The organism is Nocardioides sp. ChNu-153 (assembly GCF_030466625.1).
Taxonomy (GTDB): domain Bacteria; phylum Actinomycetota; class Actinomycetes; order Propionibacteriales; family Nocardioidaceae; genus Nocardioides.
Window position 1 is genome coordinate 1 of the sequence record NZ_JADEVT010000013.1, and the last position, 57,671, is coordinate 57,671.

The 57,671-nt window shown below is 74.2% G+C and carries 55 protein-coding genes (1 of these 55 running past the window's edge); 5 read left to right on the forward strand and 50 right to left on the reverse strand.

Features of this window, described 5'->3' with window-relative positions:
• From INN71_RS14515 to rimP, 4 genes are all read right to left on the reverse strand, one after another.
• Positions 1–284 (reverse strand): translation initiation factor IF-2 N-terminal domain-containing protein (locus tag INN71_RS14515; protein WP_301800931.1); only part of this gene is annotated, 284 nt, incomplete at its 3' end.
• Positions 285–434: 150 nt separating this feature from the next.
• Complete coding sequence (locus tag INN71_RS14520) at positions 435–779, reverse strand: YlxR family protein (protein ID WP_277501270.1); 345 nt, start codon at positions 777–779, stop codon at positions 435–437.
• 38 nt (positions 780–817) lie between these two features.
• The gene (gene nusA / locus INN71_RS14525) at positions 818–1,813 is read right to left on the reverse strand and encodes a transcription termination factor NusA (protein WP_277501271.1); all 996 of its coding nucleotides are present in this window, start codon (positions 1,811–1,813) and stop codon (positions 818–820) included.
• Positions 1,813–2,310, reverse strand: a complete 498-nt coding sequence (gene rimP, locus INN71_RS14530) for a ribosome maturation factor RimP (protein WP_277501272.1) — start codon at positions 2,308–2,310, stop codon at positions 1,813–1,815. Before rimP ends, nusA begins: the two co-directional genes overlap by 1 nt.
• 172 nt (positions 2,311–2,482) lie before the next feature.
• Between rimP and INN71_RS14535 the strand changes: the two genes are divergently transcribed.
• Positions 2,483–3,040 carry a hypothetical protein gene (locus INN71_RS14535; protein ID WP_277501273.1) on the forward strand — a complete coding sequence of 186 codons (558 nt, stop codon included), beginning with the start codon at positions 2,483–2,485 and terminating at the stop codon, positions 3,038–3,040.
• Positions 3,037–3,480 (forward strand): DUF4439 domain-containing protein, encoded by a 444-nt coding sequence (locus INN71_RS14540; protein WP_277501274.1) that lies wholly within the window; start codon positions 3,037–3,039, stop codon positions 3,478–3,480. The genes INN71_RS14535 and INN71_RS14540 overlap by 4 nt, the downstream gene beginning before the upstream one ends.
• 319 nt (positions 3,481–3,799) lie before the next feature.
• On the opposite strand, the gene INN71_RS14545 is transcribed toward INN71_RS14540, so the two are convergent.
• The 7 genes from INN71_RS14545 to dxr form a co-directional block, all read right to left on the reverse strand.
• On the reverse strand, positions 3,800–5,314 hold the full coding sequence (locus INN71_RS14545) for an acetyl-CoA hydrolase/transferase family protein (RefSeq protein ID WP_277501275.1): 1,515 nt from the start codon (positions 5,312–5,314) through the stop codon (positions 3,800–3,802).
• Positions 5,315–5,319: 5 nt separating this feature from the next.
• Positions 5,320–7,098 carry a proline--tRNA ligase gene (locus INN71_RS14550; protein ID WP_277501276.1) on the reverse strand — a complete coding sequence of 593 codons (1,779 nt, stop codon included), beginning with the start codon at positions 7,096–7,098 and terminating at the stop codon, positions 5,320–5,322.
• Between the two features lie 83 nt (positions 7,099–7,181).
• Positions 7,182–7,565: a DoxX family protein gene (locus INN71_RS14555; protein WP_277501277.1), complete on the reverse strand. Its 384-nt coding sequence runs from the start codon at positions 7,563–7,565 to the stop codon at positions 7,182–7,184.
• 55 nt (positions 7,566–7,620) lie between these two features.
• A complete protein-coding gene (locus tag INN71_RS14560) occupies positions 7,621–8,469 on the reverse strand; it encodes a GNAT family N-acetyltransferase (RefSeq protein WP_277501278.1) in 849 nt (282 codons plus the stop codon).
• A gap of 73 nt (positions 8,470–8,542) precedes the next feature.
• On the reverse strand, positions 8,543–9,694 hold the full coding sequence (gene ispG, locus INN71_RS14565) for a flavodoxin-dependent (E)-4-hydroxy-3-methylbut-2-enyl-diphosphate synthase (protein WP_277501280.1): 1,152 nt from the start codon (positions 9,692–9,694) through the stop codon (positions 8,543–8,545).
• A gap of 30 nt (positions 9,695–9,724) precedes the next feature.
• Positions 9,725–11,077 (reverse strand): RIP metalloprotease, encoded by a 1,353-nt coding sequence (locus INN71_RS14570; RefSeq protein WP_277501281.1) that lies wholly within the window; start codon positions 11,075–11,077, stop codon positions 9,725–9,727.
• 10 nt (positions 11,078–11,087) lie between these two features.
• A complete protein-coding gene (dxr, locus tag INN71_RS14575; protein WP_277501282.1) occupies positions 11,088–12,203 on the reverse strand; it encodes a 1-deoxy-D-xylulose-5-phosphate reductoisomerase in 1,116 nt (371 codons plus the stop codon).
• A gap of 111 nt (positions 12,204–12,314) precedes the next feature.
• Between dxr and INN71_RS14580 the strand changes: the two genes are divergently transcribed.
• Positions 12,315–12,644, forward strand: a complete 330-nt coding sequence (locus INN71_RS14580; RefSeq protein WP_277501283.1) for a putative quinol monooxygenase — start codon at positions 12,315–12,317, stop codon at positions 12,642–12,644.
• 17 nt (positions 12,645–12,661) lie between these two features.
• Here INN71_RS14580 and INN71_RS14585 read toward each other — a convergent pair whose 3' ends face one another.
• The 9 genes from INN71_RS14585 to rpsB form a co-directional block, all read right to left on the reverse strand.
• Entirely contained in the window at positions 12,662–13,321 is a 660-nt protein-coding gene (locus INN71_RS14585; RefSeq protein WP_277501284.1) for an AMP-binding protein, read from the reverse strand.
• A gap of 58 nt (positions 13,322–13,379) precedes the next feature.
• A complete protein-coding gene (locus tag INN71_RS14590) occupies positions 13,380–14,660 on the reverse strand; it encodes a glycosyltransferase family 1 protein (RefSeq protein ID WP_277501285.1) in 1,281 nt (426 codons plus the stop codon).
• Positions 14,661–14,901: 241 nt separating this feature from the next.
• Complete coding sequence (rlmN, locus tag INN71_RS14595; protein ID WP_277501286.1) at positions 14,902–16,059, reverse strand: 23S rRNA (adenine(2503)-C(2))-methyltransferase RlmN; 1,158 nt, start codon at positions 16,057–16,059, stop codon at positions 14,902–14,904.
• 68 nt (positions 16,060–16,127) lie between these two features.
• Positions 16,128–16,916: a hypothetical protein gene (locus tag INN71_RS14600; RefSeq protein WP_301800943.1), complete on the reverse strand. Its 789-nt coding sequence runs from the start codon at positions 16,914–16,916 to the stop codon at positions 16,128–16,130.
• A 31-nt stretch (positions 16,917–16,947) separates the two neighbouring features.
• On the reverse strand, positions 16,948–17,820 hold the full coding sequence (locus tag INN71_RS14605) for a phosphatidate cytidylyltransferase (protein ID WP_277500335.1): 873 nt from the start codon (positions 17,818–17,820) through the stop codon (positions 16,948–16,950).
• A gap of 19 nt (positions 17,821–17,839) precedes the next feature.
• Positions 17,840–18,394, reverse strand: a complete 555-nt coding sequence (gene frr, locus INN71_RS14610) for a ribosome recycling factor (RefSeq protein WP_277500337.1) — start codon at positions 18,392–18,394, stop codon at positions 17,840–17,842.
• Between the two features lie 75 nt (positions 18,395–18,469).
• Positions 18,470–19,189 (reverse strand): UMP kinase, encoded by a 720-nt coding sequence (pyrH, locus tag INN71_RS14615; protein WP_277500334.1) that lies wholly within the window; start codon positions 19,187–19,189, stop codon positions 18,470–18,472.
• Positions 19,190–19,406: 217 nt separating this feature from the next.
• On the reverse strand, positions 19,407–20,219 hold the full coding sequence (tsf, locus tag INN71_RS14620) for a translation elongation factor Ts (protein WP_277500333.1): 813 nt from the start codon (positions 20,217–20,219) through the stop codon (positions 19,407–19,409).
• A 105-nt stretch (positions 20,220–20,324) separates the two neighbouring features.
• A complete protein-coding gene (gene rpsB / locus INN71_RS14625) occupies positions 20,325–21,302 on the reverse strand; it encodes a 30S ribosomal protein S2 (RefSeq protein WP_277500332.1) in 978 nt (325 codons plus the stop codon).
• 392 nt (positions 21,303–21,694) lie between these two features.
• On the opposite strand from rpsB, the gene INN71_RS14630 reads away from it, so the two are divergent.
• Positions 21,695–22,363, forward strand: coding sequence for a murein hydrolase activator EnvC (locus INN71_RS14630; protein WP_277500331.1), 669 nt, complete (start codon positions 21,695–21,697; stop codon positions 22,361–22,363).
• 85 nt (positions 22,364–22,448) lie between these two features.
• Here the strand turns inward: INN71_RS14630 and INN71_RS14635 are convergent, their stop codons facing one another.
• The 16 genes from INN71_RS14635 to INN71_RS14710 all read right to left on the reverse strand — a co-directional run bounded on the left by INN71_RS14635 (position 22,449) and on the right by INN71_RS14710 (position 38,144).
• Positions 22,449–23,438, reverse strand: coding sequence for a tyrosine recombinase XerC (locus tag INN71_RS14635; protein WP_277500336.1), 990 nt, complete (start codon positions 23,436–23,438; stop codon positions 22,449–22,451).
• Positions 23,439–23,768: 330 nt separating this feature from the next.
• A complete protein-coding gene (gene dprA / locus INN71_RS14640) occupies positions 23,769–24,905 on the reverse strand; it encodes a DNA-processing protein DprA (protein WP_277500329.1) in 1,137 nt (378 codons plus the stop codon).
• Positions 24,902–26,497, reverse strand: coding sequence for a YifB family Mg chelatase-like AAA ATPase (locus INN71_RS14645; RefSeq protein WP_277500327.1), 1,596 nt, complete (start codon positions 26,495–26,497; stop codon positions 24,902–24,904). Before INN71_RS14645 ends, dprA begins: the two co-directional genes overlap by 4 nt.
• 164 nt (positions 26,498–26,661) lie before the next feature.
• Positions 26,662–27,033, reverse strand: a complete 372-nt coding sequence (locus tag INN71_RS14650) for a YraN family protein (protein ID WP_277500326.1) — start codon at positions 27,031–27,033, stop codon at positions 26,662–26,664.
• Between the two features lie 91 nt (positions 27,034–27,124).
• Positions 27,125–29,017 carry a pilus assembly protein TadG-related protein gene (locus INN71_RS14655; protein ID WP_277500325.1) on the reverse strand — a complete coding sequence of 631 codons (1,893 nt, stop codon included), beginning with the start codon at positions 29,015–29,017 and terminating at the stop codon, positions 27,125–27,127.
• A complete protein-coding gene (locus INN71_RS14660) occupies positions 29,018–29,515 on the reverse strand; it encodes a TadE/TadG family type IV pilus assembly protein (protein ID WP_277500324.1) in 498 nt (165 codons plus the stop codon).
• A 126-nt stretch (positions 29,516–29,641) separates the two neighbouring features.
• Positions 29,642–29,950, reverse strand: a complete 309-nt coding sequence (locus INN71_RS14665; RefSeq protein WP_277500323.1) for a DUF2469 domain-containing protein — start codon at positions 29,948–29,950, stop codon at positions 29,642–29,644.
• Positions 29,947–30,705 (reverse strand): ribonuclease HII, encoded by a 759-nt coding sequence (locus INN71_RS14670; RefSeq protein WP_277500322.1) that lies wholly within the window; start codon positions 30,703–30,705, stop codon positions 29,947–29,949. The genes INN71_RS14665 and INN71_RS14670 overlap by 4 nt, the downstream gene beginning before the upstream one ends.
• Positions 30,706–30,725: 20 nt before the next feature.
• On the reverse strand, positions 30,726–31,613 hold the full coding sequence (gene lepB / locus INN71_RS14675; RefSeq protein ID WP_277500321.1) for a signal peptidase I: 888 nt from the start codon (positions 31,611–31,613) through the stop codon (positions 30,726–30,728).
• 57 nt (positions 31,614–31,670) lie between these two features.
• Entirely contained in the window at positions 31,671–32,021 is a 351-nt protein-coding gene (gene rplS, locus INN71_RS14680) for a 50S ribosomal protein L19 (RefSeq protein WP_277500320.1), read from the reverse strand.
• Between the two features lie 209 nt (positions 32,022–32,230).
• Positions 32,231–33,439: an ammonium transporter gene (locus INN71_RS14685; protein ID WP_277500319.1), complete on the reverse strand. Its 1,209-nt coding sequence runs from the start codon at positions 33,437–33,439 to the stop codon at positions 32,231–32,233.
• A 187-nt stretch (positions 33,440–33,626) separates the two neighbouring features.
• Positions 33,627–34,805, reverse strand: a complete 1,179-nt coding sequence (gene trmD, locus INN71_RS14690) for a tRNA (guanosine(37)-N1)-methyltransferase TrmD (RefSeq protein WP_277500318.1) — start codon at positions 34,803–34,805, stop codon at positions 33,627–33,629.
• A 3-nt stretch (positions 34,806–34,808) separates the two neighbouring features.
• Positions 34,809–35,366 (reverse strand): ribosome maturation factor RimM, encoded by a 558-nt coding sequence (rimM, locus tag INN71_RS14695; protein ID WP_277500317.1) that lies wholly within the window; start codon positions 35,364–35,366, stop codon positions 34,809–34,811.
• A 106-nt stretch (positions 35,367–35,472) separates the two neighbouring features.
• Positions 35,473–35,715, reverse strand: a complete 243-nt coding sequence (locus INN71_RS14700; protein WP_277500316.1) for an RNA-binding protein — start codon at positions 35,713–35,715, stop codon at positions 35,473–35,475.
• 5 nt (positions 35,716–35,720) lie between these two features.
• Positions 35,721–36,215, reverse strand: a complete 495-nt coding sequence (gene rpsP / locus INN71_RS14705) for a 30S ribosomal protein S16 (RefSeq protein ID WP_277500315.1) — start codon at positions 36,213–36,215, stop codon at positions 35,721–35,723.
• A gap of 207 nt (positions 36,216–36,422) precedes the next feature.
• Entirely contained in the window at positions 36,423–38,144 is a 1,722-nt protein-coding gene (locus tag INN71_RS14710; RefSeq protein WP_277500313.1) for an ABC transporter ATP-binding protein, read from the reverse strand.
• Positions 38,145–38,188: 44 nt separating this feature from the next.
• Here INN71_RS14710 and INN71_RS14715 point away from each other — a divergent pair, with 44 nt between their 5' ends.
• Complete coding sequence (locus INN71_RS14715; protein WP_277500312.1) at positions 38,189–38,788, forward strand: PH domain-containing protein; 600 nt, start codon at positions 38,189–38,191, stop codon at positions 38,786–38,788.
• 14 nt (positions 38,789–38,802) lie between these two features.
• Here the strand turns inward: INN71_RS14715 and INN71_RS14720 are convergent, their stop codons facing one another.
• From INN71_RS14720 to smc, 14 genes are all read right to left on the reverse strand, one after another.
• Positions 38,803–39,852, reverse strand: coding sequence for an ABC transporter permease (locus INN71_RS14720; RefSeq protein WP_277500311.1), 1,050 nt, complete (start codon positions 39,850–39,852; stop codon positions 38,803–38,805).
• Positions 39,853–39,901: 49 nt separating this feature from the next.
• Positions 39,902–41,443 (reverse strand): ABC transporter permease, encoded by a 1,542-nt coding sequence (locus INN71_RS14725; RefSeq protein ID WP_277500310.1) that lies wholly within the window; start codon positions 41,441–41,443, stop codon positions 39,902–39,904.
• A 189-nt stretch (positions 41,444–41,632) separates the two neighbouring features.
• Positions 41,633–43,450, reverse strand: a complete 1,818-nt coding sequence (locus tag INN71_RS14730; RefSeq protein WP_277500309.1) for an ABC transporter substrate-binding protein — start codon at positions 43,448–43,450, stop codon at positions 41,633–41,635.
• Between the two features lie 226 nt (positions 43,451–43,676).
• Entirely contained in the window at positions 43,677–44,756 is a 1,080-nt protein-coding gene (locus INN71_RS14735; protein WP_277500308.1) for an amidohydrolase family protein, read from the reverse strand.
• Positions 44,757–44,845: 89 nt separating this feature from the next.
• Positions 44,846–45,829, reverse strand: coding sequence for a type IV toxin-antitoxin system AbiEi family antitoxin domain-containing protein (locus INN71_RS14740; RefSeq protein ID WP_277500307.1), 984 nt, complete (start codon positions 45,827–45,829; stop codon positions 44,846–44,848).
• A gap of 237 nt (positions 45,830–46,066) precedes the next feature.
• Positions 46,067–46,441 carry a hypothetical protein gene (locus INN71_RS14745; RefSeq protein WP_277500305.1) on the reverse strand — a complete coding sequence of 125 codons (375 nt, stop codon included), beginning with the start codon at positions 46,439–46,441 and terminating at the stop codon, positions 46,067–46,069.
• 27 nt (positions 46,442–46,468) lie between these two features.
• Complete coding sequence (gene ffh, locus INN71_RS14750; protein WP_277500304.1) at positions 46,469–48,037, reverse strand: signal recognition particle protein; 1,569 nt, start codon at positions 48,035–48,037, stop codon at positions 46,469–46,471.
• A 120-nt stretch (positions 48,038–48,157) separates the two neighbouring features.
• Positions 48,158–50,398 (reverse strand): [protein-PII] uridylyltransferase, encoded by a 2,241-nt coding sequence (locus INN71_RS14755; protein ID WP_277500303.1) that lies wholly within the window; start codon positions 50,396–50,398, stop codon positions 48,158–48,160.
• Between the two features lie 34 nt (positions 50,399–50,432).
• Positions 50,433–50,771: a P-II family nitrogen regulator gene (locus tag INN71_RS14760; RefSeq protein ID WP_277500302.1), complete on the reverse strand. Its 339-nt coding sequence runs from the start codon at positions 50,769–50,771 to the stop codon at positions 50,433–50,435.
• Between the two features lie 2 nt (positions 50,772–50,773).
• Positions 50,774–52,084, reverse strand: a complete 1,311-nt coding sequence (locus INN71_RS14765; protein WP_277500301.1) for an ammonium transporter — start codon at positions 52,082–52,084, stop codon at positions 50,774–50,776.
• A 212-nt stretch (positions 52,085–52,296) separates the two neighbouring features.
• Positions 52,297–53,481 (reverse strand): signal recognition particle-docking protein FtsY, encoded by a 1,185-nt coding sequence (gene ftsY / locus INN71_RS14770; protein WP_277500300.1) that lies wholly within the window; start codon positions 53,479–53,481, stop codon positions 52,297–52,299.
• Positions 53,482–53,578: 97 nt separating this feature from the next.
• The gene (locus tag INN71_RS14775) at positions 53,579–53,761 is read right to left on the reverse strand and encodes a hypothetical protein (protein WP_277500299.1); all 183 of its coding nucleotides are present in this window, start codon (positions 53,759–53,761) and stop codon (positions 53,579–53,581) included.
• Positions 53,762–53,864: 103 nt separating this feature from the next.
• The gene (locus tag INN71_RS14780; protein ID WP_277500298.1) at positions 53,865–54,329 is read right to left on the reverse strand and encodes a thioesterase family protein; all 465 of its coding nucleotides are present in this window, start codon (positions 54,327–54,329) and stop codon (positions 53,865–53,867) included.
• Positions 54,326–57,671, reverse strand: the 3' portion of a protein-coding gene (smc, locus tag INN71_RS14785) for a chromosome segregation protein SMC (RefSeq protein WP_301800958.1). It continues 257 nt past the right edge of the window; only the last 3,346 of its 3,603 coding nucleotides appear in the window; its start codon lies off the right edge, out of view — the gene reads right to left on this strand; it ends in the stop codon at positions 54,326–54,328. The genes INN71_RS14780 and smc overlap by 4 nt, the downstream gene beginning before the upstream one ends.

The window sequence follows — 57,671 nt, forward strand, 5'->3', positions numbered from 1 at the left end:
CGTGCGGCGGGGGCCGCGGGGGCGGCCGGCGCGGCAGGACGGGCCGCGGGAGCGGCCGGACGCGGTGCGCCGGGGCGCGGGGCGGACGACTCGGCAGCCGGGGCAGCGCCGCCGGCGGCCTTCAGCTCGGCGCCGAACTGCTTCTTGAAGCGCATCTCGACGGGCGGCTCGACGGTGGAGGACGCCGACTTGACGAACTCCCCCATCTCCTTGAGCTTGTCGAGGACGAACTTGCTCTCGACGCCGTACTGCTTGGCGAGCTCGTGAACTCGGGTCTTGGCCACGTTTCTCCTTCTGGCCCGTGACCCGGTTCGGGGGTCTCAGACCGTTGGTGGGTGTTGCAAACTCATCGCGAGGTACTCATCGAGTGCTCATGAGCTGCGTGCTCCAGCTTCTGGTCGCGGTCGCCCGGGGCGGGCGACCTCGTCGGTCGGTCAGGTCGTGGTGCTGCGTGCTGCGAGCGAGTCGAGGTGCTCGGCCACGGCGTCGGCGGGCAGCGCTCCCCCGCGCCGCAGGGCACGGGAGAAGGCCTTCCGCCGGACCGCGGTGTCGAAGCACTCGCGTGTGGGGTGCAGGTGGGCACCCCGCCCGGGTGCGGACGACGTCGGGTCCGGGGCGACGACCTCGCGGCCGTCGGTCCCGAGCCGCACGGTCACCCGCAGCAACTCGTTCTTCGTGGCCCGTGCCCGGCACCCGACACAGGTCCGGACGGGCCCCTCCTCCGCGAGGGAGGTGGTGGGGGTGTCCGGCCCCGCGGCAGACTTCCGCGCGCGAGCCACTCGTCACACTCTACTCCCCGCGGGGCGGGACGCCGAACTCAGGCCTCCCCGGCCTCCCCGGACCCGGCGTCCTCCTCGTCGGAGCGGATGTCGATGCGCCACCCGGTCATGCGCGCGGCCAGGCGGGCGTTCTGCCCCTCCTTGCCGATCGCCAGGGAGAGCTGGAAGTCGGGGACGACGACCCGCGCCGCGCGGGCCTCGGCGGAGACCACGGTGACGCTGGTGACCTGCGCCGGCGACAGCGCGTTCGCCACGAGGCGCGCGGGGTCGTCGGCCCAGTCGACGATGTCGATCTTCTCGCCGCTCAGCTCCGCCATCACGTTGCGCACGCGCTGGCCCATCGGGCCGATGCAGGCGCCCTTGGCGTTGACGCCGGGCACGGCCGTGCGGACCGCGATCTTGCTGCGGTGCCCCGCCTCGCGGGCGATGGCGGCGATCTCGACGGTCCCGTCGGCGATCTCCGGGACCTCGAGCGCGAACAGCTTCTTCACGAGGTTGGGGTGGGTGCGCGACAGGGTGACCTGGGGGCCGCGCATGCCCTTGCGCACCGACACGACGAGGCACTTGATGCGCTGGCCGTGCTCGTAGCGCTCGCCCGGGACACGCTCGCCCGCGGGCAGCAGCGCCTCGAGCCGGCCGAGGTCCACCATCACGTCGTCGGGGTTGCGGCCCTGCTGGATGATGCCCGAGACGATGTCGCCCTCCTTGCCGGAGAACTCGCCGAACTTGATCTCGTCCTCGGCGTCGCGCAACCGCTGGAGCATGATCTGCTTCGCCGTCGTCGCCGCGATGCGGCCGAACCCGGCGGGGGTGTCGTCGTACTCCCCCACCTTCGTGCCGTCCTCGTCCAGCTCGGCCGCGAGCACGCGCACGTGGCCGGACGTGCGGTCCAGCTCCACGCGGGCCTGCTCGCTGGCCCCCGGGCTCTTTTGGTACGCCGTGAGCAGCGCCTGCTCGATGGCCTCCAAGAGCACGTCGAGCGGGATCTCCTTCTCGCGCTCCAGCATCCTCAGGATGCTCAGGTCGATGTCCATCAGGCGTCCTCCTCCCCGGCGGAGCGCCGGTTGAACTCGATCTGCACGACGGCCTTGGCGACGTCGGCGTAGGCGATGCGGGTGGCGACCTCGCCCCGGGTCTCGGGGTCGATCTCCACCCCGGTCTCGTCGCTGGCCCCGATGCGGCCGGTGACGGTGCCGCCCTCGACGAGGGTGACCTTGACGAGGCGGTCGGCGTTGCGGCGCCAGTGGCGCGGGTGCACGAGGGGGCGGTCGACGCCGCGCGAGGTGACCTCGAGGGTGTAGGGCTGCTCGCCCAGCACGTCGGAGTCGTCGAGCACCTCGGAGACGGCCTTCGTGGCGGCGGCGACGACGTCGAGGTCCACGCCTCCGTCGCGGTCGACCGCGACCCGCAGCACCCGGCGGCGGCCGGCGGGGGTCAGCTCGACCGACTCCACGTCGAGGCCCAGCGCGCCCAGCGGCCCGGTCAGCGCCGCCTCCACGGACTCCACGACGGCGTCCTGCCTGCTGCTCACGGTGCTCGCCTCCTGTGCTGTTGTCGACCTGCGGCGCGCACCGCGGCCCGAGGGCGGCGCGCCGGACCACCATAGCCCGCGCGGAGCCCCCGCCCCCAACGCGCGGAGTGCCCCGGCGGCGACCCCGGGCGCCACCCCCGACGCGGACGGCGACGCGCGCTAACCTCGGCGCGTGCCCGCCCCGACCTCCCTCGTCGCGACGCGGCGTGCCGTCCTCGCGGCCCCCGCCCTCGCCGTCGTGCTGGCCGGGTGCGAGGGCGGGCCCGGCGACCTGCGCGACCTGGTCGGTGACGACGCGGCCGGGGCCACGGACGCCGACCGCGAGCGGGTCGACGCGGCCGTCGCGGCCGTCCTCGCCGCTCGCGGCACCCTGCGCACCGTGACGGCAGCCCAGCCCGGGGCCGCGGCGGCGGCCGCGGGCCTGCTGGCCCTCCACGACGCCCAGCTGTCGCTGCTCGACGACGGCGGCCGCAGCGACGCGGGCGGCGGCGCGGACGAGCCCTCGGCCGTCGGGAGCCCCACCGGTCCCCCGGACGCGGCGGAGCCCGCGCCCGCCACCGACCTGCCGACCGCCCTGCGCGCGGTGCGCGTCGCGGCGACCCTGGTCGCGACCCGGCTGACGGACCTGGCGGTCGAGGCCGACAGCGGCCTGCTGGCCCGCACGCTCGGCTCGATGGCCGCCGCCGTCGAGCAGCACCTCGCCGTCCTGCCGACGGGGACGGCCGCATGAGCAGCACCGCGGACGAGCGGGACGCGCTCGCCACCACCCTCGCGGCCGAGCACGCCGCGGTCTGGCTCTACGGCCTGCTCGGCGCCCGGGTCTCCGCCTCCGCCGAACCCGTGCTGCACGCGGGGCTCGTCGCGGCGTACGCCGCCCACCGCGGCCGGCGCGACCTGCTGGTCGCGCTGGTGCGCGACGACGGTGACGTGCCGGTGGCGGCGGCTCCGTCGTACGTCGAACCGGGCCCGCTCGACGACGTCGCTCAGGTGCGGGCCGCGGCGCAGGAGGCCGAGGCCGCCAGCGCGGTGACATGGGGAGCGCTGGTGGCGAGCACGAGCGGTGAGCGGCGTCGTACGGCGCTCGCGGGGCTGCGCGACGCTGCCGTGCGCCACGTCGCGTTCGGCGGGTCGCCCAGCACGACGGCCGAGGGGCCGGCGGCACCGGCCTGACCCGGCCGCACCCCCCGGGCGCGCGCACAGCCCCGGAACGCAAGGGCCCCGGAACGCGAGGAGCCCCGGCCTGGTGGCCGGGGCTCCTCGTGACTCGCGGCCCGATCCGCGAGATTCACCCGAGAGGTGCAGCGACGGACTCGGCCCCTCCGAGGAAGTCCCGAGATCTCCCTCGAGGGAGTCGAGTCCGGCGCTGCTGTCGAAACGCTGTGTCAGTTCGTTCCGTCCTGCACGAGTGTGTAGCCCGCAGCCCACGCCCGTAAACAGGAGGCCGTCTGCAGGTTCGTGCATTGCGAGAACCTGAGGGACGGGCGGCGCCTCACATGTGGCCGGTCTCCAGGTAGGACAGGTGCCAGGCGAAGGCCTCGCCGAGCAGGTGCGGCGTGTGCCGCGCGTCCGGGCGCGCCGCCTTCGCCCGCTCCACGTAGTCGCTGAGCCGGTCGCGGTAGTCGGGGTGGGCGCAGTGGGCGATGACGCGCTCGGCGCGGTCCGTCGGCGACAGCCCGCGGAGGTCGGCGAGGCCCTGCTCGGTGACGAGCACGTGCACGTCGTGCTCGGTGTGGTCGACGTGGCTGACCATCGGCACGATCGACGAGATGGCGCCGCCCTTCGCCGTCGACGGGGAGACGAAGAAGTTGAGGTAGGCGTTGCGCGCGAAGTCGCCGCTGCCCCCGATGCCGTTCATGATCGCCGAGCCCATGACGTGGGTGGAGTTGACGTTGCCGTACAGGTCCGCCTCGATCATGCCGTTGATCGCGACGACGCCCAGGCGACGCACCAGCTCGGGGTGGTTCGAGATCTCCTGGCTGCGCAGCAGCACCCGGCCCTTGTAGGAGCCCGGGTTGTCGAGGAAGCGGCGCACCCCCACCGGGGACAGGCCGAACGACGTCGCGGAGACCGCCGCCAGCTTGCCCGAGTCGAGCAGGTCGAGCAGGCCGTCCTGGATGACCTCGGTGAACGCGGTCATGCCCTCGAACTCCGCGTCGAGGAGGCCCTCCATCACCGCGTTGGCGACGTTGCCGACGCCCGACTGCAGCGGCAGCAGGCTGGGGGGCATGCGCCCCGCCGCGACCTCGTGGCGCAGGAAGTCCACGAGCAGCTCGGCCATGCGGTGCGACGCCGCGTCCGGCGGGTCGAAGGGGCTGTTGCGGTCGGGCGCGTCCGTCTCGACGACCGCGACGACCTTGGCGGGGTCCACCCGCAGGTAGGGGTCGCCGATCCGCTGCATCGGGTGGGTCAGCTGGATGGGGATGCGGTGCGGCGGCAGGGCCGTGCCGTGGTAGACGTCGTGGAAGCCCTCGAGGTCGCGCGGCTGCCAGCTGTTGACCTCGAGGATCACCTTCTCGGCCCGGTCGAGCCACGTCTTGTTGTTGCCCACCGAGCTGCCCGGCACCAGGAGGCCGTTGGGCAGCACGGCCGCCACCTCGACGACGGCCACGTCGAGCGGGCCGTAGAACCCGAACCACGCCTGCTGCGCCGAGTGCGACAGGTGCGCGTCGACGTAGTCCACCTCGCCGGCGTTGATGAGCCGGCGCAGCGTGGGGTCGCCGTTGTAGGGCAGCCGCTTGTCGAGGCCGTGCACCTCGGCGAGGCGGCCGTCGACCTCGGGCGCCGTCGAGGCCCCCGACCACAGCCCGACGCGGAACTCCTCGCCCCGTGCGTGCGCTGCGGCCATGCGCTCGGCCAGGGCGCCGGGGACCGCCTTGGGGTAGCCGGCGCCGGTGAAGCCGCTGATGCCGACGGACATGCCGTGCTGGACGTGGCGGGCCGCCTCCTCGGCGGTCGTGACGCGGTCGACGAGGACCGGGCAGGTGATGCGCCCCGAGGTGCTCACCGCGCTCAGCCCCGGACGACCTGCGTCACGCGGGCCACGACGTCGTCGACGGCGACGTCCTCCCGCTCGCCGCTGCGCCGGTCCTTGACCTCGACCACCCCGTCCGCGAGGCCCTTGCCCACCACCACGATGGTGGGCACGCCGAGCAGCTCGGCGTCCTTGAACTTCACGCCCGGGCTGACCTTGCCTGCGCGGTCGTCGTACAGGACGTCGAGGCCCGCCGCCGACAGCTCGGTGGCCACCCGCTCGGCCGCAGCGAAGAGCTCCTCGCCCTTCCCGGCCGCCACCACGTGCACGTCGGCGGGGCTGATCTCGCGCGGCCACACGAGGCCCGCGTCGTCGTGGTTGTACTCCGCGATGACCGGCACCGCACGGGAGACGCCGATGCCGTAGGAGCCCATCGTCACCGTCACGAGCTTGCCGTTCTCGTCGAGCACCTGCAGGCCCAGCGCCTCGGCGTACTTGCGGCCCAGCTGGAACACGTGGCCCATCTCGATGCCGCGCGCGAGCTCCAGCGGCCCCGACCCGTCGGGGGCCGGGTCGCCGGCGCGCACCTCGGCGGCCTCGATCGTGCCGTCGGGGGTGAAGTCGCGCCCCGCGACGAGGTCGATCACGTGCTGGCCCTCGACGTTGGCGCCGGTCACCCAGCGGGTGCCCGTCACGACGCGGGGGTCGACGAGGTAGCGGATGCCGGTCTCGGACTCCTCGCCGAGCACGGTGCGCCCGCCGTGGGCGGGACCGATGTAGCCCTTGACCAGCGCGGGGAACGCCTTCATCTCCTCGTCGGTCATGGGCTCGACCGTCGTCGGCTCCAGCTGGCCCTCGAGGCGCTTCTGGTCGACCTCGCGGTCGCCGGGTACGCCGACGGCCAGGGGCTCGCGGCTGCCGTCGGGGTGGGTGAGCACCAGCAGCACGTTCTTCAGCGTGTCGCCGGCCTCCCACGGCCGGTCGTCGCGGGGGAAGGCGCCGTCGAGGTGGTCGACCAGCGTGGCGATCGTCGGCGTGGCCGGGGTGTCCTCCGCGTGGGCGGCGGGGACGTCGTCGTACGGCAGCGGCTCGGGCGCGAGCGTCGTGACGGCCTCGACGTTCGCGGCGTACCCCCCGGGGCTGCGGACGTAGGTGTCCTCGCCGACGTCGAGGCGCGCGAGGAACTCCTCGCTGCGCGAGCCGCCCATCGCGCCCGACGTGGCCTTGACGATCGCGTAGTCGAAGCCGAGGCGGTCGAAGATCCGCACGTACGCCGCGCGGTGGGCCTCGTAGGAGCGCTCCAGCCCCGCGTCGTCGACGTCGAAGGAGTAGGAGTCCTTCATGACGAACTCGCGACCGCGCATGAGGCCGGCGCGGGGGCGCGCCTCGTCGCGGTACTTGGTCTGGATCTGGTAGAGCCAGACCGGCAGGTCCTTGTAGGAGGAGTAGAGGTCCTTCACCGCGAGGGTGAACATCTCCTCGTGGGTGGGGCCCAGCAGGTAGTCGGCGCCCTTGCGGTCCTTGAGGCGGAAGATCCCGTCGCCGTACTCGGTCCAGCGGTTCGTCGCCTCGTAGGGCTCCTTGGGCAGCAGGGCCGGGAACTGCAGCTCCTGGGCCCCGATGCCGTCCATCTCGTCGCGCACGATCTGCTCGACCTTGCGGTAGACGCGCAGGCCCAGCGGCAACCACGTGTAGATCCCGGGCGCGGCACGGCGGATGTAGCCCGCGCGGACCAGCAGCCGGTGGCTCGGCACCTCCGCGTCGGCGGGGTCGTCGCGGAGCGTGCGGACGAACAGCTGGGACAGGCGCAGGATCATGCCCCGAAGGCTAGCGGGACGCCCGCGCCCGGCTCGCGGGGGTTTGCCGGCCCCCGGCCCCCCCGCCGGACCCCCCGCCGGGCTCAGCGACCGGCGGCGCGCAGGGCGATGCGGATCATCGGCACCTGCAGGGGCAGGCGGGCGACGGTGCCCCAGCGGTAGACCTGGTTGCGGCTGCGGCGCGCGCGCCACGCCATGGTCACGTTGCCGGGGAAGACGCCGGCCAGCAGCGCAGCGCTGGCGAGGCCGGCGGCGGGACGCGTGCGCGGGTGCAGCAGCCCGGCGGCGCACACCAGCTCGGCGACGCCGGAGCCCTTGATGAGCGCCGTGTGGGCGGGCAGCGCCCGCGGCATCAGCGGCTCGAAGGTCTCCGGTCGCACGAGGTGCACGACGCCGGAGACGGCGAAGCCGGTGGCGAGGCCCGCGGCCCCGAGGGTGAGCGGCGGGGTGCCGGCCGAGGTGGTCATGCCGCGAGGCTACCGCCGGGTACGGCGCGCCCGCCCGCCGTCCGGCCCGCGGGCGTCACATCATCACGGTCGTGAACCGGGCGGTCTCGGCGAAGCCCACCCGCGCGTAGGTGCGGCGCGCCGCGGTGTTCCACTCGTTGACGTAGAGGGACACGACGGGGGCGACGTCGGCGCGCACCGCCGCCACCACGGCGGCCATCCCCGCGGCCGCCAGACCGCTGCCCCGGTGCTCCGGCGCCACCCATACGCCCTGCACCTGCGCGGCGTACTCGGTCGCGCACGCGACCTCGGCCTTGAACACCACCCGGCCGCGGCCGTCGAAGCTGGCGAACGACCACCCCCGCGCCACGAGCTGGGAGACCCGGGCGCGGTAGAGGTCGGCCCCGCCGCCGCGCTCCGGCGAGACGCCCACCTCCTCGGTGTACATCGCCACGCACGCCGGGTAGAGGGCGTCGAGGTCGCTGCGCGTCGTACGACGCACCGCGGGGTCGGGCGCGACGTGGGGCGCCGTGCGGATCTCGAGGTGCGGCTGGCCCGCGCGCACCTCCCGGGCGCGGCCCCAGCGGCCCTGCACCTCCGACCAGAAGGTGTCGACGGCGACGCGGGGGCCGACGATCGTCGACACCGACCGGATGCGGTGCTGGGCGTGCTCGGCGAAGGCGAGGGCGGCCTCGGCATCGGCCTCGACCGGCACCAGGTTGGCCGCGACGTGGCAGGCGGCGACGAGCTCGCCCCCGGCGTACCGGCCCCAGACCTCGCCGCCGAGCCAGCGCGGCTGCAGGTGGGTGGTGCGGGCGCGGTGGGCGGCGAAGACGTTGACGACCGGGTCCCGGTCGACGAGGCGCAGGAACTCCTCCACGTCGGCCGGGCCGAGCACCCGGATGCCCTGCCTCGTCGTCACCACGGAGCGAGCCTAGTCGTCGCCCCGCTGGTCGGCCCGGTGGTCGGCCCGGTGGTCGGCCCGCTGGTCGGCCGGCTCAGGAGACGGAGACCTCGGCCCCGGCGCCCTCGACGGGCTCCATGGACTCGGCGATGCGCAGGGCCTCCTCGATGAGGGTCTCCACGATCTGGCTCTCGGGCACGGTCTTGACGACCTCGCCCTTCACGAAGATCTGCCCCTTGCCGTTGCCGGAGGCGACGCCGAGGTCGGCCTCGCGGGCCTCGCCGGGACCGTTGACGACGCAGCCCATGACGGCGACGCGCAGCGGCACCTCGAGGCCGTCGAGGCCCGCGGTGACCTGCTCGGCGAGCGTGTAGACGTCCACCTGGGCGCGGCCGCAGGAGGGGCAGGAGACGATCTCGAGGCGGCGCGGGCGCAGGTTGAGCGACTCGAGGATCTGCAGGCCGACCTTGACCTCCTCGACGGGCGGCGCCGACAGCGAGACCCGGATGGTGTCGCCGATGCCTTGGCTGAGCAGCGCGCCGAACGCGGTGGCGGACTTGATGGTGCCCTGGAAGGCCGGGCCCGCCTCGGTCACGCCGAGGTGCAGCGGCCAGTCGCCCTCGGCGGCCAGCAGTTCGTAGGCGCGGACCATCACGACGGGGTCGTTGTGCTTCACCGAGATCTTGAAGTCGCGGAAGCCGTGCTCCTCGAAGAGCGACGCCTCCCACTTCGCCGACTCCACCAGCGCCTCGGGCGTGGCCTTGCCGTACTTGTCGAGGATGCGCTTGTCGAGGCTGCCGGCGTTGACGCCGATGCGGATCGAGGTGCCGTGGTCCTGCGCGGCGCGCGCGATCTCCTTGACCTGGTCGTCGAACTTGCGGATGTTGCCCGGGTTCACGCGCACCGCCGCGCAGCCCGCCTCGATGGCGGCGAAGACGTACTTCGGCTGGAAGTGGATGTCGGCGATCACGGGGATCTGCGACTTGCGGGCGATGGCCGGCAGCGCGTCGGCGTCGTCCTGGCTGGGGCAGGCCACCCGCACGATGTCGCAGCCCGACGCGGTGAGCTCGGCGATCTGCTGGAGGGTGGCGTTGACGTCGGAGGTCAGCGTCGTCGTCATCGACTGCACCGAGATGGGGTGGTCGCTGCCGACCCCGACCGAGCCGACCTGGATCTGGCGGGTCGTGCGACGGGGCGCCAGGACCGGCGGCGGGGCAGCCGGCATGCCGAGGGCGACAGTGCTCATGCCCTCGATGCTACGCGGGCCTGCGAGCGCTCAGGAGTACGGGCTGAGCGGCACCACGAGGTCCCCGACGATGAGCACGACGCCCATCACGAGGATGGCCGAGCCCACGACGTACGCGACCGGCAGCAGCTTCGCCACGTCCACGTGGCCGGGGTCGGGACGACGTCGCAGCCGGGCAAACCCGCGGCGCAGCGCCTCGTAGAGGGCCCCGGCGATGTGGCCGCCGTCGAGCGGCAGGAGCGGGATGAAGTTGAACATCCCGATGAAGAAGTTGAACCCGGCGATCAGCAGGAGGAGGAAAACGACCTTCTCGGTGACCGGGAAGTCCTCCAGCGCCGTCGTCTCGCCCGCGATGCGTCCACCGCCGACGATCGAGACGGGGCTCTCGGGGTCGCGCTCCTGCAGGCCCACGATGGCCCTGGCCACGCCGTACACCTTGACGGGCAGCTCGCCGAGCGCCCGGACGGTGCGGACGGCCATGCCGCCCATCTCCTCGAGCGTGTAGAGCACGCCTCCCGTCGCGAGCTCGGTGCGCGGGGTGATGCCGAGGAACCCGACCGGCTCGGTGACCTCCGGGTCGTCGGCGGTCGGGCGGGGCGTGACGAGGGTGTTGGTCGTCAGCGTCATGCGCTGCCCGTCGCGCACCACGTCGATCGCCGCGGCGCCGTCGGAGTTGCCGCGGATCAGCGTCTGCAGCTGCTGCCAGTCGGTGACCTCGGCGCCGTTGAAGCCCACGATCTCGTCGCCCTGCTGCAGGCCGGCCGCCTCCGCGGGGGTGTCGGGGTCACCCGTCTCGCAGACCCGGCCCGTCTCGTCGGCGGGGACGACGCACGGCGAGACGGCCTGGACCGTGGTCGTGGTCCGCACGTCCTCGACGTTGCCGTAGGTGGCGAAGAGGCCCGCGAAGATGCCGAAGGCGATGAGGATGTTGACGCTCGGCCCGGCCGCCATGACGACGACCTTCTTCCACCACGTCAGCTTGTAGAACAGCCGGTCGGCGTCCTCGGGGCCGATGGTCTCCCACTCGGCAGCGCGGGCGTCGCTCACCAGCTGGGTGAACATCCCGGTGTTGGACTTGCGCACCCGGTAGACCGGCCGGCCGTCGGGGTCCACCCCGACCTGGTCCGCGTGCTCGTCGCCGCCCGGCGGCAGCATCCCGACGATCTTGACGTAGCCGCCGAGCGGGATGGCCTTGACGCCGTACTCCGTCTCCCCCACCTGCTTGCTCCACACGGTGGGGCCGAACCCGATGAAGTACTGCGTCACCTTCGCCCCGAACGCCTTCGCCGGGACCATGTGGCCGAGCTCGTGCAGGCCGATCGAGACGAGGATGGCGACGACGAAGACGACGACCCCGAGGGTGTAGAGCAGCACTTCGGTCATGCGGGGTCCTTCAGTGGGCGGGGCGCTCGGAGGGGGCGACCAGGGCGGCGGCGGTCTCGCGCGCCCAGGCGTCGGCGGCGAGCACGTCGTCGACGGTGAGCGACTCCGTCGAGAGTACGTCGTGCGCCCCCAGCACGCGCGCGATCGTCGGGACGACCTCGACGAACGGCAGCCGGCCGGCGAGGAACGCCTCGACGCACACCTCGTTGGCCGCGTTGTAGACGGCCGGCGCCGTGCCGCCGGCGGCACCCGCCTCGCGGGCCAGCGCGACGGCCGGGAACGCCTCGTCGTCGAGGGGCGTGAACTCCCACGTCTCGGGGCGCGACCAGTCGACGGCCGGGGCCGCGCCGGGGACGCGCTCCGGCCAGCTCAGGCCCAGCGCGATGGGGATCGTCATCGTCGGCGGGCTGGCCTGCAGCAGCGTCGAGCCGTCGACGAACTCGACCATCGAGTGCACGACGCTCGTGGGGTGCACGACCACGGCGATGCGCTCGAGGGGCAGCCCGAAGAGCAGGTGGGCCTCGATCACCTCGAGACCCTTGTTGACGAGGGTGGCGGAGTTCACGGTGATGACCGGGCCCATCGCCCACGTCGGGTGCTGCAGCGCCTGCTCGGGCGTCACGTCCGCCAGCTCGTCGCGGCTGCGGCCGCGGAACGGGCCGCCGGACGCGGTCAGCACGAGGCGGCGTACCTCGTCGGGGGTGCCGCCCCGCAGGCACTGGGCGATCGCCGAGTGCTCGGAGTCGACGGGGACGATCTGGCCGGGCGCGGCGGCGCGGGTGACGACGGCGCCCCCGACGATGAGCGACTCCTTGTTGGCCAGCGCGAGCGTGGTGCCCGCCTCCAGGGCGGCGAGGGTGGGGCGCAGCCCGACCGCCCCGGTGATGCCGTTGAGCACGACGTCGGCGGCCATGCCGGCGGCCTCGACGGAGGCCTGCTCCCCCAGTCCGGCGTACGCCGGCGCGAGCTCGTCGACCTGCGCGTCGAAGAGGTCGGGGTTCGACCCGCCGGCCGTCAGGCCCACCACGCGGTAGCGGTCGGGGTGGCGGCGCACCAGCTCGATGGCCTGGGTGCCGATCGACCCGGTGGAGCCGAGGATGACGACGTCGCGGCGGGGATGGCTCACCCGGGAAGTGTGGCAGCCCGGGGGCCGGCCCCGCCCCTCACCCCGCGCGGCTGGCGGGACGCGACAGGATGGCGGGGCACCTGTCCACCACCGACGCCCCCGGAGGCCGTCTTGATCTTCATCACCGCCGTCTTCCCCGTGAAGCCCGAGCACGCCGACGCCTGGCCGGAGCTCACGGCCGACTTCACCCGCGCCTGCAACGCCGAGCCCGGCTGCAAGTGGTTCTTCTGGTCCCGCTCGGTCGAGGACCCGACCGAGTACGTGCTGGTCGAGGCGTTCGCCGACGGCGACGCCGGGGCCGAGCACGTGCGCTCCGAGCACTTCCGCACCGCGACGCGGACGCTGCCGCAGTACCTCTCCGCGACGCCGCGCATCGTCAGCCAGAGCGTGGACCAGGACGACTGGTCCGAGCTCGGCGAGATGGCGGTGCCCGGGGCCTGAGCCCGGGCCGGCCCGCCTCAGCCGACGAGGCGGACCGTGCGCCCCCCGAGGAGGGCACCGAGGCGGCGCCCCACCTGGGTGCCGGCCTCGGGCACCTCGGGGAGCAGCACCGCTCGCTCCCCCACGACGTACGCCGTCGCCGTCGCGGCCGCCGCGTGCGCGTCCGGCGCCGCGCCCGGGGCGGGCTCGTCCTCGCGCGACGCCGGTGCGGGGTCGGTGCGCCCGGCGCGCAGCGCCAGGTCCCAGTCGACCTCGACCTCCGGGTCGACCGGCGTCGGACCGCGGTAGAGGACGGCGGCCGGTCGGTGCACGTGGCCGGGCCACTCGTGCGCCGTGACGACGACCTCCGGGCGGTGCCGCACCGCGAGGGTCGCGGCCGACGGGTGGTGACCCGGGACGCCGACGGCGTCCGCGTGCACGCGGTCCACGAGCACCGGCAGGGCGCGCAGGCGCAAGGTGGCCAGCAGGGTCAGCAGCTCGTCGTACTCGTCCGGCAGCGCCACGAGCACCGTCGAGCCGGGGACCGTGCCGAGGGCCCGCAGCGCCCCTGCGAGGGCCGCGACCTCCTCGGTGAGCGTGGCGAAGTCGACCGTGCGGGTCGGCGTCTCGACCGCCGGCTCGGTGGCGCGGCCGCGCACGACGTGCAGGTCCAGGGCGTCGAAGGCGAGGTTCGTCACGCAGGTGAGCCTACGGCGCCGCCGGACCCCACGGGGCGCCCACGTAGGGCACGGTGGGTCAGGCCGCGCGGACCGCGTCGGGCGCACGGCGGGCGGCCACGACCTCGCGGTAGTGCCGCAGCAGCAGCGCGTTCACGGCCGCCCAGGAGCGGCCCTCGACGCTGCGCCGGGCCGCGAGGGCGACACGGCGGCGCAGGGCCGGCTGCTGCGCCAGCAGCGCGACGTACGACGCGAGCGCCGCCCCGTCGCCCGGCTCGTAGAGGAAGCCGGCCGTGCCGTCGTCCACGACGTCCACGGGCCCGCCGGCGCGCGGCGCGACGACGGGCACGCCCGACGCCAGCGCCTCCTGCGCGGCCTGGCAGTAGGTCTCGTGGCGGCCCGTGTGCACGAAGACGTCGAGGCTGGCGTAGGCCGCGCCCAGCTCCTCGCCGTGCAGGACGCCGAGGAACGCGGCGCCCGGCAGCAGGGCGCGCAGCCGCTCCTCCTCCGGCCCCCCGCCGACGATCACCACGCGCACGCCGGGCAGGCGGTCGACGTGGGCGAGCAGCTCGAGCTCCTTCTCCGGCGCGAGCCGCCCGACGTAGCCGACGAGCACCTCGCCGTGCGGCGCGAGGCGCGAGCGCAGCTCCTCGTCGCGGCACGCGGGGTCGAACTGCGTGAGGTCGACCCCGCGTGGCCAGTGGCCCAGACCGGCGACCCGCATCGCCTCCAGCTGGCGCAGGCTCGCGGTCGAGGGGGCGAGCGTGCGGTCGACGCTCGTGTGGATGCGACGCGTGAGGTAGGCCATCGCGCGGGTGCCGCCGGCGATGCCGTAGCGGTCGGCGAACCCGACCAGGTCGGTCTGGTAGATCGCGACCGTCGGGATGCCGAGGTCGTTCGCGGCCCGCGCGGCCTGGTAGCCGAGCGTCGCCGGCGAGGCGATGTGCACGACGTCGGGGCGGTAGCGCTCCATGACGGCGCGCAGCCGCCGCCGGGTCTCCAGGCCGATGCGGAAGTCGCGGTAGAACGGCAGGTGCGCCCCCCGGCAGGTCGTGACGGGGAACCCGGCGTACGTCGCGGGGCCGGTCGGCGCGACGAGCTCGGCGTCGTGCCCCTCGGCCGCCAGGTGCTCGAGCACGCGGCGCACGGAGTTGGTGACCCCGTTGACCTGCGGGAGGAACGACTCGCTGACCACGAGCACGCGGAGACGACCGGCCGCGGCGGTGGGCGTGGGCAGGGTCGTGACGCTGCCGTGGCGACGGAGGGTACGGCGGGACGCGGCCCGCACGGGCCGGCGGGGCGAGGCCGTCGTCGCGCCGGCCGGCCGGCGGACGGGGGCGGTGGTGAGGCTGCGGCGCATCGCACGTCCCTTCGCACGCGAGGCCCCCCGGGCGCAGGCGTCGCCGCCGCGGGGAGTGCTGTCACGACGGGACGCTAGGCACGTCCGCGAACCGCGGGGGTGGGCCGCGGTGGACGCCAGTTGAACCGGGCGGGAACCTCGGCCACGACCGGTGACGGGTCGGCCACCGGGCGTTGCCCGGGTGGTCGCCGCGCGTTCAGGCGTCGGGCCCGGGGCCCGGGCGCACCGGACCCGGTGCGGCTCAGTCCTCGGCGGCGGCGAGCTGTCCGCAGGCGCCGTCGATCTCGCGTCCGCGCGTGTCGCGGACGGTCGTCGGGATGCCCTTGGCGACGAGGCGCCGCACGAACTCGCGCTCGTCGGCGGGGTCGGAGGCCGTCCACCGCGAGCCCGGCGTCGGGTTGAGCGGGATGAGGTTGACGTGGACCCAGCCCCAGTCGCCGTGCGCCCGCAGCACGTCGGCGAGCAGGTCGGCGCGCCAGGCCTGGTCGTTGATGCCGCGCATCATCGCGTACTCGATCGAGACCCGGCGCTTCGTGCGCGCGGCGTACTCCCACGCGGCGTCGACGGTCTCGGCCACCGAGGAGCGGGTGTTGATGGGCACCAGCTCGTTGCGCAGCTCGTCGTCGGGGGCGTGCAGGCTCAGCGCCAGCGTCACCGGGATGCCCTCCTCGGTGAGCTGGCGGATGCGGGGAACGAGGCCGACCGTCGAGACCGTCACGCCACGCGCGCTGAGGCCGAGGCCGGCGGGCGACGGCTCGGTGAGGCGGCGGACGGCACCGATGACGGCCTTGTAGTTGGCCAGCGGCTCGCCCATGCCCATGAAGACGACGTTCGACAGGCGTCCCGGCCCGCCGGGCACCTCGCCCCGCGCCATGGCGCGCGCGCCGTCGACGACCTGGTCGACGATCTCGGCGGTGGTCATGTTGCGCTGCAGCCCGCCCTGGCCGGTGGCGCAGAAGGGGCAGGCCATGCCGCAGCCGGCCTGGCTCGAGACGCAGATGGTGGCGCGGTCGGGGTAGCGCATGAGGACGGACTCGACGAGGGCACCGTCGAACAGGCGCCACAGCGTCTTGCGCGTCGTGCCCTTGTCGGCCTCGAGCGTGCGCACGGGCGTCAGCAGCTGCGGGAAGAGGGCGGCCGCCAGCTCGTCGCGCTGCCCGGCCGGGAGATCGGTCATCTCCGCCGGGTCGCTGGTGAGGCGGGAGAAGTAGTGGTTGCTCAGCTGCTTCGCGCGGAAGCCCGGCAGCCCCGACTCCTCGAGCAGCGCCTTGCGACCGGCCTCGTCGAGGTCAGCGAGGTGGCGCGGCGGCTTGGCGCGGCCGCGCGGCGCCTCCATCACGAGCGGGAGCGCACGGGCGCCCTCGGGAGGCGCTACGGGGGTGGGGGTGTCATCGGCCATCGCCCCCCGATCATCGCACCCGTGGCTGCACGCACCCAACCGACGCGGACGCCGGCGAGCCCGCTGCCTCAGGCGTCGAGCCGCATGAGGCCCCACAGCACGAGCGCGGCGACGCCGACGACCACGACCGCCGTCACCGCGAGCCCGAGCAGCGCGTAGGCGCCGAACCGGCGCGTGCGGGGCAGCACCACGAGCACCAGCGGGACGGCCAGCAGCAGGAGGCCGTAGGGAGCGACCCGCGCCGCCGTCCCGGCGTCCGACACGTCGCCGGCGTCGAGGACCCAGCTCACGAGCGTCAGGTAGAGCAGCGGCACGACGAGCATGGCGACCATCCCGGCGTAGAACCCGGCGAGCGCCGTGCCGGTCCCCCGGGGCGCGTCGTCGTCCCGCGGCTCGTCACGGGTGTCGCGGGGCTCGGCGGGCTCGGCGGGCTCGGCCCGGTGGGCCGGGGCACGCACGGGCTCGGGCTCCGGCTCCAGGTACAGCGCGACCGGCGGGGTCTGCGGTACGGCGGACGCCGCCGGCGGGACGGCCGGCTGGGGCTGGGGCTCGGGTTGGGGCTCGGGTTGGGGCTCGGGTACGACGACGGGCTCGGGCTCGGGCTCCGGCTCCGGGGCGACGGCCGGCTCCGGCTCGGGCGTCGGGGCCGGGGACGCGGGGTCGGCCGGCGGGACGACCGCGGGGGCGGGCACGGGGGCGGGCACGGGGGCCGGCGCGGCGGCGGGGGGCGTCGTACCCGGGGGCGGGGCGGGTGCACCGGCCGGCGCACCGGTCGGCACCGCTGCGCGGCGCGCCCGACCCGCGACGTACGTCGCCGCACCGGCGGCGAGCGCCGCCGTGACCCACTTGCCTCGCATCAGGCGACCTCTCCACGCACGACGGGGTGACTCAGAAGACCAGGTAGTGCAGGAGCAGCCAGATCGGGGCGACCGTGGCCAGGAGGGAGTCGAGCCGGTCCATGAGCCCGCCGTGGCCGGGGACGACCTGGCTCATGTCCTTGAGCCCCAGGTCGCGCTTGATGACCGACTCGCACAGGTCGCCCAGCGTGGCCATGACGACCGTGATGAGCCCGAGGAAGATGCCCACCCACCAGTCGCCCTCGAGGAGGTACTCGACGAGCACGAGCCCGGCGACCACGCAGAAGACGGCCGAGCCGGCGAAGCCCTCCCACGACTTCTTCGGCGAGATGACGGGGGCCATGGGGTGCTTGCCGAACAGCACGCCCGCGACGTACCCGCCGATGTCCGAGGCGATGGTGACGACCACGAACGCGATGACGCCGCGCACGCCGTCGTCGAACGACTCGAAGTCCGTCGCCCCGCCCTCGGCGAGGAGCAGCGCCACGAACGAGCCCAGGAACGGCACGTAGATGAGCGCGAACACCGCAGCGGACGCGTTGCGGACGTAGCCGTCGACCCCCCGGTGGAGCAGCCACAGCATGATGGCCAGCGCGGTGACCGCGGTCGCCGTCACCAGGGCCGGGGGGCCGAAGAAGTAGGCCACGACGACCATTACGACGCCGCCCAGCATGAGCGGCTGCTCCGGCAGGTCGATGTCCTTCGCGAGGAAGCCGCGCCGCAGCTCCCACACCGCCACGACGACGGCGGCGGCCACGATGAGCATGAACGCCGTCTTGTAGACCGCCAGCGACGCCGCGATGGCAGCGAGCAGCAGGATCGCGGACGCGACCGCGGCCGGGAGGTTGCGTCCGGCCCGGCCGTGGTCCTTGACCGGCGGCGTCGTGGGAGGGGTGGTGGTCACGGGTCGTCGTCCCTGCTGCTCAGACCTCGAGCAGCTCGGACTCCTTCGACTTCAGCATCTCGTCGATCGCTTCGACGTGCTTCTTGGTGAGGCCGTCGAGCCGCTTCTCGGCGCCGGTGACGTCGTCCTGGCCGACCTCGCCGTCCTTCTCGAGGCGCTCGAGGCCCTGCTTCGCCGTGCGGCGCAGGTTGCGGACCGCGACGCGACCCTCCTCGGCCTTGGTGCGGGCGACCTTGATGAACTCCTTGCGGCGCTCCTCGGTCAGCTCGGGGAAGACGCAGCGCAGCATGCGGCCGTCGTTCGACGGGTTCACGCCTAGGTCGGAGTCACGGATGGAGCGCTCGATGGCACCCATCGCGCCCAGGTCGTAGGGCTGGATCAGGATGACCCGCGCCTCGGGGGCGGTGAACGACGCCAGCTGCTGCAGCGGCGTCGGCGACCCGTAGTAGTCGACGAGGATCTTGCTGAACATGTTCGGGTGCGCGCGGCCGGCGCGGATCGCGGCGAAATCCTCGCGGGTCGCCTCGACCGACTTGTCCATCTTGGCATCGGCCTCGTTGAGGACGTCGTTGATCACTGCGGGCTCCTTCGTCGTTGCAGGGACGCCGGTCGAGCGGCGTCTCGTCGGGGGCGTCGGTGGGGGGAGCGATCAGCTCTCGGCACTGACGAGCGTGCCGATCCTCTCACCCTTCACGACCCGGAGGATGTTGCCCTCGGGCTCCATGCCGAACACGACCATCGGCAGCTTGTTCTCGCCGCACAGGGCGAACGCCGTCTGGTCCATGATGCGCAGCCCGCGGCTGATGGCCTCCTTGTAGGTGACCGCGTCGAGCTTGACCGCGTCGGGGTTGGTGCGCGGGTCGTCGGAGTAGACCCCGTCGACGCCGCTCTTCGCCACCAGCACGACGTCGCACTTGGACTCGAGCGCGCGCTGCACCGCCACCGTGTCGGTGGAGAAGAACGGCATGCCCATGCCGGCGCCGAAGATGACGACGCGACCCTTCTCCATGTGCCGGATCGCGCGGCGCGGGATGTAGGGCTCCGCGACCTGGCCCATCGTGATGGCGGTCTGCACGCGCGTGTCGACGCCCATCTTCTCCAGGAAGTCCTGCAGAGCGAGGCAGTTCATGACGATGCCGAGCATGCCCATGTAGTCGGCACGGACCCGGTCCATGCCGCGCTGCTGCAGCTCCGCGCCGCGGAAGAAGTTGCCCCCACCCGTCACCACGGCCACCTGGACGCCGGCGTTGGCGACGGCCGCGACCTCCTGGGCGATCTTCTGCACGACGTCGGGGTCGACGCCCACGCTCCCCCCGCCGAAGACCTCGCCGGAGAGCTTGAGCAGGACACGACGGTAGGCGGTGGTCACGGGGTTCCCTTCGATCGGACGACGTGCGGGCGGACGCCGCGCGCTCCCCGGCCCGACGGCCGGGGACGCGGAGGCGCCGGGCACGACGAAGGCCGGCCCGTGACGGCGGGATCGCTCCACGTCACACGGACCGGCCTCCTTCGTGCGGTGGCGGGGAGGTCCCCGCCGGGTCGGGTCGCTGCCGGGGCAGCGGCCCAACCCTACTGGCCGGAGGGCCTCAGGCGCCGACCTCGAAGCGCGCGAAGCGCGTGACGCTCGTGCCGGCGGCCTCGAGGACCTGCTTGACCGACTTCTTGTTCTCCGTGACCGACGGCTGCTCGAGGAGCACGACGTCCTTGAAGAAGGAGTTGAGGCGACCCTCGGCGATCTTCGCCGCGACCTGCTCGGGCTTGCCCTCCTCCTGCGCCTGGGCCTGGGCGATCTCCCGCTCCTTGGCCACGACGTCCGCGGGGACCTCGTCGCGCGTCAGGTACTGCGGGCGCATCGCGGCGGCCTGCATGGCAGCGCCACGGGCGGCCTCGGCGTCGCCGGTGTACTCGACCAGCACGCCGACGGCGGGCGGCAGGTCGGCGGAGCGGCGGTGCAGGTAGACGACGACGGGGCCGTCGAACACGGCCACCTGGCCGAGCTCGATCTTCTCGCCGATCTTCACGGCGAGGGCCTCGACGAGCTCGCCGACCGTCTGGTCGCCGACCTGGACGGCCTTGAGCGCCTCGGCGTCGGCCGGCTTGGCCTCGGCGGCGGCGTCGGCGATCTGCTGGGCGGCGGCGACGAAGTCGTCACCCTTCGCGACGAAGTCCGTCTCGCTCTTGAGCTCGACGAGGGCGGTGCCCGAGGTCGCGACGAGACCGGCGGCGGTCTCGCGCTCGGCGCCGCGCGCGGCGGCCTTGGCGGCACCCTTGACGCGGAGCAGCTCGACGGCCTTGTCGAAGTCGCCGTCGGTCTCGGTCAGTGCCTTCTTGCAGTCCATCATGCCCGCGGCGGTGAGCTCGCGGAGCTTCTTGACGTCAGCGGCAGAGAAGCTGGCCATGGTCTCTTCTTCCTCTGGCTTCCTGGGGGTCGGTAGGTGGTCCCACGGCGCGCCGGGCCCGCAGACGAGACGTCCGCGGGCCCGGCGCACCGGTGCTGGAGAGGCTCAGGCCTCGGAGGGAGCGGCCTCGGCCTCGGGGGCCTCGGTCGCAGCCTCGGTCGCGGCCTCGGCGGTCGCAGCCTCCGACGGGGCGGCGTCGGCCGGGGCGGCCTCGGCAGCGGCGTCGGATGCGGCACCCTCGGAGGAGGCGCCGGTGGACTCGCCCGCCGGGACGTCGCCCGCCTCGCCGCCGGTGGCGGCGACGGCGGCCTGCTCGGCCTCACCCGTCAGCAGCTCGCGCTCCCACTCGGCCAGCGGCTCCTGCGCGGCCGCGGCGTCGCCCGACTTGCCACCGGAGCGCTCGATGAGGCCCTCGGCGACGGCGTCGGCGACGACGCGGGTCAGCAGGCCGACGGCGCGGATCGCGTCGTCGTTGCCCGGGATCGGGAAGTCGACCTCGTCGGGGTCGCAGTTGGAGTCGAGGATGCCGATGATCGGGATGCGCAGCTTGCGCGCCTCCTCGACCGCCAGGTGCTCCTTGTTCGTGTCGACGATCCACACCGCGGAGGGGGTGCGGCTCATCTCGCGGATGCCGCCGAGCGTCTTGTCGAGCTTGTCGCGCTCGCGCTTGAGCTGCAGCAGCTCCTTCTTCGTGCGACCGGAACCGGCCACGTTGTCGAAGTCGAGCTCGTCGAGCTCCTTGAGGCGGTTGATCCGCTGGTGCACGGTCTGGAAGTTGGTGAGCATGCCGCCCAGCCACCGCTGGTTCACGTAGGGCATGCCGACGCGGCGCGCCTGCTCGGCGATCGCCTCCTGCGCCTGCTTCTTGGTGCCGACGAACATGATCGTGCCGCCCTTGGCCACCGTCTCCTTGACGAAGGCGTAGGAGCGGTCGATGTAGGCCAGCGACTGCTGCAGGTCGATGATGTAGATGCCGTTGCGGTCCGTGAGGATGAACCGCTTCATCTTGGGGTTCCAGCGACGGGTCTGGTGCCCGAAGTGGACGCCGCTCTCGAGGAGCTGGCGCATGGTCACGACTGCCATGATGTTCTCTTCTCCGGGAGACGCACCCGTGCCGCCCGCCCTTGGCACGGCGCGGGCGCCGTGAGGTGCGGACCGGGAGCGGAGCTCCTGATCGATTCCCAGTTGTCGCGGCCGGCGGGTGCCGGTCGCCCTGACGCCCGCGCGCGGCCGGACCGGCCGACGGCCGGACTGAGGACCGCACCCGCGACGGCCACGGGATGGCGCCACGGACTGCGAGCGTGCGAAGTCAACCCACGAAGGGCTGCGCGGCACAGCGTAGTGCGGCACGACGGCGGGGGCCAATCGAGCCGGTCCGAGCCGGTACCCGTCCCCAGGCCGGCCCGTCGGGGCGCCCGTCCACAGCGGACGGAGACCTCGCCACCGGCCGGCACGGTCCGTCGGAGAGTGGCGCGGTGAGCATCCTCCCCCGGCCCCGCAGCCGCCGTACCCGCCCCTGTCCCGCGGTCGTCGTGCTGGTGGTCGCGGCGCTGACGGTGCTGGCGACGCCGTCCACCGCCCCGGCCCTCGCCGCCCCCGACCCGGTGCCGGTCGGCACCTGGCCGCTGGCACCGCAGCCCGAGGTCGTCCGCACCTTCGACCCGCCCGAGAACCCGTACGGCGCCGGTCACCGCGGGGTGGACCTCCTCGGGCGCCCGGGCCAGACGGTGGTGGCCGCGTTGCCCGGTCGGGTGTCCTTCGCGGGGCCGCTGGCGGGGCGCGGCGTGGTCGTGGTCGACCACGGCGCGACCCGCACGACGTACGAGCCGGTGACCGCGAGCGTCGCGGTCGGCGACGAGGTCGCTGCGGGGGCACCGCTCGGCACGCTCGTGGCGGCCGGGTCGCACTGCCGCCCGCGCGCCTGCCTGCACTGGGGCTGGCGGGAGGGCGACACCTACCTCGACCCGTTGCTCCTCGTCGGTGCCGGGCCGGTGCGGCTGGTGCCGCTCGACGGCCTCGCCCGTCCGGCCGAGGCCGGGGTGCGCCGACCGTACGACGGCTGGTCCCCGCCCGCGGCCCGCCCGGCGGTGCTCGCGACGTGGCGGTCGGCGGCGCTCGCGGTCGGGGCGGCGCTGGGCGGGTGAGGAGGGCCCGGCCGGCGCGCGGATGGCGCCTAGGCGCGGGGTGGCGTCTAGGCGCGCGGGTGGCGTCTAGGCGCGCGGGTGGCGTCTAGGCGCGGGGGTGCGCCTGCCGGTACGCCGCGCGCAGCCGGTCGGCGCTCACGTGCGTGTAGATCTGGGTGGTCGCCAGGGACGAGTGGCCGAGCAGCTCCTGGACGGTCCGGAGGTCGGCGCCGCCCTCGAGCAGGTGGGTGGCCGCCGAGTGGCGCAGACCGTGCGGGGCGATGTCCGGGGCGTCCGGCACCGCGGCGATCCGCCGGTGGACGGTCGTGCGGACCGTGCGCGGGTCGATCCGTCCCCCGCGGGCACCGAGCAGGAGCGCCCGCCCGGAGCGTTCCGTGGCGAGGACCCCTCGCACCGCCAGCCACGCGTCGAGCGCACGGGCGGCCGGGACGCCGTAGGGGACGGAGCGCTCCTTGCGGCCCTTGCCCAGCACCCGCAGCACCCGTCGTCCCGGGTCGGGCGCGTCGAGGTCCAGCGCGGTCAGCTCGCCGACACGGATCCCGGTCGCATAGAGCAGCTCGAGGACCGCCACGTCACGGACGGCCACGGCGCGGGCGACGGCGTCACCCTCGAACGCGGCGCCGTCTGCACCGCCCGCGTGGCCCGCGTCGGCGTCGGCGTCGGCGCCGCCCGCGTCGCCGCCGGCGTCACGCGCAGGGGCCAGGGCGTGCCGGGCGGCGGCGTCCAGCAGGGCCCGCGCCTCGTCCTGCGTCAGCACGGCGGGCAGCGTGCGGTGCGGCCGCGGTGACGCCAGGGATGCGCCGACGTCGGCCGGGGCACGCCCCGTGCGGGCGAGCCAGGCCGTGAACACGCGGGCCGCGGTCGCCCGGCGGCCGATGGTCGTGCGGGCGCGGCCGGTGCTCTGCTGCCGGGCCAGCCAGCTGCGGAGCACCCGGAGGTCGAGGTCCTCGGCGCGATCGATCCCCGCGCGCCCGGCGTGCTCGAGCAGCGCGGCCACGTCACCCAGGTAGGCCCGCACGGTGTGCTCGGTGAGGTCGCGCTCGTGCCGCAGGTGGACCTCGTACTGCCCCAGCAGACGGGCGAACCCCTCCGAGAGGTGCTCCCCGGCGGGCTGTCGGCCGCCCGCAGCAGGCTCCCCGGCACCCGCCGCGGCACCCCCGTCGGCAGGCTGTGCCGAGCCTGGGGGCGCAACGTCCGTGGCGCGGGGCGAGGTCACCCGGCGAGTCTAGGAACGGCGCTCCCCCGGGTCCGGACGCCACGCGGCCGGCCCCGTCGACCACGCGGCCGGCCACGCGGCCGGCCACCCGGCTCGGCCACCCGGCTCGGCCACCCGGCCGGCCACCCGGCTCGGCCACCCGGCCGGCCACCCGGCCGGCCACCCGGCTCGGCCCGCCGCGTCGACCGGTCACGCGATCGCGCGTCGCGCCAGGCGCCAGCCCGTGCCGCCCTCCTCGACCAGCCCCTCGCGGCGCAGGACCCACAGCTCGCGCTCGGTGACGTCGACGGCGATGCCCGCCGTGCGGGCCACGGCCTGGGTGGTTGCTCCGCGCACCACGGGCACCGCGTCGAGCACCTGCTGCTGGCGACCGGTGAGCCCGTCGCGGATGCGGGGCGCCTCGCGCAGCGGTGGCAGGAGTGCGTCGCCGGCGTCGCCGGTGACCTCCCGGACGTCCGCGCCGCTCGTGACGAGCAGACCCGCGCGGGTGCGGATCAGCTCGTGGACGCCCTGGGAGAGGCCGCTCGTCACCGGCCCGGGGACGCCCATCACGACCCGGTTGAGCCGCTCGGCCCACCCCGCCGTGTTGAGGGCGCCGCTGCGCACGGCGGCCTCGACCACCACCGTGCCCCGAGAGAGGGCGGCGATGAGGCGGTTGCGGGCGAGGAAGCGGATGCGCGTCGGCGCCCCGCCGAGCGGCGCCTCGGACACGATCGCCCCGCGGTCGCCGATCACCTCGAGCAGCGCCTCGTGCGCGGAGGGATAGGCCCGGTCCACGCCGCAGGCGAGGACCGCGACGGTGTCGCCACCGGCGGCGAGGGCGCCGCGGTGCGCCGCCTGGTCGACGCCGAAGGCGGCGCCCGAGACCGTGCACCACCCGTTCGTCGCGAGGTCGGCCCCGAGGTCGGCGGCGACGGTGCCGCCGTACGTCGTGGCCGCCCGCGAGCCCACCACGGCGACCGAGTGCCGGGTGCGGTCGAGGCGCAGCGGACCGCGCACCCACAGCCCGACGGGCACCTCGGCCCGGCGGTGCAGGGCGGCGTGGTCGGCGAGGTCGTCGAGCGGCGCGGGCCACTCCTCGTCGCCCGGCACCACGAACCGGACGCCCTGGCGCAGCGCCTGCTCGAGCCGGCGCTCGGGCCGCACCCCCGCGAGCCGGGTGGCGACGTCGCTCAGCGTGCCGTCGAGGTCCCGCTCGGCGAGGAGCGCGTCGTACAGCTCGACCGCCCCCATCGTGCGCGCCAGCCGCAGCAGGCGGGGGTCGCCGGGCTCGGCGAGGTGGCTCAGCGCGACCCGGGCGATCCGCTCCGCGTCGTCCACGCTCATCCGACGCCCTCCACCACGGCCAGGCGCAGCGGGCCACCGGTGCGCAGCTGGAGGGCCGTCTCGACCTCGCCCGGCCCCGGGCGGTCGAGGCCCGCGAGATCGGCCACCGTCCAGGCCAGGCGGTGCACCCGGGTCGCACCCCGCCGCGTGAGCGCACCCGCCACCACCGCGCCCTCGAGCAGGGCCCGCGACGGCTCGTCGAGGGGCCAGGACTCCCGCAGGGCCGGGGCGGGGGCGTGCGCGTTGAGGCGCCAGCTCGTGCCGGCGTACCGCCGGCGCTGCCGCTGCCGGGCCGCCGTGACCCGCTCGCGCACCACCGCGGTGCTGTCCCGACGTGCGAACGGGTCCGTCGCGCTGTGCGGCGACGGCGGCTCGAGGCGCCGGACGATGTCGATGCGGTCGGCCAGCGGACCGCCCAGCTTGCGCTCGTAGGTGCGCAGCCGGTGGGGCTCGCAGCGGCACGTGGTCGCCGCGGTGCCGCTCCCGGCCTCGCCGCACGGGCACGGGTTGGCGGCGAGCACGACCATCCCCCGGGCCGGGAACGTCGCCGACTCCTCGCCGCGGGCGATGGTGACCTCGCCGCTCTCCAACGGCTGGCGCAGCGCCTCGACGACGTCGGCGTTGAACAGCGGGAACTCGTCGAGGAAGAGCACGCCGCCGTGCGCCCGACTGATCTCGCCGGGCCGCACGCGGCCGGTGCCGCCGCCGAGCAGGCTCGCCGCGCTCGCGTTGTGGTGGGGGGCGAAGTACGGCGGGCGCCGGAACAGCCCGCCCGCCGGCGGCAGCGCCCCGGCGAGGGAGTGGATGGCCGTCAGCTCGAGCGCCTCGTCGGCCTCCAGGTCGGGGAGGATGCCGGGGATCCGCTCGGCCAGGGAGGTCTTGCCGGCGCCCTTCGGGCCGGTGAGCAGCAGGTGGTGACCGCCCGCGGCAGCGACCTCGGCGGCGAACAGGGCCTCGGGCACCCCGACGAGATCGGCCATGTCGCCCTCCTCGAGGCGCTCCTGGCCGCGCCAGGCCAGCAGGTGGCTCGTCGAGTCGGCCGCGACGGGCGGCGCCTCGGGCACCTCGACGCCGCGCAGCTCGGCGACGACCTGGGCGAGCGAACGCACACCCAGGACCGCCATCCCGGGCACCAGGGCGGCCTCCGCGGCCTGCGGCTCGGGCACGAACACCCGGCGCACGCCCCGGGACGCCGCCGCCATCACCATCGGCAGCACCCCGGGGACCGGCCGCAACCGCCCCTCGAGGGTGAGCTCGCCGATGAGCACCGCGTCGTCGGTCGGGATCGGGGTCTCCTTCGCCGTGTCCACCGACGCCGCGAGCACGCCCACGGCGATCGCGAGGTCGAAGTGCGTGCCGCGCTTCGGCAGGTCGGCGGGCGACAGCAGGATCGTGGTGCGCCGCGTGGTGGGCCACTGGAAGCCCGAGTTCGACACCGCCGTCCGGCACCGGTCGCGGGCCTCGCTCAACGCGGCGTCGGGTCGCCCGACCAGCACGGTCGTCACCAGGCCCGGGGACACGTCGACCTGGATGTCGATCAGGTGGCCGACCGCCCCCTGCAGGGCGATCGTCTGGGTCGTCGCGACGGGCATCAGTCGGCCCTCGGCGCGGGTGTGGCTTCTGGACTCATGGGTCACCTCCACCCCCGAGCCTGGGCCCGGGCCGCCGGCCGCGGTACGACGTGCCCCGCCGCTGTGGAGGGCCGGCGACGCCGCCGGGGTTGGGGACGGGAAGTGGTCTGGGCCGCCCTGGGGGCTCAGCCGACGCCGGCGACGTGCTCGACCGATCCGGGGCCCGTCCGGGGGCGCAGCACCCCGACCACGTCGATGCGGACGTGCCGGGCCCGCACGTCGTGCTCGGCGACCCACCGCGCGCCCAGCCGGCGCAGGCGGTGCAGCTTCGTCGCCGTGACGGCCTCGAACGGCGAGCCGTAGGCGTCCGAGGAGCGGGTCTTGACCTCGCAGACGACGAGGACGGCGCCGTCGCGCAGCACCAGGTCGATCTCACCGAGCTCGCAGCGCCAGTTGCGGTCCAGGACGACCATCCCGGCCTCGACGAGGTGGCGCGCGGCCACGTCCTCGCCGTACCGGCCCAGGCCGAGGTGACGACTCCCCCGCGGTGTGCTCATGACGGCCTCACCCCCCGAGCCTGCGCGATCGGCGGCGTCACCGCACCCCGCCCCCCGCCGACCTGTGGAGGACGTCTCGACCGAGGACGTCTCAACCGCGCAGCGCGAGGCCCTCGCAGCTGGGGGTCGGGATCCCGTAGGCGTCGATGCCGAAGACCTCGAGCCCCAGCATCGGTGCCAGCACGTCGTTCACCAGCGCGTCGACGGGCCCGAGCGCCGTGCGGACGAGCGAGGTGAGCAGCGGTGCCAGCTCTGCCTGCAGGTCGGCGGTCACCGCAGCCCGGTCGGCCGCGTTCAGGCGGCCGGACGTGACGGACACCGCGACCGTGGGCTCGATGCGCAGGCTCGACAGGTTCAGGCCGTCCGAGCGGATGGGTACCGCGATCTCCCGGCCCGGCTCGGACGGGACCTCGACGTCGTACGTCGTCCCCCCGGTGAGCGGCGCACGGGCGAGGGTGAGGTCGACCTCGGCCCCCACCGTGACGTTCACGTCGCCGAGCCCGAGCAGCCCACCGACGAGGCCGAGCAGCAGGCGGTCCAGGAGGGCGGTGAGACCCAGCCCGTCGAGCAGGGTCCCGAGACCGACCGAACCCGACAGCTCGAGCCCGAGGTGGCCCGAGACCGTGACGGCGCCCCCCTCGACGGCGAGCTGCAGGCTGTCGGGCGAACCGCACCGCACACCGTGGAGGGTCGCCCTGGCCTCGGCGACGCCGATGTCGAGCGACAGCGGGTCGGCGCGGCCCCGCAGCCGCACGATGTCCAGGAGGTTCAGGTCGAGACTGCCCAGGGCCTCCAGATCGGCTCCGACCTCGAGGGCGACGGCCGAGCTGGTCGCGGTCGCGGCCGCCGCGGTGCCGCCCGCCGGGACACCGCACCCGGGCCTCGGCGGCGTGATCATGCTCAGCCGCACCGTGGGGTCGACCAGGCCCGGCACGGGTGCCGCCAGGTCGAGGTCGACGAACCCGGTGCCCCCCGACACGAGCAGACCCGCCGTGACCAGGTCGAAGACGTTCAGGCCCGTCGTCAGGGCGGCCCCACCCGCACCCGTGGCGACCTGGACGAGGTCACCGACCGTGATGCGCTGGCCGGTGGGGACGGCCACGTCGACCCCGCCCGCCACCACCGCCGTCACGAGGGTGTCGAGCACCCCGAGAGCGGCGGTCGCCCCTGCGTCGAGGCCCACGCCGGCGAGGTCCCCCCGGGCCTCCAGTGCGTCGGCGGTGAGCTGCAGCAGACCCAGCGCGTCGAGCTCGGTGGACAGGAGACGGTCGAGGTCGCCCGCCGAGAGACCGAGCGCGACGAGCATGTCGAGGAGCGACACCTCGGCGTCGGCCAGGCCCTGGTAGCCGACGGCGGTGAGGTCGACGGAGCCGCCGAGCAGGTCACCGAGCACGGGGGCGAGGAGCCAGGAGCTGCCGGAGTCCACGCCCGCCAGGAACGTGCCGATCTTGAAGCAGGCCGACGGGTCGGTCTTCACGGCGAGCGCCGCACGCCGGGCGCCGCCGTCCCCCGGCGCGAAGGAGTACTGGACCGTCGTCCCGGCGCGGACCCGCACCGCGTCGGGCACGGCGTCCGCGTGGGCGGCGTCGTACGCGAAGGACCCGCTGGCCGGGTCGGTCCAGTCGGTGAACGGCTGGAACCCGACGCCGGGCACGTGGCTGCCGATCTGGATCTCGACCTCGGGGGCGGCGCCCAGGGTGTCCTCGTTGCGCTCGAGCGAGGTGCGCAGGGCGGAGCGCAGCGCCGGCGCGCCCGCGGGTGAGGGCGCGACGACGTCGGCGAGCGTGCGGCCCCGCAGCTCGCGGGCGATGTCCAGGGCGACCACGTCGGCGAGCGCCTGCATGTCGCGGCGGGCGACCCGCTGCATGCCGATGTCGACGGCCAGGGCCGCGACCACGAGGAGCAACGTCATCAGCGCGGCGACCATCACCGCCACGGCGCCCCGCTGGTCACGGGCGACCCGTCGCCGGTCGGCGCCGGACACTCAGCTCACCCGCGCGGAGGCGGCGTACTCGATCTCGTCGGGCATGACGCCGCCGACGAAGGGCAGCGGGATGAGGGGGCGGTCCTCGTAGTCGTAGGTGAGACGCACGGTGACGCACTGGGGCTGCGGCGAGCCCGACCCGCAGTTCGTGGGCGCCGAGACGTCGCACGAGCCCGCCGTGTCCCCGCGGCGCTGCAACGCCCCGGTGGGGGTGCAGCTGACGCCGTACACCCCGAGGGCCTCGTTCAGGGCGGCGCGGGCCGACTCCTGCGCGGACCCGCCCGACCCGGCCTGGTGGACCGCGGCAGCCCGGGCGCCCTCGGCCGCCGCCTGGCTCATGGAGCCGCGGAAGCTGAGCATGTAGCCGTACGCGATGATCCCGAACACGAGCAGCAGCAGGATCGGCAGCACGAGGGCGAACTCCACGGCGGCCGCGCCCCGCTGGTCACGGCCGGCGCGCCCGCCGCGCCGTCGCGCCGCGTTCGTCGTTGCACCCATCTGTCTCCGCCTCGATCCGGGGACGCACGTCTCCCCTCTGGCGGAAGGTTAGGACCGCCGGAGCGCGGCTGTCCGGCGTTTGCGGAGCCGACCTCCCGGGAGGCCCGAGATTTTGCCGCCGGGGTCTCAGCCCTTGGGTGGCTCGAGGTCGCTGGCCGCCAGCTCCTCGACGTTGACGTCCTTGAACGTCAGGACCTTGACGTTCTTGGCGAAGCGGGCGGGGCGGTACATGTCCCACACCCACGCATCGGTCATCGTCACGTCGAAGAACACCTCGCCGTGCTCGCTGCGCGCCCGCACGTCCACCTTGTTGCACAGGTAGAACCGGCGGTCGGTCTCCACGACGTACTTGAAGATCTTCACCACGTCGCGGTACTCACGGTAGAGCGTGAGCTCCATCTCGGCCTCGTAGCGCTCGAGGTCCTCGGTGCTCATGGCGACTCCTCCTGCTCGGCGGGCACGTCGGGCTGCGCGTCCCCCGGTACGGCGGGGTCGCCGCCGTCGGGCGGCGCCGCCCCGGGCGAGCCTAGCGACGGTTCGAGCCCGGCGGCACGGCGGACGTTGACGAACCGCATCCGGTGCACCGGCGACGGCCCGTGCGCCTCGAGCCGCTCGGTGTGCAGGTCGGTGATGTAGCCCTTGTGCACGTCGAAGCGGTACCCGGGCCACCGCTCGTGCATCCCGCACATGATCCGGTCGCGGGTCACCTTGGCCAGCACCGAGGCCGCCGCCACGCAGGCCGCGACGCGGTCGCCCTTCCACACGGCGAGGCCCGGTGCCGGCAGCCCGTCGACGGGGAACCCGTCGCTCAGCACGTACGACGGACGCACCCCCAGCCGCGCCACCGACCGGCGCAGCGCCTGGACGTTGGCGACGTGCATGCCGAGGCGGTCGCACTCCTCGGCGTCGACGACCACGACCGACCAGGCGAGCGCCCGGCGCACGACCTCGTCGTACGCCCGCTCGCGGGCCCGGGCCGTGAGGAGCTTGGAGTCCGCCAACCCCGGTACGACGCCCGCCCGCCCGGCCGGGAGGATCGCGGCGGCCGCCACCAGGGGGCCGGCGCAGGCGCCCCGCCCGGCCTCGTCGGTGCCCGCGACGTGCTCGAGACCCACGCGCCGCAGCGCGCGCTCGTAGCCGTACAGGCCCGCGTCGCGCCGGACGGTCGAGCCCTTGGGGAGCTGCGTCACGCCTCGCCCACCACCACGGGTCAGTCGGGGTCGGGGACCGACGCGAACGTCTCGGGCCGGGTGAGGCGGTCCCAGTGCTGGCGCGGCCAGACGACGGCGAGCACCTTGCCGACGACCAGGTCGGTGTCGACGAAGGCGCGCGTCGGCGAGCAGGCGTTGGTGTCGTTCGGCGGGCACAGCCGGGCGGCGGAGTCCTCCGACTGGGCCCGGTTGTCGCCCATCACGAACATGTGGCCCTCGGGGATCGGCCCGGTCTCCCAGCCGACCTCGCCGGCCGCGACCCGGGTGCACACCTCGGCGTCGAGCTCGGGGCCGTTGCACTGCAGGCCGTCCGCCAGGTAAGGCTCGTCCAGCGGCTGGCCGTTGACCGTGATGCGGCCCTGCTCGTCGCAGCACGCGACGACGTCACCCTCGAGACCGATGACCCGCTTCACCAGGTGGCCGCCGCTCGGGTAGAGACCGATGCGGGCCAGCACCTGCGCGGCGGGGTTGGACGGGCCCCCCGCCGTCGTCGGGCCCAGCCACTCCCCCGGGTCCTCGAAGACCACGACGTCCCCCCGCTGCGGGCCGTTGCCGCCCCAGTAGGAGACCTTCTGCACCACGATCCGGTCGTCGACCTGCAGCCCGGGGACCATCGAGACCGACGGGATGTAGAAGGCCTGGAGGAAGAAGGCCTTGATGACGTACGCGAGCACCAGCGCGACCACGAGGAGCAGCGCCGTCTCCTGCCACAGCGGCAGCTGCTTGCGCCGCCGCCGCGACGAGCGGCGCCCGCCCTCGGCCTCGGCGACCGCGGTCGCCCCGCCGGCCTCGCTCCCGTCAGCACCCGTGGGGGCCCCGGACGACGACGACCGCGGGCCCGGCCCCTCGTCGAGAGGGGCGGCGGACTCGCGGTCGTCGGACGTCACGGGAGGAGACTAGCCACCCGTGGGGCGCCCCTCGGCGAGGGGCGGTGGCCGGTCGCCTCAGGCGTCGCGGCGCTCCTTGATCTTGGCGGCCTTGCCGCGGAGGTTGCGCAGGTAGTAGAGCTTCGCGCGACGCACGTCACCGCGGGTCACGACCTCGATCTTCTCGAAGATCGGGGAGTGCAGCGGGAAGGTGCGCTCGACGCCCACGCCGAACGACACCTTGCGGACGGTGAACGTGCGGCCGATGCCGGAGCCCTGCACGCGGATGACGACGCCCTGGAACACCTGGACGCGGGAGCGGTTGCCCTCGACGACCTTGACGTGGACCTTGACGGTGTCACCGGCGCGGAAGGCCGGGATGTCGTCGCGCTTGGCGGCCAGCTCGAGCTGGCTGATGACGTTGGTCATGATGATCTCCTCGCGAGTGCCACAGGTCAGCCGCGGTGGGTCGGTTCCGAATGGGTGCGACGGCGGTCGACGGTTCCCCTGTGGCAGAAGCGTCCGCGCGTCGCGACCAGGCATGTTCGCACAGGAGGCCCGCCCCGGGCGAATCCGGGACGGGCCTCCGTGGGGTGGTCGACGACCGCGCCCCACCGCGGCCGTCGAGCTGGGGGCGATCAGTCGAACGCGTACGCCTCGCCGTGCTGCAGGTCGACGCCGGCGACCTCGTCCTCCTCCTTCACGCGGAAGCCGATCGTCTTCTCGATGAGCATGCCGATGACGAAGGCGACCACGAACGAGTAGGCGATGACGGCGACCGAGGAGACGAGCTGCGCGACGAGCTGCTCGGGACCACCGCCGTACGCGAGGCCGGTCTCGGGGTCGAAGGCGAAGATGCCGAGCCAGATGCAGCCGATGAAGCCGGCGACGAGGTGCAGACCCACGACGTCGAGGCTGTCGTCGAAGCCGAGCTTGTACTTGAGGTCGATCGCGAAGGCGCAGACGGCACCGGCGACGAGCCCGAGCACCATGGCCCAGACGGGCGTGATGTGGGCGCAGGCCGGGGTGATGGCCACGAGGCCGGCCACGATGCCCGAGGCGGCACCGACCGCGGTCGACTTCCCGTCGCGGAACTGCTCGACGACGATGAAGCCGATCATCGCGGCCGCCGGGGCGGCGATGGTGTTGAGGATGATGAGGCTCGTCTGGCCCTCGTCGGCGCCGAAGACACCGGCGTTGAAGCCGAACCAGCCGAACCACAGGATCGCGGCGCCGATGAGCACGAGGGGCACGTTGTGCGGCACGGCCTCCTCCTTGGTGAAGCCGACCTTGCGGCGGCCAAGCACGAGCGCCAGGGCGAGGGCAGCGGCGCCGGCGTTCTGGTGCACCGCGGTGCCGCCGGCCCAGTCCAGCGTGCCGGTCTCGCCGAAGTTGTAGATCCAGCCGTTGTCGGGGTTGAACACCCAGGCCTGGACCGGGAAGTAGGCGAAGACCGCGAAGAGCCCGGCGAAGATCATCCAGGGCCAGAAGCGGGCGCGGTCGGCGATGGCGCCAGAGATGAGCGCGATGGTGATGACCGCGAACGTGCCGCCGAAGGCCGCCGTGGCCAGCGAGCCGTCCGTGGCCTTGGTGGCGTCCAGCAGGCCGACGTCCTGGAAGGGGTCGCCGAAGAACTTGGTGATGCCACCGTCGGAGATGGCGCCGACGCCACCCGCACCGACGAGGATCCACAGGACCCAGACGACGCCCATGGCGCCGAAGCTGAGCATCATCATGGAGACGACGCTCTTGGCCTTCACCAGGCCGCCGTAGAAGAACGCGAGCCCGGGGGTCATGAAGAGCACCAGGGCCGTACAGATCAGGGTCCACGCGAGTTCGGTCGACATCACTACCTCGTTGTTCTGTCTCGGGAGAGAGCGGGCGGGCGGGCACCGTTGCCGCCAGCACGACGCTGCGTGATGCTTCCGAGGTCGTGTTGCACCGAGGCCGCGCGCATGTTTCGGCGGCGTAACACCCTCGCCGGGTGTGTGACATCCGGGGACACACGCCCGTCACCGGGGTCTCAGGAACCGCTCAGGCGCGAGGGGCCCGCTTCTCGAGCAGCACCGCCCCGGGGTCGCCGAGGCCCACCGCGCGGTAGCCGGCACGGCGGTACATCCGCAGGTTGCGCCCGCTCCCGGCCCCCGTCTGCAACCGGTACGCCGTCACCTCGCCCGAGGCGACCAGCGGCGCGGCCAGCTGCTCGGCGTACCCCAGGAGGCGGCGGCCGAGGCCGCGGCCCGCGAGGTCGGGGGCGACCATGAGCCGTCCCACGTGCCAGGCGTCGCCCTCGCGACGCCCGCGCACCGAGCCGACGAGCCGGCCCGACGCGCGCACCACGACGGTGTGCCACTCCCCCAGCGACGCGAGCACGTCGTCGAGGGACTCGGTGGTCGCAGGGATGTGCACGCCCGGGTTGTCCTGCAGCTCGCCCAGCCAGCAGGCGCGCGTCAGGGTCCACAGCTCGCCCGCGTCCGCCGGGGTCGCCGGCACGACCGGGAGGTCCTCGCCGTCGAACGCGAGCGCCGCGGGGGCCAGCAGGTCGGGGCGCCGCTCGGCGGTGCGCCGCTCGGCCTCGGCGCGCCGCCAGCGGGCGATGGCCGCGTGGTCGCCGCTGAGCAGGACGGGGGGCACGTCGTACCCCCGCCAGGTGGCGGGCTTGGTGTAGACGGGGTACTCCAGCAGCCCCTCGTCGCCGTGGGACTCCTCGACGAGCGAGTCGGGGTTGCCCATGAAGCCGGGGAGCAGCCGCACGACCGCCTCGACGACCGCCAGTGCCGCGACCTCGCCGCCGTTGAGCACGTAGTCGCCCAGGGACACCTCGCGCACCTGTGCGCCCGCGGCGGCCGCGTGCTGCACGACGCGGGCGTCGATGCCCTCGTAGCGCCCGCAGGCGATGACGAGCCGCTCGCGGCCGGCCAGCTCCGCCGCCACCGACTGCCGGAACACCTCGCCCGACGGCGTCGGCACCAGCAGGGTCGCCCCGGCGACGTCGAGGTCGTCGAGCGCCTCACCCCACGGCTCGGGCCGCATCACCATGCCCGCACCCCCGCCGTACGGGGTGTCGTCCACGGTGCGGTGGCGGTCGTGGGTCCAGTCGCGCAGGTCGTGCACGCGCAGGTCCAGCAGGCCGCTGCGCTGCGCCCGGCCCGGCAGGGACAGGTCGAGCGCGCGCAGGTAGTCGGGGAAGATCGAGACGACGTCGATCCGCACGTCTCAGGCCTCGGCCTCGTCGGGGAACGGGGCGACGAGACCGGGCCGGTCCGCGACGACGACCCGCCCGGCGGCGAGGTCGACCTCGGGCACGAGCGCGGCGACGAAGGGCACCAGGGCGTCGCGTCCGTCGGGGGTGCGGACGCCGAGGATGTCCTGGGCCGCGCCGTGCAGCACCTGCGTCACCTCGCCGATGCGCTCGCCTGCGAGGTCGTGCACCGCGAGCCCCACGAGCTGGTGGTCGTAGAACTCCTCGGGGTCCTCGGGCTGCTCGTCCTCGTCGAGGGTGACGTGCAGGAGGAGGCCGCGCACGGCCTCGGCCTGGGTGCGGTCGGCGACGCCGGCGAAGCGCACGAGCAGCACGCCCTGGTGCCACTTGGTGCTGGCGACCTCCAGCTCGGCCACCGGGGCCGTGGCGCCGCGCGGGGCCTCCACGCGCAGGCGGGCGCCGGGGGCGAACCGGCGGTCGGGCTCGTCGGTGCGGACGTCGACGGTGACGTCGCCCCGGATGCCGTGGGGCTTGCCGACCCGGCCGACGAGGACCTCCACGCTGCTGCTCACGAGGGGTGAGGGTACGGCGCGCCGCACCCGCCCGCGAAACGCACGACGGGCGCCGCTCCCCGGCCGCAGCCGGAGGACGACGCCCGTCGGGGCGAGGTGGGGACGCTCAGCGGCGTCGGTCCACGTCCACGAAGTCGATGCGCGCACCACCGCGACCGGCGAGCGCGCCGACCACGGTGCGGAACGCCGTGGCGGTGCGGCCGTTGCGGCCGATCACCTTGCCCAGGTCCTCGGGGTGCACCCGCACCTCGAGGACCGAGCCGCGGCGCAGCTGCTTGTCCTGCACGGACACGTCGTCGGGGTGGGCGACCACCCCGCGCACCAGGTGCTCGAGCGCATCGGCCAGCATCGCGATCAGGCCTCGGCGGTCTCGGCCTGCGCGTCGGCGGCGGGCGCCTCGGCGGGCTCCGCGGCCGGCTCCTCGGCGGGCGTCTCGGCCGCCTCGGCCGGCTTGTCCGCCGACTTCTTGGCCGACTTCTTCGTCACCGCGTCACCCTTGGGCTCGCTCTGCGCGTCCTTGAGGGCCTGGTTGAAGATCTCGAGCTTGTCGGCCTTGGGGGCCGCCACCTTCAGCGTGCCCTCCTCGCCCGGGAGGCCCTTGAACTTCTGCCAGTCGCCGGTGATCTTCAGGATGGCCTCGACGGCCTCCGACGGCTGCGCGCCGACGCCCAGCCAGTACTGCGCCCGGTCGGTGGTGACCTCGATGAACGAGGGCTCCTCCTTGGGGTGGTACTTGCCGATCTCCTCGATCACCTTGCCGTCGCGCTTCTTGCGCGAGTCGACGACGACGATGCGGTACTGCGGGACCCGGATCTTGCCCAGGCGCTTCAAACGGATCTTGACGGCCACGGTGGGTGGTGTCTCCTCGAAAATCAGTGTGGATGGGGCTCGGTTCCGGGGTGGGGACCCGTTCTCCTGCCCCGATGGGCGGTCGGCACGCGGGTGAGAGGGTCCGCGGTCCGCACGACTCGACCGGCCATGATGCCAGACCCGGGAGCCGCGGGGGAAATCGCCCCGCACGGCTCCCGGGCAGCGCCGACCGGCCGGTCGTGCCGGTCAGCTGGCCGGCTCCTGCGCCTCGAGCAGGGCGTCGCGGCGCTCGCGGCGGGCGCGCTGCTCCGCGGGGTCCGGCACGGGTACGGCGGCCACCAGCCGCTGCGTGTAGGCCTCCCGCGGCGCGGTGCAGATCTGCGCGCTCGTGCCGAGCTCGACGAGCTTGCCGTGGTGCATCACGGCGATCCGCGAGGCCAGCATCTCCACGACCGCGAGGTCGTGGCTGATGAAGAGGCAGCCGAAGCCGTACTCGCGCTGCAGCTCCTGGAACAGGTCGAGCACGCGCGCCTGCACCGACACGTCGAGCGCCGAGGTGGGCTCGTCGGCGACCAGCAGCTGCGGCTCGAGCGCCAGCGCCCGGGCGATGCCGACGCGCTGGCGCTGGCCGCCCGACAGCTCGTGGGGGTAGCGGTTGCGCATGGCCCGCGGCAGGTGCACCTGGTCCAGCAGCGCCTCGACCCGGCGGCTGAGCTCGGTTCCCCGCACGCCCGTGTGCAGGCGCAGCGGCTCACCGATCGACTCCCCCACCGGGATGCGCGGGTTGAGCGAGGAGCCCGGGTCCTGGAAGACGATGCCGACGCGGCGGCGCAGGTCCGCGAGGTCGCGCTTGCGGGCGCTCGCCATGTCGACCCCGTCGACCCGCAGGCTGCCGCCCGCGACCGGCAGCAGGCCGACGGCTGCGCGTCCGATCGTGGTCTTGCCCGAGCCCGACTCGCCGACGAGGCCGACGACCTCGCCCTTGGCGATGCTGAACGAGACCCCGTCGACGGCGCGGAACACCGGCTGCGACCCGCGCTTGGGGTACTCCAGCACCAGGTCCTCGAGCTCGAGCACCGGGGCGCCGAGGGCCACGCCGTCGACGACGGTGCGGTCCTTCTCGGTCACCACGGTGCTGGTGTGGCGCCCGAAGTGGGGCACCGCCGCCAGGAGCTGCTGGGTGTAGGGGTGCTGCGGGCGCGTGAACACGTCGGTGGTGGCGCCGCGCTCGACGACGCGGCCGTCCTTCATGACGATCATCCGGTCGGCCATGTCGGCGACCACGCCCATGTCGTGCGTGATGATGACGATGCCCGAGTCGATCCGGTCCTTCAGGTCGGTGATCAGCTTGAGGATCTCCGCCTGCACCGTCACGTCGAGCGCCGTCGTCGGCTCGTCGGCGACCAGCAGCGTGGGCTCGCAGGACAGCGCCTGCGCGATCATCGCGCGTTGGCGCTGACCACCGGAGAGCTGGTGGGGGAACGCGTCGAAGCGACGCTCGGGCTCGGGGATCTCGACGAGGCGCAGCAGCTCGAGCGCCCGCTCGCGCGCTGCCGACGGGGACATCGAGAAGTGCGAGCGAAGCGCCTCGACGATCTGGAAGCCGATCGGGTAGACGGGGTTCAGCGCGGTCATCGGCTCCTGGAAGATCACGGCGATCTCCTTGCCGCGCACCTTGCGCTGGGCGCTGCCGCGCAGGCCGAGCACCTCGCGCCCGTTGAGCTTCGCGCTCCCCCGGGCCCGGCCGTTCGGCGGGAGCAGCCCGAGCAGCGACATCGACGACTGGGTCTTGCCCGACCCGGACTCGCCGACGATCGCCAGCACCTCGCCCGGCGCGACCGCGTAGGAGACGTCCTGGGCGGCCGGGATCCACTGGTCGTCGACGAAGAACTCGACGGTCAGGTCGGTGACCTCGAGGACGGGCGGGCGGCCCGCGGCGTCGTCCCGGGGCTGGTCGAGGCTGGTCACTGGGCACCTTCCACGGTGGTTCGGCGGTCTGCGAGGCTGCGGTCATGACGAGTCCCACCGCGGGAGCCGGCGCCGGGAGCGGCGGCCCCACCCCGTACGTCCAGGTCTACCGGCCGGGCTTCGCCCGCGCGCTGGGCGGGACGCTCGTCGCGCTGGCCGTGGTCATGGTCGTGCTGCTGGTCGTCACCGGGGGCCCGGACGCCCTGCTGCGCTACACCGGCGGCGTCGCGCTGGTCGGACTGGTCGGCTACCTCGGCTACTGGCGCCCCCACGTGAGCGTGGACGACGACGGCGTCGAGGTGCGCAACCCGCTCCGCTCCGTCCGCGTGCCCTGGTCGAGCCTGCTGCTCGTCGACGGGCGCTACGGCCTGCGCCTGGTCACGGCCGACGGCCGGTACGACGCGTGGGCCGCCCCGGCGCCCACCGGCATGGCGCGCGCCCGGCACCAGACCAGCGCCTGCGCCACGATGGTCACCCGTCGCTGGGAGCGGGAGACCGGCCTGGCCGGTCCGGACCGCCGCGACGGCGACCGCGCCGCGGACACCCCGGTCGGCGCCTGGGACCGCGACGAGGCCGCGACGGGCGCGGCCGCCGTGCTCGCTGCGCTGGCCGTGCTCGGGCCGCTGCTGGGCTTCGTGGTCTGACGCGAGCGCCGCCGTCACGACGTGGCCTTCGCGTCCTGGCGCGCCATCCGGCCCGCGGCGCGAGCCATCTTGCGGGCCGACGGGATCTTCTTCTGGCGCGGGTCGAACGCGTCGCGCAGGCCGTCGCCGACGAAGTTGATCGACAGGGCCAGCGCGATGACGAACAGTCCGGGCCACCAGAAGAGCCACGGCCGCGTGTTGAAGGCCTGCTCGTAGTCCGAGATCATCTTGCCCAGCGACGTACCCGTCTGGATGCCGAAGCCCAGGTAGCTCAGCGACGCCTCGAGGATCACCGCCGCCGCCATGAGCAGCGTGGTGTTGACGATGACGACACCCATCGCGTTCGGGATCATGTGCTTCACGATGATGCGGAAGTCGCTGGCGCCCGCCACGCGGGCGGCGTCCACGAACTCGCGCTCGCGCAGCGACAGGAACTCGGCCCGCACGAGGCGGGCCAGCGTCGTCCAGCTCACCGCGCCGAGCACGACGGCGAGGATGAACGGCCCCGCCGCCCCCACCATCTTGCCGAGCACGGCGCCGATGACGATGAGCGGGAACGTGATGATGAGGTCCGTCAGGCGCATGAGGACCTGGTCGGTCGCCCCGCGGTAGAAGCCCGCGAGCGCTCCCACCGCCATGCCGAGCAGCGCGGAGACGCTGCCCACCACGATCATGACGAGCAGCGACGTCTGGGTGCCCTGCATCGTGCGGGCGAAGATGTCGCGGCCGAGCTCGTCCTGGCCGAACGGCGCGTCGCCGAACGCCAGACCGTCGCCTCCGAGCCACGTGGGCAGCCCCATCGTGGGCGTGCCCTGCGGGTTCACGAGGGGGTTCTGGTCGCTCGGGGCGTGCTTCCACCAGCCCGGGACCGGACCGACACCGATGGACGTGATCGCCAGCAGGGCGATGAGCGCGATGACGGCGAGCCCGGCCATCGCGCCCCGGTGCCGCAGGAAGCGGCGCCGGATGATCTGGCCCTGCGAGAGGCCGGCGACGTCCTTCAGCTCGATCGCGTTCTCCGAGCGCTCCTCGGGGATGCCCGAGGGTGGGGTCTCGACAGTCATGCCGTCGCTCCTTCCGCTGCGGCCAGCAGGGTGGTCGTGCGCGCGTCGCTCATGCCGCCACCCGGATCCGCGGGTCGAGCACGGCGTAGAACAGGTCGGCGACGAAGTTCGCCACCACCGCCAGGATCGCGATCACGAGCAGGTAGCCCATGATCGGGTCGATGACGTTCTGGTCGAGGTAGTTGGCGAACAGCCAGCCCATGCCCCGCCAGTTGAAGATCCGCTCCGTGATCACTGCGCCGCCGACGAGCGTGATGATGTCGACGGGCACGATCGAGGCCAGCGGGATCAGCGCGTTGCGGAACGCGTGGCGCATGATCACCGTGCGCTCGGTCAGGCCCTTGGCCCGCGCCGTGCGGATGTAGTCCTGGCCCAGCACCTCGAGCGTGCTGGCCCGCGAGTAGCGCGAGTACGACGCGAACGAGATGAGCACGAGCGTCAGCGTCGGCAGCAGCAGGTGGCCGAAGAGGTCGAGCGTGTTGAGCCAGAACCCCGAGTCGAAGCCGGGCGTGCGCCGCGACGCCGTCGAGATCGGCCGGCCCCGGATGAGGCCGTGGTCGACGTAGTTGTCCCACGAGCTCATGAGGCGGTCGACGAACAGCAGGCCGGCCACGGGCAGGGCGGTGAGGGCCGCCGTACGGGCCACGGTCCAGCGGTCCGGACCGCCCCAGGCGAGGCCGACACCGAGGCCCACGAGCACGGCCAGCAGGCCCAGCCCGAGGACGATCGGCCAGGACGCGTCGACGTAGTACCAGAGGTAGAGCACCGGGTAGTACAGCGCGACGCCGAGCGCCGCCACCGTGAGGGAGGCGTAGAGCGAGCGCCGGTCGCTGAGCCCGGTCGACAGGGCGGTGATGCCGAAGGCCATGCCGACGCCGAGCACGCCGACGAGGACGATGCCGAGGCCCGGGGTCACGAGGAAGTCGGTGAGGTCGACGTAGAGCATCACCGCGAGGCTCACCAGTGCGGCGACGCCGAACACGCGCAGGCGCCGCGCGGCCGATCCGCCGACCGCGGCCATCACCACCGTCGCCGTGCCGAGCACCACGAGGGCGTGGAACCACCAGGCGATCTGCGGGTCGGCGAGGAAGTCGTTGAACTTGATGGCCAGGAACTGCTTGAGCAGCACGGCCACCCAGAAGGTGGGCAGCGAGTAGAGCACGAAGGACACGAACGTCAGGCCGTAGTCGAATCCGGAGTACTGCCGCAGCGCGCTCACGATTCCGACGAAGACACCGAGCACGATCGCGAGCAGGGTCGCCACCGTGACGAGCTGCAACGTGGTGGTCACGGCGCCGGACAGCAGCTCCGTCGTCGGGGTACCGGTGCGCCAGTCACGGCCGAGGTCGCAGCTGCCGATCAGGCAGCGGCTCGCGCCGGAGAGCCAGTCCAGGTACCGCAGGAGGACGGGAGAGTCGAGGTCCAGCATCGCCGTGCGGGCCGCGATGCGGTCCTCGGCACCGGGACGGGTGTCCGTCCGCAGGTCCTCGAGGGGGTCGATCGCGATGTCGACCAGGACGTACATGACGACCGTCGAGACCAGCACGACGAGGACCGACGTCATCAGCCGTCGGGCCAGGAACATGAGCATGCGTCACACCTTCGCAGAAGGGTCGGGCGCGCGGCCGGGCACCACCGAGGGCCTCGTGCCGCGCGGGATCGGGGCCGCGCCCCGCGCCGTCACGTCCACCGACGAGGCGAGTGGACGTGGGCGCACGCGGGGCGGGGACCGCCGGTCGTCGACCGACGGCCCCCGCCCTCCGTTGCGCAGCCGGAGCTGTCAGTCGACGAGCGACCAGTTCCAGTAGCCGTGGAAGATGGTCGGGCTCAGCGGAGCCGGCTCGACACCCTCGAGGCGCTCGGAGTTCCAGGCCGCCACCGACGGGAACTGGAACAGCGGCAGGCCGTACGCGTTGTCGTACAGCATCTGGTCGATCTGCGTCTGGAGCTCGACCTGGCGGTCCTCGTCCGTGGTCACGGACAGCTCGTCCCACAGGGCGTCCATGGCCGGGTCGGTGTACCCGGTCAGGTTGTTGAGGCCGCCCGTGTAGTAGGTCGCCTGCGACTCGGTCACACCGGTGGAGGTGGACTGCCACGCGAAGAAGGCGGCGTCGTAGGTGCCGTCACCGAGCTTGGAGCCCCAGTCGACGTTGCGCGCGTCCTCGACCACGAAGCCGGCCTCCTCGAGGGCGGGCTTGATGATCTCGAACTGGTTCTCGCGACGGACGTTGTCGGCCGCGAACATGATGCGCACGGTCGGGGCGCTCACGCCGACGCTCTCGAGCAGCGCCGCGGCGGCGGCCGGGTCGGACTCGGCGTACTCGTCCGAGCCGTTGGCGCCGACGATCTCGTCGTACGTCGGGGAGCCCGGCGTCACGATGAAGGAGTCACGCGTCTCGGCGCCCTCCTCGAGCGGCGCGATGAGCCGGTCGATGATGTCCTGGCGCGGGTACGCCGTCAGGAACGCCTGGCGCACGGTGCGCGCGGTCTCCGCGTCGCCGCCGTACGTGGCCGGGTCGAACGGGCCGCCGTTGTCGACGACGAGGTCGACGTGCTCGTAGCTGGCCTCGACGCCGGTCTCGACCTCGGTGCCGTCGATGTTCTGCAGGGCCTCGACGATGTCGGTGGTGGCCTGCGGGCCGACCAGGTCGATCTCGCCGTTGGCGAGCTGCTGCGCCTGGGCGTTGGGGTCCTCGTTCCACTGGACCGTCACGGTCGGGATGGAGGCCGGGCGGTCACCCGTGTACTCCGGGTTCTCCTCGAGCGTGGCGTACTGGCCGTCCTCCATCTCCGTCAGCACGTAGGCGCCGCTGGAGAGGTAGAGCGACTCGTCCTCGGGGAGGCTCTTGAAGTCGAAGCCCGAGTTCCAGAACGACGAGATCGGGCCCAGCTTGGTGGCGTCGTTGGCCATGACGGCGTCGATGAGGGTCTGCTTCGCCTCCATCGGGTCCGTGATGTCGAGCGCGTTCATCACCGTCGCGTGGGCCGCGACGCCGCCGCCGTCGATCTGGAGCTCCCAGTCGGCGAACGGCTCGCTGTAGGTGAGCGTCATCGACTTGTTGTCGTCGGAGATCTCCGGCGTCTCGGTCAGCGGCAGACCCGCGGACGAGCTGTCGAAGTAGACCTGGCCCTCGCCGAGCACCGGGACGTTGTTGTCGTCGGTCTCGACCTGGTCGGCCTCGATGGTGTTGACCTTGCCGCTGCCGGCCGCCCACGCGAGGAGCAGGTCGGCGGCGTCGACGGGCGTGCCGTCGGACCACCTCGCGTCGTCCGCGACGGTGTACTTCACCGTCAGCGGGTCGTCGCTGATCTTCTCGTAGGTGCCGAAGGACTCGTCGGTCTGCAGCTCCTGCTCGGCGTCGTAGAAGTTCATGGTCGAGCGCGTCAGGTACACCAGGATGGCGTTCGCGGTCGCGTTGCCGTTCGACGTGTCGTCGTTGTACGAGAAGAACGGCTGGTTCCAGCCGACGGTGATGCGCTCGGCACCGCTGTCGCTGTTGCCCTCGTTCTCGTTCTCGTCCTCCGGCGGCGCGCATGCGGCCAGGGCCGCGCCGAGAGCTACTGCAGTCGTCGCAGCAGCGATTCTCCTGAGTCTCACGAATCCTCCAGGTGTAGGTCAGATCTGCACAGCCCCATGCGATTCCGAGACCACCCGGACGGCGCCGTGCCGCGGAAACGTAACCCGCGGGCCGGAGGGCGAACAGGTCCCGGCATCGTCTAGACCTCTATCGTTACGCAAGCGAGACGTGCGGCCGACCGGCCCACCGAGCCCCAGGACGACGCCCGCAGCGGTCCCCGCGCCGCAACCTGTCCCGGCGTGCGGCTCAGGAGCCGGAGACGATCCGCCCGCGCAGCACGACGGCCACCGGGCGGTGGAGGGTCGCGAGGTCGCGCAGCGGGTCGGCGCGGGTCACGAGGAAGTCGGCCGGCGCGCCCTCCTCGAGCGTCGCGTTCCAGCCCAGCCACGCCCGTGCCCGCCACGAGGCCGCGCCGAGGGCCTCGCGGACCGGCAGGCCGAGGGCGGCGAGCGCCACCACCTCGCCGACGACGTTCCCGTGGCGGGCCACGCCGCCGCCGTCGGAGCCGGCGTACATCGGGACCCCGGCCTCGAACGCGCCCATGAGCGTGTCGCGCCGCCGTACGTGCAGGTCGGTCATGGTCGAGGCGTACGCCGGGAACCGCGCCGCGCCCGCCGTGGCGTGCTCGGGGAACTTGTCGAGCTGCATGACGGTCGGCACGAGGGCCGTGCCGGCCGCCGCCATCCGCTCGACGAGGTCGGGCGTCAGGCCGGTGCCGTGCTCGATGCAGTCGATGCCGGCGTCGACGAGGCCCGGCAGCACCTCGTGACCGAAGCAGTGCGCCGTCACCTTCGCGCCGTTCTCGTGCGCGGCCGCGATCGCCGCCGCGAACGCCTCGGGCGGGAAGGACGGGGTGAGGTCGCCCGCCTCGCGGTCGATCCAGTCGCCGACGAGCTTGACCCACCCGTCCCCGCGCCGGGCCTCGACCGCCACCTGGGCGGCCAGCTCCGCCGGCTCGACCTCCGCGGCGTACCCCCGGATGTAGCGCCGGGTGCGGGCCACGTGGCGCCCGGCCCGGATGAGGCGCGGCAGGTCCTCGCGCTCGTGCATCCAGGAGGTGTCGAGCGCGGAGCCGCAGTCACGGATCAGCAACGCTCCCCCGTCGCGGTCGGCGATCGCCTGCGCCTCGGCCTCCGCGTCGTCCACCGCGCCGTGGTCGGCCAGGCCGATGTGGCAGTGCGCGTCGACGAGGCCGGGGAGGATCCAGCCCTCCGCCGCGGTCTCCGCCCCCGGCTGAGGTTCGTGGGTGACGTGGCCGTCGACGACGTAGAGGTCGCGCACCTCGCCGTCGGGCAGCACCGGACCTCGGAACCTCTGCACGGTCATGCCCGCACGCTAGCGGGGACCTGGGGTTTCCCCGCCTGAGCGGGGAAACCTGCGGTCTACGGCCGATGCCTGGCTCGTAGAGCACAGGGTCAGGACGCAGAGCCCAGCCGCACGCCCCGCCGTAGGCGTCCTCGTTCGAGGGCCGCACGAATTCTCGCAGCGGTGGCGGTGGGGTCGGCCAGGTCCGCCCACGTTATGCGGATGCACTCCCACCCGGTGGCTGCCGCGATGCGTTCCTGGCGGCGCTTCTCGCGACGTATGACGTCCGCGGCCATCTCGCCCGGCTGCAGGAGCGTCGTGTACTTGACCTGCCCGTCGAACTCGACGAAGACCCCCGCGTCGGGGAAGGCGAAGTCCACCCGCCCCAACAGGCGCCCGTCCTCGCGCACCTCGTACTGCGGCACGGCGCCTCGGATGCCGTTGCAGTGGAAGAGGTACGTCGTCCGGGACTCGCCGACCGTCTCGACCCGAGGGTCCGCCAGCGAGAGCAGGACCGGCGCGGCCAGGGTCCCGGGCCAGTGGCGGGCAACCTGGGCGGCGGCCGTGAGTTCGTCGGGTGTCACGACCTTCCGGTGCAGGAAGTCGTCTGCGATGCAGAGGGCCACCTCGACACCGGCTGTGGACAACATCTCCAGGACAGCGCGCGCCGGCGCTGTGTGGGGCAGCCCCCGGGTCACAGCGAGCTCGCCCTCCTCGACGACGACGCGGTGACGTCGGACGCCGGCCTCGGCTCGACCGCTCCTTGCATCTTCGCGGGCCAAGTGCACCTCGTCGAGGTCCAGGCCCCAGTCCGGTGCGCCGTGGAGGACCACGCTGGTCGTGTGGGAGAACGCGACCCGCGTCCGCGCGGCACGTCGTACGGCGCAGGCGGCGAGCACGTGACGCTCCCGGTCGTCCGTCGCATCCCACACCGACCCCGCGACGTACGCCCCGTGCCGGACCCGTTGCCACCTCCCGCTGCGCAGCTCGCGGGCGATGCCGTTGTCGTCGTAACCGGCGGCTACCGCGTCACGGCGCAAGAAGACGCCGTGGTCGAGGGTGATCAGCTGCAGGGCGGGGTGCAGTCCGGGCATGAGGCGAGGCTGCCCGGCCGGAGCGCAGCGAACGGGCACCCCGCCGCCTCGGTGGACAGGCGACGCCGCGCAGCGCCCTGTGGACGACAACCGGCTCTGGTGCCCGAGCGAACGCCCCCTTCGGACCCGGCCGCTGCCCCAGACGCGGTCTCTGCGAGTTCACCCTGTGCATTGCGGCCCAAGCATTGTTCGTAGACCGCAGGTTTCCCCGCCTAGGCGGGGAAACCTCACCCCCCCTCACATCCGGTCGAGCAACCAGGCCGGGCCGACGGCGAGGGCGCCGAGGTGGGTGACGCGGGCCTGGAGGGCGCGGTCGGCGGTGACGACGGTGACGCGCGATCCCGCCCCGTCCGCCACGGCGTCGGCGACCTGCCGCGCGATCTCGGCGTCGCCGTCGCGCGCGGCGTGGACGGTGCGGACGTCCCCGTCGCGCCCGGCCCGCACCCCGGCCTTGGCGCCGCCCTCGAGCACGAGGACGACCTCGTCGACGTCGACGTCGGCCGTCATCAGGCCCTCGTGCAGGCGTCGCGCGGCACCCGCGCGGTCCTTCCACCAGCCGTCGGGCCGGGCACCGACGACGTTGGCGCCGTCGACGACCAGCACCCTGCGCACGCGCGCCACCGGGCCCGGCTCAGCGGGTCACTTGAGGAACTTCGAGAAGTCGGCCGGCAGGTCCAGCGCCGCGGCGGCCTGCTCGTAGTCGACCGGACCGTCGGCGTTGCCGAACGGGTTGCCCGGGGCGGCCGCCTTCTCCTTGGCCGCCTTGGCCTGCTCGGCGGCCTTCGCGGGGTTGCCGGAGCGCTTCGCGCCCTTGCCCTTCTTCTGCTGGGGCTTGGCCTTGCCGCGCTTGGGGCCGCCCACGCCCGGCATCCCGGGCATGCCCGGCATCCCCGGCATGCCGCCGCCGCGCGCCATCTGCTGCATCATCTTGCGCGCCTCGAAGAAGCGGTCGACGAGCTGGTTGACGTCGGAGACCTGGCGGCCCGAGCCCTTGGCGATGCGGGCGCGGCGCGACCCGTCGATGATCTTCGGGTTGGCCCGCTCGGCCGGGGTCATCGACTGGATGATCGCCTGGATGCGGTCGATCTCGCGCTCGTCGAAGTTCTCCAGCTGGTCGCGGAACTGCGCCATGCCGGGGAGCATCCCCATGATCTTCGACAGCGAGCCGAGCTTGCGGACCTGCTGCATCTGCTCGAGGAAGTCGTCGAGGGTGAACTCGCCGCCCTGGCCCGACAGCTTCTGCGCGGCCTTCATCGCCTGGTCGGCGTCGAAGGTCTTCTCGGCCTGCTCGATGAGGGTGAGGACGTCACCCATGTCGAGGATGCGCGAGGCCATCCGGTCGGGGTGGAAGAGGTCGAAGTCGGTCATCTTCTCGCCGTTGGAGGCGAACATGACCGGCTTGCCGGTGATCGAGGCGATCGAGAGCGCCGCGCCGCCGCGGGCGTCGCCGTCGAGCTTGGTGAGGACGACCCCGTCGTACCCGACCCCGTCGAGGAACGCCTGGGCGGTCGTGACCGCGTCCTGGCCGATCATCGCGTCGACGACGAAGAGCACCTCGTCGGGACGCACCGCGTCGCGGATGTCGGCGGCCTGCTGCATGAGCTCGGCGTCGACGCCGAGACGACCGGCGGTGTCGACGATGACGACGTCGTGCAGGCGGCGCTTGGCCTCGTCGATGGAGGCGCGCGCGACCTGGACCGGGTCACCGACGCCGTTGCCCGGCTCCGGCGCGAACACGGGTACGCCGACCCGCTCGCCGTTGACCTGCAGCTGGCGGACCGCGTTGGGGCGCTGCAGGTCGCACGCGACCAGCAGGGGCGACTTGTCCTGCTGCTTGAGCCACAGCGCGAGCTTGGCCGCCAGCGTCGTCTTGCCGGCGCCCTGGAGGCCGGCGAGCATGATGACGGTCGGGCCGTTCTTGGCGTAGCGCAGCCGACGGGTCTCCCCGCCCAGGATGGTCTGCAGCTCCTCGTTGACGATCTTGACGATCTGCTGCGCCGGGTTGAGCGCCTGCGACACCTCGGAGCCGCGGGCACGCTCCTTGACCGCGCCCACGAACTCCTTGACCACGGGGAGCGCGACGTCGGCCTCGAGCAGCGCGATGCGGATCTCGCGTGCGGTGGCGTCGATGTCGGCCTCGGAGAGCCTGCCCTTGCCGCGCAGGTTCTTGAAGGTGGCCGACAACCGGTCGGAGAGTGTGGCGAACAACCTGGTCCTCGGGCTCGTCTCGGGAGAGGGCCGCGCGGCGCGCGCGACCGCAGGGGGTACGACGTCCCAGGGTAACCGGCCCCTGCCCCGTGCGACGCAGCCACGGCAGGCGCCGGGAGGTCAGGCGCGCCGTACCGTCGCGGCGAGCACGTCGCGCAGGGCGTGCGCCGCCTCGGCGGCCCGCTCGTCCGACAGCGCGCCCGCGGCGTCCTCCTGCACGTAGAAGACGTCCACGGCCTGCGGGCCGAGCGTCGAGATGTGGGCGGAGCGCACCGACACGTCCAGGTCGGCCAGCGTGCGGCACACCAGTGCGACGACGCCCGGGCGGTCGTCCATCCGCACCTCGATCACGGTGGCGGTGGTCGACGCCTCGGGCCGCACGACGACCGACGGTTCGCGCCGCGACGTCACCTGGCGCGCGATGCGCTCCCGGGGGTCGAGCCGTCCCTCGGCGATGGCCGCGACCTGCTGGCGCAGCACGGCGACGTCCACCTCGTCGGCCGTCTCCCACACCGACACGGCGAACCGGTCCTGCGACCACGCCCGCGCGGCGCGCACCGGCACGCGCTGCACGGCCAGCGCCGCCGCCACGTCGGCGAGCACGCCGTTGCGGTCCGCGGCCACCGCGGTGATGCGCGCGCCGTCCCCGGTGCGCTCGACCTCGACCGCCACCGCCCGGCCGTCGGAGCGCACCTCGACGGGCACGGCCCACTCCTGGTCCGGTCCCCGGGGCGCGGCCGCGCCCGTCGCCCCGGCGAGCAGGGCGGCGAGGGTACGGCGCGACAGCTGCCGCACGAGCCCCGCGCGCCACGTCGACCACGCCTTCGGCGAGGTGGCGCGGCAGTCGGCCTCCGTCAGCGCCCCGAGCAGCGAGAGCGCCTCGGGGGTGCGGACGTGCTCGGCGACCAGAGCGACGGTGGCCGGGTCGTCGGGGTCGCGCGTCGTCGCGGTCTCCGAGAGCAGCAGGTGCCAGCGGACGAGGTCGCCGACGAGGTCGACCTCGTCGGGGGCGAACCCGACCCGCTCGGCGACGGCCCGCGCGATCGACTCCCCCGCCACGCTGTGCTCGGTCAGACCGCCCTTCCCGATGTCGTGCAGCAGCGCCGCCACCATCAGCACGTCGGGTCGCGCGACGGTGCGGATGAGGGCGCTGGCCTCGATGCAGGTCTCCACCACGTGCCGGTCGACGGTGAAGCGGTGCACGACCGAGGCGTGCGGCAGGCTCCGGATGCGCGACCACTCGGGCAGCAGCCGGGCGACGACGCCGGTCTCCTCGAGGGTGGACCAGGTGTCCAGCAGGCCCGGCCCGGACGCCAGGAGGCGCACCAGCAGCTGCCGGGCCTCGGCGGGCCAGGGCTCGGGCAGCGGGGCCGACTCCCGGGCCAGGCGTGCCGCGGTCGCCGGGGCGAGGAGCACGTCGCGCTCCGCCGCCTCCGCGGCGGCCCGCAGCACGAGGACGGGGTCCTGCGCCGGGCGGGCGCCCCGGTCGAGCACGACCTCGCCGGCGGCCAGCGCCACCCCGGGGGCGATGCGCTGCAGGCCGGGCGTGCGGGGCCGGGTCGGCACGCGCTCCTGCGCCAGGACGGCGTCGACGCGGCGCCACGTGGTGCGGGAGATGTGGTCGATGCGCCGCCCCACGTCGCGGACGTGCACCTGGGCCGCGACGGCGTCGGGCAGGTCGAGCCGCTGCGCGAGCCCGTCCCACGCCTCCGGGGCGATCCGGTCGGTGGCGCGCCCGGCGATGTCGTGCACGTGGTCGCGCACGTCGAGCAGCGACCGCCGGGCGTGCGCGAGGTCGGTGTGGGGGATGTCGACGAGCCAGGTGGCGACGAGCGCCTTCAGCACCGTCGTGTCGCGCAGGCCGCCCTCGGCCTCCTTCACGTCGGGCACCGAGGCGTGGGCCAGCTCGCCGACCATCTCGTGGCGGGCGCACACCAGGGCGCGCAGGTCCACGAGCCGCTCGCGGGCCCCGCGCCGCCAGGCGGCGAGGAGCAGGGAGCGCAGCCGCAGCGTCAGCCCGGGGTCACCCGCGAGGTGACGCACGTCGAGCAGGCCGAGCGCGACCTTGAGGTCGGCCGCCGCGGCCTCCGTCGTACCGCTCACGCTGCGCACGGAGTGGTCGATCTTCGCGCCCGCGTCCCACAGCGGGTACCAGACCCGGCCCGCCAGCTCGCCGGCGTCCACGTCGTCGTCGTGCAGGAGCACGACGTCGAGGTCCGAGTACGGCGCGAGGTCGCCGCGGCCGTAGCCGCCGACGGCGACCAGCGCCGTACCCGTGTCGGTGCCGCCCGAGGCGGCGTACGCCCGCGCGCACAGGGCGTCGGCCTCGGCGGTGCGGCGCGCCCGCTCGCGCGCCGTCACCGCCGCTCCCCCGCCCGGGGACGACCAGCGGAGGTCAGATCGCCGCTCCGTCGCGGTCGCCGGTGCGCACACGCACGACGGTGTCGATGCCGGAGACCCAGACCTTGCCGTCGCCGATCCGCCCGGTCTGGGCGGTCTTCACCACGATGCCGACGATGTCGTCGGCGTCCGCGTCGTCGACGACGATCTCGATGCGGATCTTGGGCACGAGCGCGATGTCGTACTCCGCGCCGCGGTAGACCTCGGTGTGGCCCTTCTGCCGGCCGTACCCGCTGACCTCGCTGACGGTCATCCCGGTGACGCCGAACGTCTCGAGGGCCTCCCGGACGTCCTCCCACTTGTGCGGCTTGATGACCGCGGTGACGAGCTTCATGGTCACGCTCCTTCTGCGAGGTGGTGGGACCCGCCGATGCCGCTCCGGGCGCCGACGAGATCGTAGGCGGACTCTCCGTGCTCGAGGCCGTCGATGCCCTCGATCTCGTCGTCGCCCTCGATGCGGAGGCCGACGACCATCTTCACGAGCAGGCCGACCGCGAGGGTGGCGATGCCCGACCAGACCATGGCGAAGACCGCCACGGCGACCTGCACGACGAGCTGCTTCACGCCGTCGCCGTACAGCAGCCCGCCCGAGGTGGCGAGGAGGCCGATGCCGACGGTGCCGATGAGGCCGCCGACCAGGTGGACGCCGACGACGTCGAGCGAGTCGTCGTACCCCAGGCGGTACTTGAGGCCGACGGCGAGGGCGCAGACGGCGCCCGCGACGAGGCCCAGCACGATCGACCCGACCGGCGACAGCGCGCCGCAGGCCGGCGTGATGGCCACGAGGCCCGCGACGACGCCGGACGCGGCGCCCAGCGAGGTCGCCTTGCCGTCGCGCATCTTCTCGACCGCGAGCCAGCCGAGCATCGCGCCGCACGTGGCGACGGTGGTGTTGAGCCACACGAGGCTGGTCTCGGAGAGCCAGTACGCCCCGGCCTCGTCCCCGGTCAGGTCGCCGGGGATCCAGGAGCCGACGTTGAAGCCGAACCAGCCGAACCACAGCAGGCCGGCGCCGATCATCGTCAGGGTCAGGTTGTGCGGCTTCATGGGCTCGCGGCCGAACCCGAGGCGCTTGCCGAGCAGCAGCGCGAGCACGAGGCCCGCGACGCCGGCGTTGATGTGGACGACCGTGCCACCCGCGTAGTCGATGGGCGCGACCTGCGCGCCGCCGTCACCGGAGAAGATCATGTCGGCCAGACCGCCGGTCGCGCCGCTGAGGAAGCCCCCGCCCCAGACCATGTGCGCCAGCGGGAAGTAGGACAGCGTCACCCAGATCGGCACGAAGACGAGCCACGCCGAGAACTTGAGGCGGTCGGCCACTGCGCCGCTGATGAGGGCGGCGGTGATGACCGCGAAGGTCAGCTGGAAGCCGACCGTCAGGTACGTCGCACCCTCGACGTCGCGCAGGCCGAACAGCTCGAAGGGGTTCGCGAACAGCATCGCGATGTCCTGCGAGCCGTAGGACATCGACCAGCCCCACAGCACGTAGACGATGCCCACGATGCCCATCGCGGAGAACGACATCATCATCATGTTGAGGACCGACTTCGAGCGGCTCATGCCGCCGTAGAAGAGGGCGAGGGCGGGCGTCATCAGCAGCACGAGCGACGCCGAGGCCAGCATCCACGCTTGCAGGCCGTAGTCCATGGGACCTCCAGGATCGGGCGTGCCGTGGGGGGTGGCGCGCGGTACCCGGTGCGGCCCGCGGCCCCACGGCCGTGGCGCAACACTCGACCCCCGAGGTTTCCCCGCGTCCTCGGCCGTGTTTCGGGCGTGCAACACGACCCCGCCGCGTGTTACTTCCCGATGACGGCGGGGTCGTGGCTGGTGCGCTGGGGGGTGTGCGGGCCCCGGGAGGCTCAGCCCAGGAGCGCGTCGACGAAGGCGCCGGCGTCGAAGGGCGCCAGGTCGTCGGGGCCCTCGCCCAGGCCGACGAGCTTGACCGGCACGCCGAGCTCGCGCTGCACGGCGACGACGATGCCGCCCTTGGCCGAGCCGTCGAGCTTGGTGAGCACGATGCCGGTCACGTCGACGACCTCGCTGAACACGCGGGCCTGGACCATGCCGTTCTGGCCGGTGGTCGCGTCGAGCACGAGGAGCACCTCGGTGACCGGCGCCTGCTTCTCGATGACGCGCTTCACCTTGCCCAGCTCGTCCATCAGGCCGGCCTTGTTCTGCAGGCGGCCGGCGGTGTCGACCAGGACGGTGTCGGCGCCCTCCTCGGCGCCCTGCTTCACGGCCTCGAACGCGACGCTGGCCGGGTCGGAGCCCTCCGGGCCCCGCACGACGGGTACGCCGACCCGCTCGCCCCACGTGCCGAGCTGCTCGACCGCGGCGGCGCGGAAGGTGTCGGCCGCGCCGAGCACGACCGAGCGGTCCTGCGCGACGAGGATGCGGGCGATCTTGCCGACCGTCGTGGTCTTGCCGGCGCCGTTGACGCCGACCACGAGCACGACGCCCGGTCGGCCGTCCTCGCCCGTCACGTTCAGGCGGCGGTCCATGTCGGGGCCGACGAGGGTGACGAGCTCCTCGCGCAGCACGGTGCGCGCGTCGGGGGCGCCGCCCTCGACCCGGAGGCGGGTGCGCAGCGCGTCGACGAGCTCCTGGGTGGGGGCGACGCCGATGTCGGCGGTGAGCAGGGTGTCCTCGATGTCCTCCCACGAGTCCTCGTCGAGGCGGTCGCGGGACAGGATCGCGAGGAGGCCGCGACCCAGCGTGCCCTGGGAGCGCGAGAGCCGCTGGCGCAGCCGGACGAGGCGGGAGGCCGTGCCCTCGGGGCGGTCGAGGACCGGCGCCGCAGGGGCGGCGAGCTCGTCGACCTGGGGGAGCTCGGGCGCCTCGGTGTCCGTGCCCTCGAGGTCGGGGTCCGCCCGGCCGGGTGCCTCCGCCGGCGGGACCGGCGGGGCCGGGCGCTCGGGTGCGAGGACGTCACGGTGCTCGACCGGCGGGGCCGAACGTCGGCGGGACCCGCCGACCAGCAGCCCCCCGAGCAGGAGGACGGCGGCGACGGCGACGCCGATGACCAGGTAGAGCCACTCTTCCATGGGCCCCATCCAACCACCCGCGGCCCGGGTCCCGGGGGTCGGGAGGAGCGGGAGGAGCGGGGCGGGGAGGAGCCCCGGCGGATGGCCGGGTCGCGCCTCAGCGGCGCAGGTGCAGGTCCTCGTCCTCGCGGATCACGGGCAGCTCGGGGACCGCGGCGCGGACCCGCTGCACCCAGGCGTGGGTGGGGGCGTCGGGAGCCTGCGTCGAGCTGGCGGCCAGCACGACGACGGCACCGGCGACGGCGAGGATGACGAGCATCGACAGGGCGACGACGATCAAGAGGAGCCTCCGAGAGTGCGGGGAAGGACACGCGTGGGATTCATGGTGGCACGGCCGGCCAACATCCCTCGCAACGTCGCCGACCCTGCGCGCCGCGGACCCGTCAGGGTCGCAGCAACGGCTCGACGGCGGCCCGGATCTCGGGCGGGAGCGGGGCCGTCGGGCGGTTGCCGGCGCCGTGCGTGTTGTCGACGTAGACGTGGACGAACCGGCCCTCGGCGGCCGCCTCCTCCTCCGGTCCCCCGTCCGGGCCCTGGAACAGGCCGATGCGGTAGACGACCGACGACGTGCCGACGCGGTCCACCACGAGGCCGGTGTCGATGGGGGCGGGGAACCCGAGCTCGCGGAAGTAGCGGCAGGACGTCTCCGCCACCACCCCGATGCGCGGCAGCGCCCGCACGTCGACCCCGGTGGCCTCGTACAGGTAGGCGTTGACCGCGGTGTCGAACAGCTCGTAGTACGTCGCGTTGTTGAGGTGCCCGTAGGCGTCGTCGTCGCGCCACCGGGTCGTGACCCGGCGCCAGGCGACGAAGTCGCCCCGGGTGGGGCGGGGTGCGCGCTCGCTCATGCCCGCACCGCCTCAGCCCCGTCCCGCAACCGCTGACTGATCACCGTCGAGACCCCGTCGCCTCGCATCGTCACGCCGTACAACGCGTCCCCGACCTCCATCGTCCTCTTCTGGTGGGTGATGACGAGGAGCTGCGAGCTCTCGCGGAGCTCCTCGTAGATCTGGAGCAGGCGCCCCAGGTTGGTGTCGTCGAGCGCCGCCTCGACCTCGTCCAGGATGTAGAACGGCGAGGGCCGCGCCTTGAACAGGGCGACGAGGAAGGCCACGGCGACGAGCGAGCGCTCCCCGCCGGACAGCAACGACAGTCGCTTGACCTTCTTGCCCGGCGGGCGGGCCTCGACCTCGACCCCCGTGGTCAGCAGGTCGTCGGGGTCGGTGAGCAGCAGCCGCCCCTCCCCGCCCGGGAACAGCCGCGCGAAGACGTGGTCGAAGGCGGCCCGCACGTCCTCCCACGCCTCGCCGAAGACCTGCTCCACCCGGGCGTCGACCTCGCGCACGATGTCGAGCAGGTCGCGCCGCGTGCGGCGCACGTCCTCCAGCTGCTCGGTGAGGAACTGGTGGCGCTCCTCGAGCGCCGCGAACTCCTCGAGCGCGAGCGGGTTGACCTTGCCGAGCTGGGCCAGCGCCCGCTCGGCGGCGAGCAGCCGCTTCGCCTGCTCGTCGCGCACGTACGGCGTGGTCCGCGGCGCCGCCGGCTCGTCGCCGTCCCCCGCCTCGTCGCCGTCGCCCACCACGTCGCCGCCCGTCGCCTCCGGCGGCAGCGGGACGGGCACGTCGGGGCCGTACTCGGCGACGAGCACGTCGGCCTCGACGCCCAGCTCCTCGATCGCCCGGTCCTCGAGCTGCTCGATGCGCATGCGCTGCTGGGCGCGGGCCATCTCGTCGCGGTGGACGCTGTCGACGAGCTGGTCGTGCTCGCGCGCGAGGTCGCGGAGCCGGGCGCGCACGGCGAGCAGCTGCTCCTCGCGCTCCCGGCGCGACTCCTCGACCTGGGTACGGCGGACCGCGGCCTCGGCGACGGACAGCTCGAGGCGGGCGAGGGCGACGTCGGCGCCGGCGACGACCGCGCGCGCGGCGGCGGCCTGGCGGCGTACCCGCTCGCGGCGCTCGGCGGCCCGGGCGCGGGCCTCGCGCTCCTGCCGGGCCTGGCGCAGCAGGCTGTCGGCGCGGCCGGTCAGGGAGCGGGTGCGCTCCTCGGAGGTGCGCAGCGCGAGACGGGCGTCCATCTCGGCCTGGCGGGCGTCGCGGGCCGCGGCGGCCAGCTCCTCCCGGTCGGCGGTGTCGGGCTCCTCCTCGGGCGCGGACTCGGCCCGGGCCAGCCGCTCCTCCAGGTCGGCGAGGCCGGCCACGCCCTCGTCGCGCGCCCGCTCAGCGGCGGCGATGGCGGCGCCGAGACGCTCGGCCTCGCCCCGGGCGGCGCGGGCGTGGGCGCCGTGCTGCGCCAGCTCCTCGGCCACGGCGGCCAGGGCGGCGTCGGACTCGTGGAGCCGGGCGAGCGACACGTCCACCCGCTGGCGGGCGGTGGCACGCTGGGTCTCGGCGGAGCGCAGGGTGAAGGTGAGCCGCTCGACGTCGGCGCTCGCGGACGCGAGGGCCGCGGCCGCCTCGTCGACCGCGGCCTGCACCTCCAGCAGGCTCGGCTGCGCCTGGGAGCCGCCGACCGCGTGGTGCCCGCCCAGCACGTCGCCGTCGCGGGTCACGGCCACGAGCCCGGGGGCGTCGGCGAGCAGGGCCGTGGCCGCTCCGAGGTCGTCCACGACCACGACGCCCGCCAGGAGCCGGTCGACCGCCGCCCGCACCTCGGCCGGAGCGTCGACGACCTCGCGGGCCCAGGTGGCCCCGGCGGGCAGGTCGGGCACCGGCCCCCCTGCGGCGCCCGGCCCGTCGGCCACGACGAGGCTGGCGCGGCCGGCGTCGTCGCGCTTGAGGAGGTCGATCGCGGCGAGCGCGGCGTGACGACCGGCGACGACGACCGCGTCGGCGGCGGGGCCGAGGGCGGCGGCGACGGCGCTCTCGAACCCGGGTCGCACGGCGAGGACGGACGCGACCGGACCCAGCACGCCGTCGACCCGGTCACCCGCGGCGAGCAGCGCCCCCGCCGCGTCCTTGCGGGCCAGGCCCAGCTCGAGCGCCTCCTTGCGGGCGACGAGCGCGGCCCGGCGCTGCTCGGCCTGCTGCAGCGCGGCCTGCACCCCGGCGATCGTCTCCTCGACCTCGGCCAGCGCCTCGCTCGCCTCCTCGTGCTCGGCGTCGAGGCCCTCCTCGCCCGCGTCGAGGCCCGCGACCTCGGTCTCGAGCGCGGTGAAGTCGCGCTGCGCCTGCTCGGCACGGGCGACCGCGTCGGCGCGGGCCAGCACGAGCCGGCCCACCTCGTCCTCCGCCGCCCGGGCGCGGGAGCGGACCGCGTTGACCTGCCCGACGAGACGGGCCAGGCCCTCGCGGCGGTCGGCGGCGGCGCGCTGCAGCGCCGCGATCCGTCGTTCCTCCGCCGTGGCGGCCTCCTCGGCCTCCGCGCGGCGGGCGACGGCCTGCTCGAGGGCGGCCGCCCGCTCCGCGACCTCGGCGGCGCCGCGCTCCTCCTCCTCGCGCGCCCGGGCGGCGTCGGCCTCGAGCCGGTCGGGGTCGCGGCCCGTGCCCACGGGCCCCTCCCCCACCTGCGAGGTGCGCACGCGCTCGGCGGCGAGCGACCGGGTGCCCTGGAGGCGGTCGCGCAGGCCCGCCAGGGCGAACCACGTCTCCTGGACCGCCGCGAGCGCCGGCAGGTCCTCCCGCAGCGCCGCCTCGACGCTCGCCTCCCGGGCCCGCGCCGCCTCGAGCTCGGCGGCCACCGCGGCGCGGCGCTCCAGCAGGACGGTCTCGTCCGCGATCTCCTGGGCCAGCGCCTCACGGGCGGTGACGAGGTCGTCGGCCAGCAGCCGGGAGCGCGCGTCGCGGGCGTCGGCCTGCACGGTCTGGGCGCGCCGCGCCACCTCGGCCTGGCGGCCCAGCGGCTTGAGCTGACGGCGGATCTCGCTGAGCAGGTCGGCCAGGCGGTGCAGGTTGCCCTCGGTGGCGTCGAGCTTCCGGAGCGCCTTCTCCTTGCGCTTGCGGTGCTTGAGGACGCCCGCGGCCTCCTCGATGAACCCGCGGCGCTCCTCGGGGGTGGCGCGCAGGATCGAGTCGAGCTGGCCCTGGCCGACGATGACGTGCATCTCGCGCCCGATGCCCGAGTCGCTCAGCAGCTCCTGCACGTCGAGCAGCCGGCAGGCGGTGCCGTTGATCGCGTACTCCGAGCCGCCGTTGCGGAACATCGTGCGGCTGATGGTGACCTCGGCGTACTCGATGGGGAGGGCGCCGTCGGTG

Excerpts from the sequence above, each read along its gene's own strand:
- nusA (WP_277501271.1), bottom strand. The coding sequence starts at position 1,813 with ATGGACATCGACCTGAGCATCCTGAGGATGCTGGAGCGCGAGAAGGAG.
- INN71_RS14540 (WP_277501274.1), top strand. The coding sequence starts at position 3,037 with ATGAGCAGCACCGCGGACGAGCGGGACGCGCTCGCCACCACCCTCGCG.
- INN71_RS14550 (WP_277501276.1), bottom strand. The coding sequence starts at position 7,098 with ATGATCCTGCGCCTGTCCCAGCTGTTCGTCCGCACGCTCCGCGACGAC.
- INN71_RS14555 (WP_277501277.1), bottom strand. The coding sequence starts at position 7,565 with ATGACCACCTCGGCCGGCACCCCGCCGCTCACCCTCGGGGCCGCGGGC.
- ispG (WP_277501280.1), bottom strand. The coding sequence starts at position 9,694 with ATGAGCACTGTCGCCCTCGGCATGCCGGCTGCCCCGCCGCCGGTCCTG.
- INN71_RS14570 (WP_277501281.1), bottom strand. The coding sequence starts at position 11,077 with ATGACCGAAGTGCTGCTCTACACCCTCGGGGTCGTCGTCTTCGTCGTC.
- INN71_RS14590 (WP_277501285.1), bottom strand. The coding sequence starts at position 14,660 with ATGCGCCGCAGCCTCACCACCGCCCCCGTCCGCCGGCCGGCCGGCGCG.
- rlmN (WP_277501286.1), bottom strand. The coding sequence starts at position 16,059 with ATGGCCGATGACACCCCCACCCCCGTAGCGCCTCCCGAGGGCGCCCGT.
- INN71_RS14600 (WP_301800943.1), bottom strand. The coding sequence starts at position 16,916 with ATGCGAGGCAAGTGGGTCACGGCGGCGCTCGCCGCCGGTGCGGCGACG.
- tsf (WP_277500333.1), bottom strand. The coding sequence starts at position 20,219 with ATGGCCAGCTTCTCTGCCGCTGACGTCAAGAAGCTCCGCGAGCTCACC.
- rpsB (WP_277500332.1), bottom strand. The coding sequence starts at position 21,302 with ATGGCAGTCGTGACCATGCGCCAGCTCCTCGAGAGCGGCGTCCACTTC.
- dprA (WP_277500329.1), bottom strand. The coding sequence starts at position 24,905 with ATGAGCGTGGACGACGCGGAGCGGATCGCCCGGGTCGCGCTGAGCCAC.
- INN71_RS14645 (WP_277500327.1), bottom strand. The coding sequence starts at position 26,497 with ATGCCCGTCGCGACGACCCAGACGATCGCCCTGCAGGGGGCGGTCGGC.
- INN71_RS14650 (WP_277500326.1), bottom strand. The coding sequence starts at position 27,033 with ATGAGCACACCGCGGGGGAGTCGTCACCTCGGCCTGGGCCGGTACGGC.
- INN71_RS14660 (WP_277500324.1), bottom strand. The coding sequence starts at position 29,515 with ATGGGTGCAACGACGAACGCGGCGCGACGGCGCGGCGGGCGCGCCGGC.
- INN71_RS14665 (WP_277500323.1), bottom strand. The coding sequence starts at position 29,950 with ATGAGCACCGAGGACCTCGAGCGCTACGAGGCCGAGATGGAGCTCACG.
- rplS (WP_277500320.1), bottom strand. The coding sequence starts at position 32,021 with ATGACCAACGTCATCAGCCAGCTCGAGCTGGCCGCCAAGCGCGACGAC.
- INN71_RS14685 (WP_277500319.1), bottom strand. The coding sequence starts at position 33,439 with ATGTCGACCGAACTCGCGTGGACCCTGATCTGTACGGCCCTGGTGCTC.
- INN71_RS14700 (WP_277500316.1), bottom strand. The coding sequence starts at position 35,715 with ATGCTGGCCGATGCGCTCGAGCACCTGGTGCGCGGGGTGGTCGCCCAC.
- INN71_RS14715 (WP_277500312.1), top strand. The coding sequence starts at position 38,189 with ATGACGAGTCCCACCGCGGGAGCCGGCGCCGGGAGCGGCGGCCCCACC.
- INN71_RS14720 (WP_277500311.1), bottom strand. The coding sequence starts at position 39,852 with ATGACTGTCGAGACCCCACCCTCGGGCATCCCCGAGGAGCGCTCGGAG.
- INN71_RS14725 (WP_277500310.1), bottom strand. The coding sequence starts at position 41,443 with ATGCTCATGTTCCTGGCCCGACGGCTGATGACGTCGGTCCTCGTCGTG.
- INN71_RS14735 (WP_277500308.1), bottom strand. The coding sequence starts at position 44,756 with ATGACCGTGCAGAGGTTCCGAGGTCCGGTGCTGCCCGACGGCGAGGTG.
- INN71_RS14740 (WP_277500307.1), bottom strand. The coding sequence starts at position 45,829 with ATGCCCGGACTGCACCCCGCCCTGCAGCTGATCACCCTCGACCACGGC.
- INN71_RS14760 (WP_277500302.1), bottom strand. The coding sequence starts at position 50,771 with ATGAAGCTCGTCACCGCGGTCATCAAGCCGCACAAGTGGGAGGACGTC.
- INN71_RS14765 (WP_277500301.1), bottom strand. The coding sequence starts at position 52,084 with ATGGACTACGGCCTGCAAGCGTGGATGCTGGCCTCGGCGTCGCTCGTG.
- ftsY (WP_277500300.1), bottom strand. The coding sequence starts at position 53,481 with ATGGAAGAGTGGCTCTACCTGGTCATCGGCGTCGCCGTCGCCGCCGTC.
- INN71_RS14780 (WP_277500298.1), bottom strand. The coding sequence starts at position 54,329 with ATGAGCGAGCGCGCACCCCGCCCCACCCGGGGCGACTTCGTCGCCTGG.